A 57,671-nucleotide genomic window follows, 5' to 3' on the forward strand; every position below is an offset into this window, starting at 1 on the left:
TGCTGATATGGCTCAGTTGGTAGAGCGCACCCTTGGTAAGGGTGAGGTCCCCAGTTCGACTCTGGGTATCAGCACCAGTAATAAAGCGTGAGTTCGGTAAATCAAGAATTTGCCTGGCGGCTTTAGCGCGGTGGTCCCACCTGACCCCATGCCGAACTCAGAAGTGAAACGCCGTAGCGCCGATGGTAGTGTGGGGTCTCCCCATGCGAGAGTAGGGAACTGCCAGGCATCAAATAAAGACGAAAGCCCCGTACGAAAGTGCGGGGCTTTTTTCTTTTTGTTTTCGGCCAGCGCTTAACGGTGCCTGCTAATACCCTGAAATACGAATATAAAAAAAGCCCCGGCCAGTGATGGCCGGGGCTTTTTGCTGCTGTCAGTCACGTATACTAGTGGATCACCTGTGACAGGAACGCTCGGGTACGTTCAGACTTAGGATTGGCAAAGAACTCCTGTGGTGGAGCTTCTTCAACGATCTCTCCGCGATCCATAAAGATCACCCGGTCTGCTACGGTACGGGCAAAACCCATTTCGTGGGTAACGCACAGCATGGTCATGCCATCTTCTGCCAGGCCAATCATGGTATCGAGCACTTCTTTCACCATTTCCGGGTCGAGCGCTGAAGTGGGTTCATCGAACAGCATAATTTTCGGCTTCATACACAGCGAACGCGCAATGGCCACGCGCTGCTGCTGGCCGCCGGAGAGCTGTCCTGGAAATTTATGCGCATGTTCGGCAATACGTACGCGCTCCAGGTAATGCATCGCCAGCTCTTCCGCTTCTTTCTTCGGTGTCTTACGTACCCAGATTGGCGCCAGGGTACAGTTCTGCAGCACACTAAGGTGAGGGAAAAGATTAAAGTGCTGAAAGACCATACCCACTTCAGTACGAACGCGTTCAATATTACGCAGATCGTCGTTAAGAAGCGTCCCGTCGACGACGATACGCCCCTGCTGGTGCTCCTCAAGGTGGTTGATACAGCGGATGGTGGTAGATTTTCCAGACCCAGAGGGGCCGCAGAGTACGATACGCTCCCGGGGCTTAACCTTGAGGTTAATGTCTTTCAGGACGTGAAACTGTCCGTACCACTTATTCACATTTTCGAGCGTAATCATCATTGCGTCGTCAGTTGGGGTAATAATTTGCGTCATTTTAAACCTCAGTGCGGCGTACGCCCGGTGTTAAAGCGCTTTTCCAGATACTGGCTGTAGCGCGACATGCTGAAACAGAAAATCCAGTAGACCAACGCAGCGAATACATAGCCCTCGGTCGACATGCCCAACCAGGCGGGATCGACGGTGGCCTGCTGCACGCTACTGAAGAGATCAAACAGGCCGATGATGATCACCAGGCTGGTGTCTTTAAACAAAGCAATGATGGTGTTAACCAGACCAGGGATCACCATTTTCAACGCCTGAGGAAGGATCACCAGCCCCTGTGTTTTCCAGTAGCCCAGTGCCAGTGACTCAGCAGCTTCATACTGTCCCTTCGGCAGAGCCTGAAGCCCGCCACGCACCACTTCGGCGACGTAGGCCGACTGGAAGAGGATGACACCGACCAGCGCGCGGATAAGCTTATCGATGGAGCTGCCTTCTGCCATAAACAACGGCAGCATCACCGATGACATAAACAGAACGGTGATCAACGGTACACCACGCCAGAATTCGATAAACAGAACGCACAGCGTGCGGAGCACCGGCATGCGGGAGCGCCGACCCAGAGCCAGCAGGATGCCGAGGGGTAATGCCCCGGCAATACCCACTGAGGCAATAATCAGGGTCAGGGTCAGTCCGCCCCACTGGCGCGTTTCAACACGCTCGAGCCCGAGGAAGCCACCATAAAGCAGGAACCAGACGGTAACCGGGTAGATCACCGCCCAGGCAGCGATATAGGTTCCCCGGCGCGGCAGGCGTTTCAGGAACATCGGAACAATTGACACCAGGCCAATGATCAGTGCCAGGTTGATGCGCCAGCGGAGCTCATGGGGATATAAGCCATACATAAACTGGCCAAAGCGTGCATGAATAAACACCCAGCATGCGCCGTCCTTTGTACAGTCTGCACGGGTTTCACCCAACCAGTTCGCCTGAAACACCAGCCAGTTTAGCGCCGGAGGGATAACGGCCCATATCACCCACAGACAAAACAGCGTCAGCAGGGTGTTACCGATACTGGAGAACAGATTTTTTCTTGCCCATCCAACGGCACGCGACAGCGTGTTCGGGACGACTGCGGGCGTTTCATGAGTGGTTATCGTCATAATCCGTTCTCTTAGCGCTCAATAAGGGCGATTTTGCGGTTGTAGATGTTCATTAACAGCGAAATCGACAGGCTGATAATGAGATAGACACCCATAGTGATAGCAATGGTCTCAATGGCCTGACCCGTCTGATTCAGCACTGTACCGGCAAACAGAGACACCATATCGGGATACCCAATCGCTGCGGCCAGCGAGGAGTTCTTGACGATATTGAGGTACTGACTGGTCAGCGGAGGGATAATCACCCGCATGGCCTGCGGAATGATCACCTGGCGCAGGGTGACTGGATGAGGTAAACCGAGAGAACGCGCAGCCTCATGCTGTCCGTGCGGCACAGACTGGATCCCGGAACGGATAACTTCGGCAATAAATGACGACGTGTAAATCGACAGCGCCAGCGTTAATGCTGCCAGCTCCGGGATCAGCACGAATCCGCCGCGGAAATTGAAGCCACGCAGTTCCGGAATATCCCAGTGCATCGGGCGACCTGCAAACAGTGTTGCTATCAGAGGAAACACGACCAGCATCGCGATGGCCACGGGCCACGTCCGTCGTAGCTGACCGGTTTTCAACTGATGCTGCCTGTTGTAGCGAAACACTCCCCAGGCGATGAGCAGCGCCAGCACCAGGGCGGCCAGGAATGGCCCGGTACCCGGCACATATTCAGGCCACGGAATATACAGACCGCGATTACTGACGTAGGCAAGGTCAAAAGCATTAAGTGCCTGGCGCGGACCCGGCAGATTACGTAATACCGCAAAGTACCAGAAGAAGATCTGCAACAGCGGAGGGATATTACGGAACGTCTCAATATAGATGTTGGACAGCTTGCGCAGCAGCCAGTTGTCAGACAGGCGTGCCAGCCCGATAAAAAAGCCAAGCAAGGACGCAAAGACGATACACAACGCAGAAACCAGCAGAGTATTTGTCAGCCCGACCAGGAACACGCGAGCGTAAGTATCGGATTCAGTGTAATCGATCAGATGCTGGACGATACCAAAGCCAGCACTACGTTCAAGGAAACTAAAACCGGATGTAATGCCCCGGTTGGCCAGGTTAATGATGGTGTTGTGTATCAGGTAACCCGCAACGGCAAGCACTGCGACTATCGCAATGATCTGGTAAAGCCAGGCGCGAACCGCAGGATTACTGAATGAAAAATCCCTTTTTACGGTTGGGCGTTGAGACATGGTGAGACCTCAGTGACGAAAATTCTGGCATGGGCACCGGCAGACCGGTGCCCTGTAATCAAGGGAATTAACGTACTGGTGGCGCGTACTGAATACCGCCCTGGTTCCACAGTGCATTCTGACCGCGTGCAATTTTCAGCTGGCTGTCTTTACCGACATTACGGTCAAACACCTCCTGATAGTTGCCCACCTGTTTGATAATGTTGTAAGCCCACTTGTTGTCCAGCTTCAGGTCTTTGCCGAAGTCGCCTTCTGCGCCCAGCAGGTGCGCCATATCTGGTGTTGAGGGCTTCGCGGTCATCTCATCCACGTTTTTAGAGGTAATGCCCATCTCTTCCGCGTTCAGCATGGCGAACAGCGACCACTTAACAATCGTATACCAGTCATCATCACCGCGACGCACAACCGGGCCCAGAGGCTCTTTCGAGATCACTTCTGGCAGGACGATGAATTCACTCGGTTTACCCAGCTTGATTCTCAGTGCATACAGCTGAGACTGGTCGGAAGCCAGCGTATCGCAACGGCCAGTATCCAGTGCCTTAGCTGACTCATCAGAACGGTCAAAGGTGACCGGCGTGTACTGCATTTTGTTCGCTTTAAAGTAGTCCGCCACGTTCAGCTCGGTATCGGTACCGGCCTGGATACACACGGTGGCCCCATCCAGCTCTTTGGCGCTTTTCAGGCCTGCCTTCTGGTGGGTCAGGAAGCCGATACCGTCGTAATAGTTTACGCCAGCAAAGATGAAGCCCATGCCGCCGTCGCGGGAGGAAGTCCAGGTGGTATTACGCGAAAGAATATCGACCTCGCCGGACTGCAACGCAGTGAAACGCTCTTTCGCGGTCAGCGGGGTATATTTTACCTTCGTAGCATCACCAAATACCGCCGCTGCCGCTGCACGGCAAACATCCACATCGATGCCGGTAAACTTGCCGTTGGAATCGGCATATGAGAAACCCGGAAGACCGTCACTGATACCGCACTGCACGAATCCTTTCTTTTTAATGGCATCCAGTGTCGTACCTGCATGAGCCTGATTCGCCAGGCTAAACAGCGTAGCGGCGGCAATCATCGTGGAGAGCATCATCTTTTTCATAAAGCATCCTGTGTGGCGGATTTATATTGTTATGTTTAGTGCACGCTCTGGTGCACTTTTCCTGTCTGTGGCCGGAGGCCATTCACTGCTTTGCAAAGGCAATGCCAGATTTGCAGAGCGCTGAATTTGTTGAAAAGCGTTACTGATAATGGGAGGTTTATTACAAGCTGTATTAATATCGCGCACCAGGAAGGGGCAAAAATAGTCATGATGGTCACAAATAGTGCATTTAGTTTCACTATATGGAAGCAATGTGAGGATGGTTGCAGATTTGTTATTTAAGTGTAAATTTTGTTGCGAAGACCAGCGCCATCAGGCGCTGGTGGGGAAGAGAACAGGGGTTATACTTTAATACCGCGATCAGTACAGGGAACTGGCTCCGGCAGGACGGGTCTTAAAGCGGCGGTGTAGCCACATGTACTGGGAGGGCGCACGCATAATCTCGCGTTCAATAACCCGGTTCATGTATTCGGCTGCTTCCTGCTCACTTTCAATCGGATAATCCTTCAGTTCGGGCTGGATCACCAACTCATAACCGCTGCCGTCTTCCTTACGGATCAGCACGACGGTGATCAGTGCAGGCTTTGCCATGCGTGCCAGCATCCAGGTACCGCTGGTGGTTGCGGCTTCCGGTACGGCAAACAGCGGCGCAAATACGCTGCCTTTCGGACCGTAGTCCTGGTCCGGTGCAAACCATACCGCTTCACCCTGCTTCAGGGCCTGTACCATACCGCGCAGATCGCGGCGATTAATCATCGCTTTGTTCGAACGCATACGGCCTTTGGTCTGCACCCACTCCATCAGTTTATTGTTGTGCGGGCGGTACATCGCCATCATCGGCTGGCAGAGGCCCATCGCACGTCCGCCTAATTCCAGCGACATAAAGTGTACGCCGATAATCAGGGCTCCCTTGCCATCCGTCTGGGCGGCTTTCAGATTATTCAGACCGTTAACGGTAAACCAGCGTTTCACCCGGCGATCGGACCAGAACCATGCCATGCCGGTTTCCAGCAAGCCCATGCCGAGAGATTCAAAATTCCCGACAATACAACGTTCAAGCTGCTGCTCATCCATATCCGGGAAACAGAGTTCAAGGTTACGGCGGGCAATGGAAACACGGCGCTTCATAAAGCGCATGGAAGTACGTCCCATCCAGGTGCCCAATTTGTTCAGCACGGGATAGGGCAGTTGGACCAGCAGAAATAACACGCTGACACCAAACCAGGTGAGCCAGTAGCGCGGACGTAAAAAGCTCCTCTGGAATTTTTGTGGCTGCTTCATATTTACTCATTCAGACATTAAGGGCGGGACCTGTAACGCAAAGTGAGGAAAGTCAGCTGCGATACACTCAATCAGACACCCGTTCAGGACTATGGTTTACTCACATTCTGTTCTTGACCAGAATTTACATTCGTAAGGGAGTGCGTACTGCGGTCAAATCGGTGAGGTTTTTCAGCGGAAGTACCTCCATCTTATGTAAAGGCACACAGATTACTCGTTACACAGGGAAAGATGGATGGGAAGTTTCCTATCAGGCGTTGCCTGGGTCTCCTGCTCTCTGACTGTGGAACAAGCGCATCGCCCGTTGCGATACGTTATCAATAAAAAAGCGCTTAAACCATAGGGATAAGCGCTTTAGATACAACATGATAGCCAGAGGCTATTAGTTCATGCCGTATTTTTTCAGTTTCTTACGCAGTGTACCGCGGTTGATGCCCATCATCAGGGCTGCACGGGTCTGGTTGCCACGGGTGTATTGCATCACCATGTCCAACAGAGGCTGTTCTACTTCAGCCAGTACCAGCTCATACAGATCATTTACATCCTGACCATTCAGTTGAGCAAAATAGTTCTTCAGTGCCTGTTTGACCGAATCACGAAGTGGCTTTTGGGTCACCTGATCCTGTGAATTTACGGTAGATACGGTCAGTACGTCAGAATTTACGCGTTGTTCGAACATAGTTCTGTCAGCTCTTTATTTCTAATTACGCAAGATTTTCGAAGTATGCCTCCAACGCCTCCAGCTGTTCGCTGGCATCCTCTATGGCGTTGAATGTGCGCCGAAACTGGTCGTTTGGGGCGTGCTCCTGCAGATACCAGGAGACGTGCTTTCGGGCAATACGGTATCCTTTGCGGTGACCATAAAAGTCGTGCAGTTCCCGTAAGTGCCCGATGAGCAAGCGCTTTACTTCAGCCAGTGGCATCGGTGCCAGCAGCTCCCCAGTGTCCAGATAGTGCTGGATTTCCCGGAAGATCCACGGTCTTCCCTGAGCCGCCCGTCCTATCATCAGGGCATCAGCCCCCGTATAGTCAAGTACGGCTCTGGCTTTGTGCGGGTCAGTAATGTCTCCATTCGCGATAACCGGAATGGATACGTTCTGCTTAACTGTCCGAATGCTGTCGTACTCAGCTTCGCCGTTGAACAAACACGCGCGAGTGCGTCCGTGAATTGTCAGGGCCTGAATACCACAACGCTCAGCCAATTGTGCAATCTCTACACAGTTGCGGTTGTCGCTGTCCCAGCCAGTGCGAATCTTTAAGGTGACCGGTACGTCGACTGCATTCACCACAGCCAGGAGGATAGACCTCACCAGCTCAGGATGTTGCAGCAGCGCGGAGCCTGCCATCTTGCGATTCACTTTTTTAGCGGGACAACCCATATTGATGTCGATCACCTGCGCACCTGATGCTGCATTGATGCGTGCGGCTGCCGCCATCTCTTCCGGGTCACAACCGGCAATTTGCACGGTACGAATACCAGGTTCGTCACTGTGTACCATACGCAACCGCGACTTATCGCTGCCCCAGACTTCAGGGTTTGACGACATCATCTCGGAAACAGTCATACCAGCGCCCATTGCATAGCAAAGGGTCCTGAATGGCCTGTCTGTTATCCCGGCCATCGGGGCTGCAATCAAACGATTACGAAGCTGGTGATTTCCTATGCGCATGAAAAAAAAGTGACCATAGTGTGTCCGCAAGGCGGCGTATATTACGCATTTTTTCAGGAAGATGAAAGGCCAAACTTTGAACAATCCGCTGATGCCGATCAAGGAACCACCGTACTCGTCAGGGGTATTTATTTAATAGTCATATAAAACAATGAATTAAAAAAATATGACGAAATTGTGTACAAAGATTTTTCTTTTTTTGTGACCCAGTTAGCAACATAAATCACGTCAGTTTGCCTGTTATTCGAGACATATGACGTGATGAACGGGCTGATGCAGCTTATCTGGGCTGCATCAGCGGTTTATTTTAACGACGAATTCCGGTGATGCGGCACCACTCTTCTTTTTCCGCCACCGGATCCAGTGTAAAGGTATCCGCATAGGCTTCACACACACTCTCTGCCTGGCTGGCGAGAACCCCGGACAAGCCGAGATGGCCGCCATTTTTCGGCAAGACGCTAATCAGCGGTGCCAGTTCACGCAGCGGGCCGGCAAGGATATTTGCTACCACCACGTCAGCACTGAGATTATCTGGCTGCTCGTGTGGCAGATAGAGCGACAGACGCTCGGACACGCCGTTGCGCTGTGCATTGTCACGGCTGGCCTGAATGGCCTGCGGATCGATATCAATACCGATAGCGGCAGCGGCACCGAGTTTCAGGGCGGCAATGGCGAGAATACCGGAACCACAGCCGAAGTCGATCACGGTTTTACCCGTCAGATCGAGACCATCCAGCCAGGTCAGACACAGCGAGGTCGTCGGGTGAGTGCCGGTACCAAATGCCAGACCGGGGTCCAGCATCACGTTGACGGCCGCAGGATCGGGAACGTCACGCCAGCTCGGGCAGATCCACAGACGCTGGCCGAAGCGCATCGGATGGAAGTTATCCATCCACTCGCGCTCCCAGTCTTTGTCTTCAATTTGCTCGATTTTATGATGAAAACCGGTGCCTAACAGCGGGTGATGCTCAAGGCCGGCAATCACTCCCGGCATGTCAGTTTCGGCATCAAACAGCCCAATCACGTCAGTATCTCCCCACAAACGGGTTTCGCCCGGCAGCGGTTCAAAGACCGGGTTGTCGTGGGTGTCCTGGAAAGTGACCGACACCGCGCCGTTTTCAATCAGTGCGTCGCCCAGGTCTTCAGCCTGCGCACCGGTGGTATTCAACTTCATTTGTATCCAGGGCATTTTCAATCTCTTCCATCAATCAGGGGGGAGGCAGTCGTCGTGACAGGGTCAGAATGGCCAAAACGATTGCCAATAATAAAGGCCAGCAGGCTAAGAAGCAGGGCCGGTACGATCGGGTGGAAACCCCAGGGTTGCAGCGACAGGGTGGCCAGCAGGGTGTAACAGGCTGCACCTGTCATCATGCTGCTCAGTGCGCCCGCCGCGTTGGCTTTCTCCCAGTACAGCCCCAGCACCAGTGGCCAGAGGAACACCGCTTCCAGCCCGCCAAAGGCCAGCAGGTTGAGCCAGATAATCATCTCTGGTGGATTCCAGGCAGCCACCAGCAGCAGCAGGCCCAGAATTAGCGTCACCAGCGAGGAGAGACGTTTGAGCAGCGGCTCATTATCCAGCTGATGCGGCCGCATACGCAGATAGAGATCTTTAACGATCGTTGCCGACGATTGTAGCAGTTGGGCATTGATGGTGGACATGATCGCCGCCATCGGCGCGGCAAGAAAGATCCCGGCTGCCAGCGGCGGCAGAACATGGATCATCAGCGTTGGGATCACCTGGTCCGGGATCGCTAAGTCCGGGATCACCGCCCGTCCCAGGGCACCTGCGAGGTGCATACCAAACATCAGCACTGTCACCACCACGGTACCCAGCAGGATCGCCCGATGCACGGCCTTGCTGTCTTTATAGGAGATGCAGCGTACCGCCGTGTGCGGCAGACCGATGACGCCGAAGCAGACCAGCACCGAGAAAGAGGCCAGGAACGTGGGGGAGAGAATATCATCCACGCCAGTAGCCGACACCAGCTGCGGATCGATGTGTTGCAGGGTTTCGACTGCCTGGTGCATTCCGCCTGCCGCCTGAATGACAGCGAACAGTAACAGGAAGGTGCCTGCCAGCATCACCAGCCCCTGCATGGCATCGTTGAGTACGCTGGCGCGGAAGCCGCCAAACGCCGTATACAGCGCGATAGAGACGCCAAAGATCAGCAGCCCGGTGTTGTAAGGAATGCCGGCGGCCGTTTCCAGCAGGCGTGCACCACCAATAAACTGCACGGTCATGGCACCGATAAAGGCCACCAGCAGGCTGATGCTGGCCAGCCATACAAGCAGCGGACTGCGATAGCGCGCATACAGCATATCGTTGAGGGTGACGGCATTATAGCGTCTGGCCAGAATGGCAAATTTCTTGCCAAGGATACCCAGCGACAGCCAGACGGCGGGCACCTGCACCATCGACAGCAGCACCCAGCCCAGACCGTATTTATAGGCCGCTCCGGGGCCGCCAATAAACGAGCTGGCGCTGATATAGGTGGTGGTCAGGGTCATGGCCAGTACGAAGCCACCCATTGAGCGGCTGCCGAGGAAATACTCACTCAGGAAACTGCCCTCACGGCGCTGGCGCATGGCATAAACAGAGAGGCCGGCGACCAGCAGCAGATAGCCAATCAGAGGCAAAATAATGTCAAGCTTCACCGTCGTCCTCCAGGGAGATATCGCGGAAGATGACGCGAACCATCAGCCAGCAAAGAAAAATAAACACACCCGGTACCAGCAGACAGGCCATTTCAAACCAGTGCGGCAGACCGGTCATACCGGGTTTATCATCCGGCAGCCAGCCCGACAGCGCCCAACAGGCAAGGTAAGCCACCGCCAGCCAGAAGGCCCAGCGTGCTTCACGGTGTGCTTGCAGAAAGCGTTTTTCCATCCGTTTCTCCCTCAGGGTTACGACAAGGACAGATAAAAAGAAGGGAATTTTACGACAGGATGCGCATTTGCCCAGCGATATCTTGCAAAAGTAGCGGAATGGGGGCAGAGAAAAGTGGGCCTGACGATACAGGCCCACTGAACAGCGGCTAATTACTTCTCTTGCAGGCCGAGTTTTTTCTCCAGATAGTGGATATTAGTGCCACCGTGCTGGAAGTTCTCGTCTGACATGATTTTCATCTGCAGTTCGATATTGGTTTTAATCCCGTCGATGATCAGCTCAGCCAGCGCATTTTTCATGCGTGAAATGGCCACATCACGGTTTTCGCCAAAGGTAATCAGTTTGCCAATCATCGAGTCATAGTACGGCGGCACGCTATAGCCTGCGTAGATATGAGACTCCCAGCGCACACCAAAGCCACCAGGTGCATGGAAGCGGGTGATTTTGCCGGGGCTTGGCAGGAAGGTGTTGGCATCTTCGGCATTGATACGGCATTCCACCGCATGACCGCGAATGATCACTTCTTCCTGCTTGATTGACAGCGGCTGACCGGCTGCAATGCGCAGCTGTTCTTTGATCAGGTCAACGCCGGTAATCATCTCGGTCACCGGATGTTCAACCTGGATGCGGGTGTTCATCTCAATAAAGTAGAACTCACCGTTCTCGTACAGGAACTCGAAGGTACCTGCACCCCGATAGCCGATATCAATACAGGCTTTCGAGCAGCGTTCGCCAATGTAGCGACGCATCTCTTCAGTAATACCCGGTGCAGGTGCTTCTTCCACAACTTTCTGGTGACGGCGCTGCATAGAGCAGTCACGTTCTGCCAGATAGATAGCGTTGCCCTGACCGTCAGCCAAAATCTGAATTTCGATATGGCGTGGGTTTTCCAGGTATTTTTCCATGTACACCATGTCGTTATTGAAAGCCGCTTTGGCTTCCGCTTTCGTCATGTTGATGGACTGTTCCAGGTCTTTGTCGCCGCGTACGACGCGCATACCACGACCACCGCCGCCGCCAGAGGCTTTGATGATCACCGGATAGCCGATACGTTTCGCGAAGGCACGGTTTTTATCCATGTCTTCGGTTAACGGGCCGTCAGAGCCTGGCACGGTCGGAACACCGGCTTTCTTCATCGCGGTAATCGCGGACACTTTATCGCCCATCAGGCGGATGGTGTCGGCTTTCGGTCCGATGAAGATAAAGCCAGAACGCTCTACCTGTTCGGCAAAGTCAGCATTTTCAGACAGGAAGCCGTAGCCAGGGTGAATCGCGACTGACCCGGTGATCTCAGCGGCTGAAATCAGCGCCGGGATATTCAGGTAGCTTTTCACTGACGGTGGCGGACCAATACACACGGTTTCATCAGCCAGCAGCACGTGTTTCAGGTCACGGTCAGCCGTAGAGTGCACGGCAACCGTTTTGATGCCCAGTTCTTTACAGGCGCGGAGAATGCGCAGCGCGATTTCACCACGGTTAGCAATTACAATTTTATCAAGCATGGCTCGCCTCGTTATTCGATGACTACCAGCGGCTCGTCAAACTCAACAGGTTGACCGCTTTCGACCAGAATCGCTTTCACAATGCCGGATTTATCGGCTTCGATCTGGTTCATCATTTTCATCGCTTCAACGATGCACAGGGTATCACCGGCGTTAACTTTCTGACCCACTTCCACGAAGGCTTTCGCATCCGGGCTTGGGGTACGGTAGAAAGTACCAACCATTGGGGAACGTACGATATGGCCACTGATCTCAGCAGCGGCAGGCGCTTCCATTGCCGGAGCGGTAGCCGGAGCAACGGCATTAGCCAGTGCTGGCTGCTGCTGCATCATTGGCGCCGCATAGGCCTGCTGCATCATCGGGTAACCGACGTTAACCGGTGCACGGCTGATGCGAACAGACTCTTCGCCTTCAGAGATTTCCAGTTCAGCGATGCCTGATTCTTCAACCAGTTCGATCAGTTTTTTAATCTTACGAATATCCATGAGTGTGGTTCCGTACTCTGTTTAATTAGATGGTGACAGGCGTTTAACTGCCGTCTGTAAAGCCCAGGAATAACCGTCGACGCCAAGTCCACAGATCACGCCGGCAGAAATATCAGAAAGATACGAATGATGGCGAAAGGGCTCACGGGCATGAACGTTTGACAGATGAACTTCGATAAACGGGATGTTCACTGCCAGCAGCGCGTCACGCAGTGCCACGCTGGTGTGGGTAAATGCCGCCGGGTTAATGACGATATAATCGACATTGCCTTTTGCCTCATGTATGCGATCGATGAGCGCATATTCCGCATTTGACTGGAGATGGCTCAAAGTGACGTTCAGCGCATTCGCCTGCGCGGTCAGATCGCTGACAATATCTGCCAGCGTGCTATGACCGTACTTTTCAGGCTCACGGGTCCCCAGCATGTTGAGGTTGGGGCCGTTCAAAAGCAGTACGTGCAACTTGTCGGTCATCTTGCTGCTATCTCCTGCGATAATAAAGGCATCGCACAAAATACATCGCAAACGCCGGTTTGTCACCTTTTCAGATGAAATTTGACGAAAGCAACCGTATGAAGTCGGGCATTATAATGATATCAACGCAATTAGCAGCTAAATACTGGTCGTATCAGCGAAGATGATCAACCACGCCAGGGAAAAAAGGCGTAGTTGATTGCTGAAGATGCGGGGCAGGACACAGTTATCGGCTGCGGCCAGGCAACCATTTACGCAGTTTTTTGTATCGCCATGCCAGCAAGATCCCGGCAATTAACGCATAAATCCACGGCTGGGGCGACAGGGTTTTGACGGACCAGAGATAATGAACCGGTGCCAGTATGGCCACCAGATAGACGGCATTATGCAACGTCTGCCATTTTTTCCCCAGTTTACGCTGCGCACGCTGGAAGGAGGTGGCGGCCAGCAGGAGCAGGATCGCCCAGCAAATAATCCCGAGTGTCAGGTAAGGACGTGAGATCAGCTCCGATCCCAGCAGGCCAAGGTTGCTGATCCCAAGCTCCAGCAGGGAATAGCTCACCAGGTGGAGCGTGGCCCAGGCAAAACACCATAAGCCCAGCAGGCGGCGTACGCGGATCAACAGTGGCTGTTTACCGTAGCGTGCCAGTGGTGTCACGGTCAGAGAGGCCAGCAAAAACTTCAGCGCCATTCTGCCGGTGAAATGCTGGATATCTTTTGCCGGGTCGGTGCTGAACCAGCCCTGATCGATCGACAGCAGCAACCACAGCAGCGGCAAAAAACCCGCCAGGTGCAGTAGCACTTTTAAGCCCGTAATCTGTTTCAGCGACAGGCGGACCATCTCAGAAGTTCTCCCGCAGATCGAGCCCACGGTAAAGAGAAGCCACCTGGTCGGCATAGCCATTAAACAGCAGGGTAGGCTGTCGTTTCACATCCAGAATACCGCCTGAGCCGATAAAACGTTCCGTTGCCTGCGACCAGCGCGGATGGTCGACATGCGGATTCACATTGGCAAAGAAACCGTATTCATTGCCGGCAAGCTGATTCCAGGTCGTGGGCGGCATATCTTTAACGAGAGTGATTTTGACAATCGATTTGATGCCTTTAAAACCGTATTTCCAGGGAACGGTCAGGCGGATCGGTGCCCCGTTTTGCGGAGGCAGCGCTTTACCGTAAACGCCGGTGGTTAGGAGCGTCAACGGGTGCATTGCTTCATCCAGTCGCAGTCCTTCAACATAAGGGTAATCCAGGCCTCCGCCGATAAAGCGATCCTGCTGGCCGGGCATCTGGTCCGGGGCATACAGCGTCTGGAAGGCCACATAACGGGCATTGCTGGTGGGTTCAGCCGCCTTAAGTAACTTACCCAGCTCAAAGCCAATCCACGGGACAACCATCGACCAGGCTTCCACGCAGCGCATACGGTAGATGCGTTGTTCCTGGGGGAAGCGCTTAAAAATATCATCCATATCCAGCGTCATGGGTTTTCCCACTTCGCCGCCAATCTCTATTTTCCAGTCGGTCGTTTTCAGCGTGCCGGCGTTAGCGGCCGGATCGGCTTTATCCAGTCCGAATTCGTAGAAGTTGTTATAGCCGCTGACTTTATCTTCCGGCGTCAGGGCGAGGTCAGACTGATACTGCGACGGCTTGGTGAAATCGAGAGGCTTGCCCGCCGGGGCCGGGGGACGGTCGTTGCCTTTAAACCAGGACAGCACATCCGCGCGGGCCGCGGTCGGCAGTGAAAGGGCCGCAGCGCTCAGGCCAAGGGTCTTGAGCAGCGTTCTGCGGCGGGTATTAAAAATGCTTTCCGGCGTGACATCATTTTCAGTCAGTTTATTAATGGCTTTCATCGGCGACCCTTGCACTTGGTGGGGTAATAATGTTGAGCATGGCGCAGAGCCGGACAATACGCTAATTATGGGCGAAAAATGTGAAATTTCCTGGATGCCTGCCCCTGCCGTCAGGCCGGGGCAGGCCGGGATCAGCGGATGCGTACCAGCGTGCGCCCGGTGCTCTGGTTATTCAGCAGTTTTTCGGCGGCGGAGGCCGCTTCGGTCAGGGGAACCTCTGTCGTCGCCTGTTGATAAAATGCGGGGGGCAGGGCTTTTACCAGCCGCTTCCAGGCGTCACGACGGCGCGGTGCCGGCGTCATTACCGAATCCACACCCTGCAGACGAACGTTGCGCAGGATAAACGGCATTACGCTGGTGGGCAGGGCAAAGCCACCAGCCAGGCCGCACGCCGCTACCACCCCGCCGTAATTCATCTGCGCCAGTACGCTCGCCAGCACCCGATCGCCCACGGTATCCACGGCTCCGGCCCAGCGCTGCTTTTCCAGCGGCCGGGATTCCGCGCTAAACGTACTGCGCGGCAGCACCGCCTGTGCGCCGAGCTGAAGCAGATAATCATGAGTGGACTCGCGCCCGCTGACGGCAACCACGCGATAACCCAACGCACTGAGCAGCGCCACGGCAGTGCTCCCAACGCCCCCGCTGGCACCCGTCACCAGCACCTCACCGCTCTCTGGCGTAATACCGCCTTCCTCCAGCGCCATGACACACAACATGGCAGTAAAACCGGCCGTGCCGATAATCATCGCCTTGCGCCCGTCCATGCCTTCCGGCATGGGGACCAGCCAGTCAGCATTAACCCGCGCCTGTTCGGCCAGCCCCCCCCAATGATTTTCACCTACGCCCCAACCGGTTAACAGTACCTGCTGACCACTGTGGAAACGGGGATCGCTGCTGGTATGCACTTTACCGGCGAAGTCGATGCCCGGCACCATCGGGAACTGGCGGATAATTTTTCCCTTTCCGGTGATCGCCAGGGCATCTTTATAGTTAATGCCGGACCAGTCGATATCGACGGTCACCTCGCCTGGGGGGAGGCTGTCTGCGCTTATCATCTTCACGGTCGCGGTGGTTATACCTTCTGCCTGCTCCAGAACCAGTGCCTGCATGAGAATCTCCTGAAATAGTGGGGGTATTAATTAAAATAGGACTTAACGGGACTATACTCCTCAAAATCCGGTTTTATCTGACGCCGGGCAAGCAATCGGACGGTGGGGTGTGGTATTTTTCTCCACCGGCGCTTACCGGCAAAGGCTTTTATCTGGTCATTAACAATACGGTTGCGGTTCGTTGTTAATGATGTCCCGACTACCGCAGCTATATGGGCACAAGGATGCGATTAACCACCAAGCTCTCTGCGATTATTACCCTGCTGTGTTCACTGGCCATGTTACTGATGCTGGTGGGCAGTGTGCTCAGTTTCTTTTACCTCAGCAATCAGAGGGCAGAACATCGGATCCAGCGGATGGCTGACGATGTTGATACGGCGTTACAGACTCAGTCACCCCAACAGATTGAGCAGTGGCTCAGCCATGTGATGAATCCCCTGCAAATCGAACATATCGTGATGGAGCAGGGCGGTAAGCGTCTTTTTCAGGTGACCCGCCGTCAGCAGCCGCTGCTGGATGATGAACCCAATCGCTACCGCGAAATGCACCTCCCTCTCTCCCGGCACCCTGAGATGACGCTGCGTGTCCAGTGGGTCGATTCAACCCGTACCTGGTTTTCCTCCTTAATCGGTACAACCAGCCTGTCGCTGATGCTGGGCGTCGTGGTGATTATGACTCTGCTGCTCTTCCAGGCCCGCCGCTGGCTTAACCGACAGCTGCAGGGTATGGAGCGCCTTGAGGAGCGGGCAGGTGCCATCATCAAGGGGGAACGCCTGACCGTCAGGCCCGGCTCTGTCCACGAGTGGCCCGCGAAAGCCAGCAGCGCCATTGACCTGCTGCTGGCCGACTTAAAAGAGGCCGGTGAGCAGCACAACCGTATTGATACGCTGATCCGTTCCTTTGCGGCACAGGATGCCCGTACCGGCCTGAATAACCGCCTGTTTTTTGATAACCAGCTCACCACGCTGCTGGAAGATCCTGAGGCCGTAGGCACACACGGTATGGTGATGATCATCCGCCTGCCGGACTTCGATACCCTGCGCGAACGCTGGGGCCACGCCCAGGTACAGGAGTATCTGTTTGCGCTGGTCAATATGCTGTCGACGTTTGTGCTGCGCTATCCGGGGGCTTTACTGGCACGTTATTTTCGCAGTGATTTTGCGGTGCTGTTGCCGCACCGCAGCGTGAAAGATGCCGACAGTATCGCTTCACAGCTGATCAAAGCGGTTGATACCCTGCCCTCCACGCGAATGGTGGATCGCGAAGACATGATCCATATCGGCATCAGCGGCTGGCACAGCGGCCAGACCACCCAGCAAGTGATGGAAAATGCCGAACTGGCAACCCGTCAGGCCACGCTGCAGGGGGGGAATAACTGGTCAGTGGGAGAAGGGGCGCAGCAGGACTTTGCGCGCGGCAGCGTGAAGTGGCGCACTTTACTGGAAAATACCCTGAATCGTGGCGGGCCAAGGCTCTATCAGAAACCTGCGGTGAACGCGAAAGGCGAGGTCTATCACCGCGAAATGATGCCGCGCATCTTCGACGGTGAAAAAGAGCTGCTGGCGGCGGAGTATCTGCCCATGATGCAGCAGCTGGGGTTGGCCGAACGCTATGACCGTCAGATGGTCAAGCGTATCCTGGCGTTGATCGCGCTGTGGCCGGAGGAAACGCTGGCTATCCCCCTGACACTGGATGCTTTATTGCAGCGTTCCTTCCAGAACTGGCTGCGCGACAGCTTGCTCCAGTGCACTAAATCACAAAGAAAACGTATTTTATTTGAACTTGCGGAAGCGGATGTGTGTCAACACATCAGCCGTTTAGAGCCGGTGTTCCGATTACTCTATGGTTTCGGCTGTAGCGTAGTGGTCAATCAGGCGGGTCTGACCGTGGTCAGTACGGCGTATATCAAGCAGTTCCAGGTGCGGCTGATCAAGCTTCATCCTGGTCTGGTGCGTAATATCAACCGTCGCACTGAGAACCAGTTGTTTGTGCAGAGCCTGCTTGAAAGTAGTAAGCAGACTTCTACCCAGGTTTTTGCCGCTGGTGTTCGCTCACGCGAAGAGTGGCAAACGCTGGTGGAGCTGGGTGTTACCGGGGGACAGGGCGACTTTTTCGCGCCCTCGCAGCCGGTGGACAGCAGCGTGAAAAAATATTCGCAAAGATATCGAGTTTAGTCTCACGTCAGCCAGGTTTTCACGTAGAATACCCGGGCGATAGTGGTTCGAAGCGGCTTTCTCGCCGGCCGAGGCGAAACTGAACTGTTAATGTTTATGTATGTTATGTCCGCCAGATTGTCCAAAACCCGTGCAGAACGCCTGATTACTGGCGTCTGCGGCGCCATCTGCAGACCAGGTTGTGACGCTGGCGCGAGATAGCATGATTTTTCACCGGAGCAGAACGTTTTTGCGCCTTGTCGCTGCTTCGTGTGGTTGGTAAAGTAAGCGGATTTTATTTTCCGCCCCCAGCTTGCAGGATTATCCTTTAGTATGTTTAAAAAATTCCGTGGCATGTTTTCCAACGACTTGTCCATCGACCTGGGTACAGCCAATACCCTGATTTACGTGAAAGGGCAGGGCATTGTGCTGAACGAGCCTTCCGTCGTTGCTATCCGTCAGGATCGTGCCGGCTCCCCAAAGAGCGTAGCGGCAGTCGGTCATGACGCAAAACAGATGCTGGGGCGTACGCCCGGCAATATCGCAGCTATTCGCCCAATGAAAGATGGCGTTATTGCCGACTTCTTTGTGACCGAAAAAATGCTGCAGCACTTTATCAAGCAGGTCCACAGCAACAGCTTTATGCGCCCAAGTCCGCGCGTGCTGGTGTGTGTGCCCGTGGGAGCGACCCAGGTTGAGCGTCGTGCCATCCGTGAATCGGCACAGGGTGCCGGTGCGCGCGAAGTGTTTCTGATTGAAGAGCCGATGGCCGCCGCTATCGGTGCTGGCCTGCCGGTATCTGAAGCAACCGGTTCCATGGTCGTGGATATCGGTGGCGGTACTACGGAAGTCGCGGTGATCTCGCTAAATGGCGTGGTTTACTCCTCTTCCGTACGTATCGGTGGTGACCGCTTCGATGAAGCGATCATTAATTATGTGCGCCGTAATTACGGCTCTCTGATTGGTGAAGCCACCGCAGAGCGTATCAAACACGAAATCGGTTCCGCCTATCCGGGTGACGAAGTCCGCGAGATAGAAGTGCGCGGCCGTAACCTGGCGGAAGGGGTTCCGCGTGGTTTTACACTGAATTCCAACGAAATTCTGGAAGCGCTGCAGGAGCCGTTAACCGGTATCGTGAGCGCGGTCATGGTCGCACTGGAGCAGTGCCCACCAGAGCTGGCGTCTGATATCTCAGAGCGCGGTATGGTGTTGACGGGGGGTGGCGCACTGTTGCGTAACCTTGATCGTCTGCTTATGGAAGAGACCGGTATCCCTGTTGTCGTCGCAGAAGATCCCCTGACCTGCGTTGCACGCGGCGGTGGTAAAGCGTTGGAAATGATTGACATGCACGGCGGCGATTTGTTCAGCGAAGAATAATCTGCCTGAAGGAGTGCCGGGGCGCTGCCCGCACTCCTTTTTCATGTTGTCGAGGAAAACGCCGAGTTTATGAAGCCGATGTTCAGCAGGGGACCTTCCCTGCAGTTACGCTTATTTTTAGCGGTTATAGTGGCAATAGGCGTAATTGTTGCCGACAGTCGAATGGGGGCTTTCTCCCAGATCCGCACCTATATGGACACTGCAGTCAGTCCATTCTATTTTTTGGCCAACGGGCCGCGTAAAATTCTGGACAATGTTTCTGAAACATTGGCCTCCCGCCAGCAGATCGAACTGGAAAACAAAGCCTTACACCGTGAGCTGATACTGAAAAACAGCGAACTCTTGATGTTGGGTCAGTTCAAGCAAGAGAATGCCCGCCTGCGTGAGCTGCTGGGTTCACCGCTGCGTCAGGACGAGCAAAAAATGGTGACTCAGGTGATCTCTACGGGCACCGATCCTTACACCGACCAGGTCGTCATCGACAAAGGCAGCGTTAACGGCGTTTACGAAGGCCAGCCGGTGATCAGTGATAAAGGCGTGGTGGGTCAGGTTGTGGCGGTAGGAAAAATCACCAGCCGCGTACTGCTGATCTGCGATGCTTCCCACGCCCTGCCGATCCAGGTCCTGCGTAATGATATCCGCGTGATTGCCGCCGGTAACGGGTGTACCGAAGATCTGCAGCTTGAACATCTGCCGGGTAATACCGACATTCGCGTCGGCGACGTGCTGGTGACCTCCGGCTTGGGGGGACGTTTCCCGGAAGGATATCCTGTTGCTGTTGTTTCCTCTGTGAAGGTGGATACACAGCGTGCTTACACCGTTATTCAGGCCCGACCTACTGCCGGTCTTCAGCGTCTGCGCTATCTGCTGCTGCTGTGGGGCGCGGATCGCAATGGCTCCATGCCGATGGCCCCGGACGAAGTCCATCGTGTCGCTAACGAACGTCTGATGCAGATGATGCCGCAGGTACTACCCCGCGCCAGCGAAATGGTTGGGCCTCCGGCTCCTCCGACGACAACCTCTGCCCCGGCTGCGGGGGCAACGGCTCCGGAAACGGGTGCTGCACCTGTCCGCCAGCGTGCCGTGCGCGGGGGCCAGCCTTGAGTAGCTACCGCAGCCACGGGCGTTGGGTGATTTGGCTCTCTTTCCTTGTCGCTCTTGTGCTGCAAATTATGCCCTGGCCGGAAGAGTTATTGATGTACCGTCCGTCATGGCTGTTGCTGATCCTGATCTACTGGGTGCTGGCGCTGCCGCACCGGGTGAATGTCGGGAGCGGATTTGTGATGGGATCTATAATGGATCTTATTTCGGGTTCGACGCTCGGCGTCCGCGCTCTGGCGTTCAGCATTGTTGCCTATCTGGTGGCATTTAAATTTCAGCTCTTTCGTAATCTGGCGTTGTGGCAGCAGGCCCTGATGGTGATGGTGCTGTCCCTGGCGATGGATGTCATTGTGTTCTGGTCTGAGTTCCTGGTGATTAACGTCTCCTTCCGTCCGGAAATATTCTGGAGTAGCGTCGTTGACGGTATTCTCTGGCCCTGGCTGTTCTTACTGATGAGAAAAATCCGCCGCCAGTTCGCCGTACAATAAAGGACAATTATGCTTTCCCTGTATCTGGCTTCTGGCTCGCCACGACGTCGCGAACTGCTGACGCAGCTGGGCCTGACTTTCGAACGCCTCGCTAACGAGGTCGAAGAGACGCGTTTGCCTGGCGAAACGGCAGAGCAGTATGTTCGCCGTCTGGCGCGGGATAAAGCCCGGGCCGGTGTGGCCGTGGCAGAAAGGGATCTCCCGGTACTGGGGGCGGATACGATTGTGGTCCTCAATAACCAAGTGCTGGAAAAACCCGCCGATGCTGAGTCGGCCACCGCCATGCTGAGCATGCTCTCCGGCCAGACCCATGAGGTGATGACGGCCGTTGCCCTGGCTGACCGCCAGCGAACGCTGGAATGTCTTGTCGTCACCGAGGTGACCTTCCGCACCTTAACGCCAGAAGACATTGCGAATTATATTGCCAGCGGTGAGCCTATGGATAAAGCCGGGGCTTATGGCATTCAGGGGTTGGGCGGCAACTTTGTCAGAAAAATTAACGGAAGCTATCACGCGGTTGTGGGACTGCCTCTGGTGGAAACAGCCGAACTGTTTAGCCACTTCCAGTCGCTGCGTGAAGTGAGAGGCCAAAATGACAGCTGAATTACTGGTGAATATTACGCCGTCAGAAACCCGTGTGGCTTACATCGACGGTGGCATTTTGCAGGAAATCCACATCGAGCGTGAAGCGCGTCGCGGCATTGTCGGTAACATTTATAAAGGCCGTGTCAGCCGTGTCCTTCCCGGCATGCAGGCCGCGTTTGTGGATATTGGTCTGGAAAAAGCCGCGTTTCTGCACGCGTCCGATATCATGCCGCACACCGAATGCGTCGCGCGCGACGAAAAGAAAAACTTTATCGTGCGCGATATCTCCGAACTGGTGCGCCAGGGGCAGGATCTGATGGTACAGGTGGTGAAAGATCCGCTGGGTACCAAAGGGGCGCGACTGACGACCGATATTACTTTGCCGTCACGCTATCTGGTCTTTATGCCGGGAGCTTCACATGTGGGCGTCTCACAGCGCATTGAAAGTGAAGCCGAGCGCGATCGCCTGAAAGCGGTGGTGGCGGGCTACTGTGATGAGCTGGGTGGCTATATTATCCGCACGGCCGCAGAGGGTGTGGGTGAAGATGAGCTGGCGTCTGATGCAGCCTTTCTGAAGCGCCTGTGGACCAAAGTGATTGAGCGTAAGAAACGCAATCAGACCCGCTGTCGTCTGTATGGCGAGGTTGCGTTGTCGCAACGCATCCTGCGCGACTTTGCCGGTGCCGCACTGGACCGTATTCGCATTGACTCACGTCAGACCTTTGAGCATCTGGTGGAGTTCACCGGTGAATATATTCCAGAGATGACCGCGAAGCTGGAGCTGTACACCGGAAAGCAGCCTATTTTTGATCTGTTCGATGTGGAAAATGAGATCCAGCGTTCGCTCGATCGCAAAGTCGAACTGAAGTCAGGCGGGTACTTGATCATCGATCAGACCGAAGCCATGACCACCATTGATATCAATACCGGGGCATTTGTCGGCCACCGCAATCTTGAAGAAACCATCTTCAATACTAATATTGAAGCGACGCAGGCCATTGCCCGCCAGCTGCGCCTGCGTAATCTTGGCGGTATCATTATCATTGATTTCATCGATATGAATAACGATGAGCACCGCAGGCGCGTGCTGCACTCACTGGATCAGGCGTTAAGCAAAGACCGGGTGAAAACCGGGGTCAACGGCTTCTCGCAGCTGGGGCTGGTTGAGATGACGCGTAAACGCACACGCGAAAGTATTGAGCATGTCCTCTGCCAGGACTGCCCGGTCTGCAAAGGACGTGGCACGCTCAAAACGGTGGAGACCGTCTGCTACGAGATTATGCGCGAGATCGTGCGTGTGCATCATGCCTATGACTCCGATCGTTTCCTGGTTTATGCCTCTCCATCCGTGGGAGAAGCCCTGAAGAGTGACGAATCTCACGCGCTGGCTGAGGTGGAAATCTTTGTCGGCAAACAGGTAAAAGTACAAATTGAGCCGCTTTATACGCAGGAACAATTTGACGTGGTCATGATGTAATTGCAGCGTGTTTATCCCGGTTATACGCTAATAAAGCGTACTAAGTTGGGGTAAACTGAAAATAACGGCTTGAACTGCCTTGTCGGGTCTTGCTTGCGGGACAACCAACCGATTTTTAGTGACTGACTATCCGTTGCAGCGGAAGACAAGGAGAGGTGTGTGAGGCAATTGCCCAGAATTTTGCTACTAACAGGCGCAACATTGGTTGTGGTGACTGCGCTATTGGTTAGTGGCTTACGTCTGCTGATGCCACACATGAATAGCTGGCGCACGCCCATTCTTGAGCAGGTTTCTGCTGCTGCGGGGCTAAAGATAGAGGCCAGTTCCCTTGAAGGTCGGTGGGAAAATTTTGGCCCGCGCCTGGAAATAAAAGATATTCAGGCGGACTTCCCCGATGGCGGTGGGCTGGAAATACAGCGTGTCACGCTGGCACTGGATGTCTGGCAGTCTCTCCTGCACCTGCGCTGGCAGTTTCGCGATCTGACCTTCTGGCAGCTTAATCTGGTGACCAACACGCCGCTTACGGGTGGCAATAAACAACAGCCAGATTTTCAAACGGAACGGCTGAACGATCTCTTCCTGCGTCAGTTTGACCATTTCGACCTCCGCGACAGCCAAATCAGTTTTGTCACGCTGTCCGGCCAGCGTGCCACGCTGGCCATTCCCCAGCTCTCCTGGCTGAATGAAGAAACCCGACACCGTGCGGAAGGACTGGTCAGCCTGTCCAGCTTTACCGGCCAGCATGGCGTAGTGCAGCTGCGGCTGGATCTCAGCGACAAAAACGGTTACCTCAGTACCGGACGGGTCTGGATGCAGGCCGATGATGTGGATGTGAAGCCCTGGCTGGGGCAGTGGATGCGCGATAATACCAGTCTGGAAAGTGCCCGCTTCAGCCTCGCGGCCTGGATGAGCGTCGAAAACGGCGATATACACGGCGGCGATGTCTGGCTGAAAAAAGGGGGGGCTAACTGGCTCGGTGACAGACAACCACACCACCTCAGCGTGGATAACCTCACGGCGCACGTCAGCCGTTTTAACGGCGGCTGGAATATCAGCGTCCCGCAAACGCGGTTTATTACCGACGGCAAACCCTGGCCGCACGGGCAGTTCTCCCTGCTGTGGCTGCCGGAAAACCCACAACTGCCAGGCCCTGATCACAGTCAGGAAGTGCGGGTGAGGGCGACCGATATTGATCTTGAGCGTCTTGAACCGCTGATCCCACTGTTTGCCAAACTCTCTCCTCAACTGCTGGGAAACTGGCGTTCTTTGCAGCCGCGCGGCCAACTTGATGCGCTGGCGCTGGATGTGCCCCTTCAGCAGCCGGAACGGACGCGCTTCCAGGCGCAGTGGCGGGATCTGAGCTGGCAGCAGTGGAAAATTGTGCCGGGCATGGAGCATTTTAACGGGACGCTGGCGGGCGGCGTGGCCGACGGGCGCATGGCGTTCACGTTGCATCAGGCGACCCTGCCCTACGGCGATATGTTCCGTGCTCCGCTGGAGATCGCCCGGGCTACGGGCGCCATCAGCTGGCAGTACGGTGAGCAGGGGCTGACACTTTCCGGGCAGCAGCTTGACGTTCAGGCTCGCTCACTGTGGGCGCGCGGCGACTTCCGCTACCGGCAGGCGAAAGATCAGCCGCCCCAGCTTGATATTCTCGCTGGCATTAACCTGACTCATGCCGGTGATGCCTGGCGCTATTTCCCGGAACCTTTGATGGGGACGTCGCTAACGGACTACCTCAGCGGGGCGCTGAGAGGCGGACAGGTACAGAATGCGACGCTGCTTTTTGCCGGTGATCCGCAGCAGTTTCCGTTCAAACATAATGACGGCATGTTTGAAGTCGCCGTGCCGCTGCGTCAGGCAACCTATGAGTTTGAACCCGGCTGGCCTGCGCTGGAAAACCTGAATATTGACCTCGACTTCGCGAATAACGGCCTGTGGATGCGCGCGGCAGAGATTAAGCTGGGGGAGGTTAACGGCCATAACATTTCGGCCGTGATCCCTGACTATCTGAAGGAGAAACTGATTATTGACGGCGAGATCAGCGGCGGTGGGCCGCAGATCCGCGACTACTTTAATCAGTCTCCGCTAAAATCTTCGTTAGGCGCGGCGCTTGATGAGCTGCAAATCGGCGGGGATGTTAGTGGTCGCTTACATCTCGATATACCGCTGGATGGCAAGGACGTCCGGGCGACGGGCGATGTGAATTTTGCACATAACTCGCTGCTGATTAGGCCGCTCGATACCCAATTTGACGCGCTGACCGGGCACTTTACCTACGATAACGGCGACCTGAAAAGCGATGCCATGACCGCGCGCTGGTTTGGCCAGCCCGTCGGCGTCAGTTTTAACACCCGTGAAGGTGAAAAAGAGTACCAAATCGGTGTGGATCTCAATGCAGACTGGCAGCCAGGCACAATGACCGCTCTCCCGGAGGCTGTGCGTAAAAAGCTGGGCGGTAACCTGCCGTGGCAGAGCAACGTGCTGGTGACATTACCGCATACGGGGGGAGCCCGTTATCAGATTAATATCGAAGGCGATCTGAAGAGTGTGAGCAGTCACTTACCTGCACCGCTGGATAAAAAGAGCGGTAGCGCGCTTCCGGTTAAGGTTATGGCAAAAGGCAACCTGAACAGCGTTGAGGTGAGTGGTTCGGTCGGCGATCGCCACCGGTTTAACAGCCGCTGGCTGCTGGAAAAGCAGCTGAAGGTTGACCGGGGCATCTGGGAAAACGATGCGAAACAGACCCCGGCGCTGCCAGATCACAGCGGAATGGTGCTCAATCTACCTGCCCTTGACGGTGAGGCCTGGCTTGGCCTGCTGGGGGCGGGGACCGGCATCGGCGGGGGGGGGGAATCTGGCACGACCATGCTGCCGGGCAATATCCGCGTACATACCCCGTCACTGACGCTGGCCGGTCAGCAGTGGGAAGATCTTACCGCCACCCTGACTCAGAGTGTCGCCGGCGAGATGACTGCCAGCGTTGAGGGCAAGACCATCAGCGGTTCTCTGGTCACCCAACAGAAAGGTCCGTGGCTGGCTAACCTGAAATACCTTTATTACAACCCGCAGTGGGACAGCAAAGGGACGTCTTCACCCCTGCCGACGGATGCCAGTGCGGTGAACTTTAGCCGCTGGCCTGCGCTGCGGCTGAACTGTGAGGAGTGCTGGCTGCGTGGCCAGAAGTTTGGCCACATCAGGGGGGCGCTGACGCCGTCCGGTGATACGCTGAAGTTAGAGAACGGGCTGATTGATAGCGGTAATGCAAAGCTGACCGTTAACGGCGAATGGGTGAACCAGCCGGGCCAGCAGCGGACGTCACTGAAAGGCGTGCTAAGTGGCAAAAAAATTGATGATGCAACGAACTGGTTCGGCGTCAGCTCACCGCTGCGCGACTCACCGTTTAAGTTTGAGTATGACCTGCACTGGCAGTCTGCTCCCTGGCAGCCGTCGGAAGCCTCGCTAAGCGGCGTGTTAAAATCGCATCTTGGTGCCGGACAGATAGCTGATGTCTCAACCGGGCGGGCCGGACAGCTTCTGCGTCTGGTCAGCTTCGACTCGCTGCTGCGTAAGTTGCGCCTCGATTTTAGCGACACCTTCAGTCAGGGCTTCTACTTTGATTCTGTTAACGGTACGGCGTGGATTGAAAACGGTGTGATGCACACCGATAACCTGCTGGTGGACGGGCTCGAGGCTGATATTGCCATGAAAGGTAAGGTTGATCTGGTGCAGCGGCAGATTGATATGGAAGCCGTGGTGGCACCGGAGATTTCGGCCACCGTCGGCGTAGCCACGGCCTTTGCGGTGAACCCGGTGATTGGTGCCGCGGTCTTTGCCGCCAGTAAGGTACTCGGGCCGCTGTGGAGCAAAATTTCCGTGCTGCGTTACCATATCAGCGGGCCGATAGATAAACCCAAAATTGATGAAGTCCTGCGCAAACCACGCGACACTGGCAGTAAGTGAGTTTGACGTAGCCGCTGTATTGCCTCAGGCTGTCACTATCCTTCATCTTTCACGCTGCTGGCGCGTCGGCTGCTCTTTACTCCCCGGTCACTTACTACGGTAAGCGACCGGTCGCCGCCGTCCTGCACCCTGAAATCTATCGGGTATGATTGATGGTGAAAGTACCCACACAGAGTGAGAATTCATGAGTCTGAATCTGGTAAGTGAGCAGTTACTAACTGCTAACAATATTAGTCAAAGCGACCTTTTTTCCATCCTCGGCCAGCTTTCCGAGCGCAAGCTGGACTATGCCGACCTTTATTTTCAGTCCAGCTACCATGAATCCTGGGTACTGGAAGATCGCATTATTAAAGACGGCTCCTACAATATCGATCAGGGCGTAGGCGTGCGTGCCGTCAGCGGCGAAAAGACCGGCTTTGCCTATGCCGACCAGATCACGCTGAATGCGCTGCATCAGAGCGCAACGGCTGCCCGCAGCATCGTGCGTGAGCAGGGCAACGGCCAGTCGCGGACGCTGGGTGCGGTCATCAACCGGTCGTTGTACCCGGCACTCGATCCCCTGCAGAGTCTGTCACGGGAAGAGAAAATCGCGCTCCTGCACCGCGTCGACAGCGCGGCTCGCGCCGCTGATAAACGCGTGCAGGAAGTGTCTGCCAGCCTGACCGGCGTGTATGAGCTGATTCTGGTTGCCGCTACTGATGGCACTCTGGCCGCCGATGTGCGTCCGCTGGTGCGCCTTTCGGTCAGCGTACAGGTGGAAGATAACGGTAAGCGTGAGCGCGGTGCCAGCGGTGGCGGCGGGCGCTTTGGTTACGAATTCTTCCTGGCCAATGAAGACGGTGAAGTGCGGGCCGATGCCTGGGCGCGTGAAGCGGTGCGCATGGCGCTGGTGAATCTGAATGCAATCGCCGCTCCGGCGGGCACCATTCCGGTTGTGCTGGGCGCGGGCTGGCCTGGCGTGCTGCTGCATGAAGCGGTCGGTCACGGACTGGAAGGCGATTTTAACCGTCGGGGAACGTCAGTCTTTAGCGGTCAGATGGGCCAGCTGGTGGCTTCCGAGCTGTGCACCGTGGTGGATGATGGCACCATTGATGGCCTGCGTGGATCGCTGGCCGTGGATGATGAAGGCGTACCGGGTCAGTACAATGTCCTGATTGAGAACGGGATCCTGAAAGGTTACATGCAGGATAAGCTCAATGCCCGCCTGATGGGTGTGGCACCGACCGGTAACGGTCGCCGTGAGTCTTACGCGCATCTGCCGATGCCCCGCATGACCAACACCTATATGCTGGCAGGAAAATCCACCCCACAGGACATTATTGAAAGCGTCGAGTACGGCCTGTATGCGCCAAACTTCGGCGGCGGACAGGTGGATATCACCTCAGGTAAGTTCGTTTTCTCCACCTCAGAGGCCTATCTGATTGAAAACGGTAAGGTGACGAAGCCGGTGAAAGGCGCAACGCTTATCGGCTCCGGCATTGAGGCGATGCAACAGATATCGATGGTGGGTAACGATCTGGCGCTGGATAAAGGCGTCGGCGTCTGCGGTAAAGAGGGCCAAAGCCTGCCGGTTGGCGTCGGCCAGCCAACCCTGAAGCTGGATAAACTGACCGTAGGCGGCACCGCTTAATCCCGGGCGGAGCGGAAAAAGGTCTGCCCCTGCCACTGAATTCAGCGCAGCGGGCGATCTTTTTTTCGGTCGCCCCGGCAGCTTATTTACGAAATTCCTGGTAAATCTCCGCCACCTTATCGAAATAGTCCGTCAGATAGTTGATACACACCTGCACCTTGAGCGGCAGCTTATCCTTTTGCGTATATACAGCGTACACCGGGCGCGGCACCGACTGATAATGGGCAAACAGGATCTCTACCCGCCCTGCGTTAATTTCATCAATAATCCACATCAGCGGCACATAGGCGATGCCGGTGCCGGACTTCAGCCAGCGGATCAGCGTCTGAGAATCATTGGTGGCAAAACGGCCCTGAGGTGAAAGGCGGATCGAGGTTCCTTCCGGTGAGGTCAGCTCAAAGTCGTTATCCGGGCGGACGCTGTACTGCAGCCAGGAATAGTTACTGATATCCGAGGGCTTCTCAGGCGTGCCGAACTGAGCGAGGTAGCTTTTTGCTGCACAGACCACCATCGGCATAGAGCCTAAGCGTTTCGAAAAAAGGCTGGAGTCCTGAAGCGCACCGACGCGGATCACCAGATCAAGCCCGTCGGCAATCAGGTCAGGTGCCGGGATGCCGGTCACCAGATTGACCGTCAGTCCGGGGTACTCTTTCAGCATCTCTTCGGTCATCGGGGCCAGCAGGTTTTGCGACATCGTCGACGAGCTGCCGATGCGCAACGTACCGATGGGCGTATTATTAAAGGCCCACAGCTGTTCATGTACCTGCTGCGCTTCGGACATCATGCGCCGACAGCCCTGGAAGTAGATCTTCCCGGCCTCGGTCAGCCCCAGGCTGCGCGTACTGCGATTAAGCAGTTTCACCTGCAGCTCATTTTCCAGTCGGGCCACAATCTGGCTGACGGCCGATACGCTCAACTGCATATGCTGTGCCGCTGCCGTAAACGAACCCAACTCAACCACTTTGGCGAAAACGGTCATGCCCTTTAATCTTTCCATTATTAACTCTGGCTTAAAAGTGATTTAGATCACATTTGGTAGATAACTTATAGTCAGCCGCGTTACTATAGCATCGTCGGGTTATCGTTCCCTCACCCCATTCCCTTTAAATGCGGGCTCACTGAACAGGCTATTATTCAATGAGCTTCGGTGCTGATGCGTCTCTTCAGTCGACTTGTCGATGAAACATCATAAACCTGCATACCTTTCCGCGTGGTTAACGGGAGAGGCGTGAGCGGTGAGTGCGGGTGGCCTGGTCAGGTATTTATAAGGATAAGAGATGAGTGTGCTACCCGTTGTTGTGGTGTTCGGGATGTCATTCCCCCCCATTTTTTTTGAAATTATAGTGTCACTGATGGTGTTCTGGCTGGTGCGACGTCTTATTACCCCAACCGGGATTTACGATCTTGTCTGGCACCCGGCACTGTTTAATACAGCATTGTACTGCTGCCTGTTTTATCTGGTATCCCGATTGTTCGTCTGAGGTCATCGTGAAAGCTCTAACAAGAAAAATCTCCCGTTTCGCCATTACCCTGCTGCTGGTGATCATCGCCGTTGTCCTGATTTTCCGCGTGTGGGTGTTTTACACCGAATCCCCCTGGACACGTGACGCTAAATTTACGGCCGATGTGGTGGCGATTGCCCCTGATGTCAGCGGCCTGATTACCGATGTCCGCGTCCATGACAATCAGCTGGTGCAGAAAGACCAGGTACTGTTCACCATTGACCAGCCGCGCTACCAGAAAACCCTGGAAGAGGCGGAGGCCGACGTGGCCTATTATCAGGCTGTGCTGGGTGAAAAGCGTCGTGAAGCATCTCGCCGTAATAAGCTGGGCGTCTCAGCCATGTCGCGCGAGGCGATTGACCAGGCCAATAATGACTATCAGACGACAGAGCATCAGCTGGCGAAAGCGGTGGCCACGCGTGACCTGGCGAAGCTGGACCTGGAGCGTACGGTCGTTAAAGCCCCGTCTGCGGGCTGGATAACTAACCTGAATGTTTATACCGGTGAGTTTATTACCCGAGGGTCGACCTCCGTGGCGCTGGTGAAACAGAATTCGTTTTACGTGCTGGCCTATCTGGAAGAGACCAAGCTGGATGGCATCCGCCCGGGCTACCGGGTTGAGATTACCCCCCTGGGCAGCAACCACGTGCTGCACGGGTCGGTCGACAGTGTAGCTGCAGGCGTGACCAACAGCAGCAGCACCGTTGACAGTAAAGGGATGGCCACTATCGACTCTAATCTGGAGTGGGTGCGTCTGGCGCAGCGCGTGCCGGTGCGTATTCATCTTGACCAGCAGCCGGGTAACCTTTATCCGTCAGGGACCACCGCGACCGTTGTGGTTACCGGGGCCAGGGATCGCCAGGATAAAGACCGTTCACCGCTGATGCAGCTGATGCATCGTCTGCGCGAGTTTGGTTGAGGCGGGGCCGGTTATGCAGTGGTATCGTCTGCGCTTTCCCATCAAACTGACCTTTGCCATTCTGCTGGCGCTGATTGTCGGATTTGAGTTCAATCTGGAAACCCCTCGCTGGGCGGTGATGACCGCCGCCATCGTGGCCGGGGGGACGGCTTTTGCCGCCGGAGGCGATCCCTTCTCCGGTGCGCTGCGTCATCGCGGTATGCTCCGTATTATCGGTACCTTTATTGGCTGTATTGCCGCGGTAGCGATCATGGTAGCCACTATTCGCGCACCGGTGGTGATGCTGCTGCTCTGCTGCATCTGGGCGGGCGTTTGCGTGTGGATCTCCTCGCTGATGAAGGTGGAGAACTCCTATGCCCTGGGACTGGCGGGTTACACAGCCCTGATTATCGTGGTCAGCGTTGATGCTAACGGGTCGCTGCTGCTGGCCCCACAGTTTGCCGTTGAGCGTTGCAGTGAAATTATCATCGGCATTGTCTGCGCTATTCTGGCCGATATGCTGTTTTCACCGCGTTCCATTAAGCAGGATATTGACCGTGAAATTGATGCCCTGCTGGTGGAACAGTACCGCCTGATGCAGCTCTGCGTGGCTCATGCTGATAAGGATGAGGTCGATAAATGCTGGGCAGGTCTGGTGCGCCGTACCACCGCCCTGAACGGCATGCGTAATCATCTGATGATGGAGGCGGGACGCTGGCAAAAAATTGACCGGCGTCTGCGGGTGATGAACACGCTGTCGCTGACGTTGATCACCCAGGCGTGCGAGACCTTCCTGATCCAGAACACCCGCCAGGAGTATGTTCCCAGCCAGTTTCATCTGTTTTTCGAAAAACCGGTAGAAAATATCACTGATATTCATCAGCGGATGAAGGTGATGCGTCGGGTGATCGCCGCCAGCGGCAGCAAGAATACGCCGACGACGATCCGTTCCTGGGTGGGCGCGGCCAGCCGTTACCTCCTGTTGCTTAAAGGCGTACACACCAACAGCAGTATCAGCCGTATGGAAGAAGAGATACTGAACGCGGAGCCGGTGGTAAAAATGCGCTCGGCGGAAAGCCGTCACGCCCTGGTCAACGGACTACGCACCTTTGTTGCTATCGCGGTGGGCTCCCTGTTCTGGCTGTGGACGGGCTGGACATCCGGCAGCGGGGCGATGGTGATGCTGGCTGTGATCACCTCTCTGGCTATGCGTACACCGAATCCGCTGATGGTGGCGAAGGACTTCCTGTACGGTATGATTGTCGCCATCCCGCTGGGGTCTCTCTATTACATGGTGGTGATGCCTGGTACGCAGCAAAGTATGCTATTGCTGTGTATTGCCCTGGGCCTGATCGCCTTTATCTGCGGTATTCTCATCCAGCGGCGTCAGATAGGGACGCTGGGCGCGCTGGTCGGAACCATTAATATCCTGACGCTGGATAATCCGATGAAATTTGAAGTCAGCCTGTTCCTCGACAGCGCACTCGGCCAGGCGATCGGCTGCTTTGTGGCGCTGCTGGTGATCCTGCTGATACGCGATACGTCAAAGGAGCGGGTTGGCAGAACGTTGCTGAATCGTCTGATGTATGCGGCGGTGTCTGCGCTAACGACCAACTCCGCACGACGCAAAGAAAATCATCTGCCCGCGCTCTATCAGCAGCTCTTTATGCTGCTCAATATTTTTCCCAGCGATATCGATAAGTACCGTCTGGCGCTGACGCTGATTATCGCCCATCAGCGCATGCGGGATGCTGATGTGCCGGTCAACTCAGACCTTTCAGCCTTTCATAAACAGATGCGCCATACCGCTGATCGCGTTATTTCGGCGACGAGCGAGGGGAAAAAACGGCATTACTTCGAGCGTCTGCTGGCTGATTTTGAGGTTTACCAGCAAAAGCTGGTGCAGTATGAGGCACCTGTCAGTGTCACCGAGCCGGTAGCTCGGCTGGCTGCAGTGCTAAAAAAATATCAGAATACGCTGATCCGGATCTGAATAAGCCGCTGGCAGCGCCCGCTGCCAGCATTTTTTGCCGTTACATTCCCGCCACCCATGCCATTACGTCATAAAACGACCGTCGTTTGCCATCTATACTTATTCTCAGGCAAATAACACCCCTATCAGGAGATGAGTCATGGCCCTCTCAACGCTTAAGGATAACGAACTTTTTCAGACAGGTTTTCTGGTGGACGGCGTCTGGCAGCAGGCGGCCAGCACCTTTGATGTCTTAAACCCGGCGACGGGTGATGTCATTGCCCGGGTGGCAAAAGCGGGTAAAACGGAAACTGAGCAGGCTATCGCCGCCGCCGCGGCGGCTTTCCCCGCCTGGCGCGCTAAAACGGCCAAAGAGCGTACAGAGATTTTGTACCGCTGGTATCAGCTGATGATTGAGCATAAAGCCTGGCTGGGTCAGTTGATGACCGCCGAACAGGGTAAGCCGCTGAAAGAGGCAGAGGGTGAAGTTGAGTATGCCGCCAGCTTTATTCAGTGGTTTGCCGAGCAGGCAAAGCGGGCCAATGGTGAAATTATTCCCCCGGCTAAGGCCGGTAGCCGGATTTTTGCCACCCGTGAACCCATTGGCGTAGTGGCGGCTATTACCCCGTGGAATTTCCCGATGGCCATGCTTACCCGTAAGCTTGGCCCGGCGCTGGCGGCAGGCTGTACCGGTATTATTAAGCCCGCAAATAACACGCCGCTGTCTGCCTTTGCCCTGCTGGCGCTGGCGAAAAAGGCGGGGGTTCCAGACGGTGTGCTGAATGCGGTGGCGGGGGATACGCAGGCCATCAGCGATGCGATCATGGCCAGCCCGATTGTGCGCAAGATCTCCTTCACCGGTTCTACGGAAGTGGGCAAGCTGCTGATGAGAAAGGCGGCAGACACGCTGAAGAAAGTGTCCATGGAACTGGGCGGCAACGCTCCCTATATCGTTTTCGATGACGCAGATATTGATGCGGCCGTTAAAGGTGCCATCGCCAATAAGTTCCGCAATGCCGGGCAGGTATGCGTCAGCGTCAACCGCTTCTTTATTCACAACAGCATATATGACCGTTTTGTCAGCCAACTCGCCGCTGAAGTGGGCAAGCTGAAAGTAGGGAATGGCATGGACGACGGGGTGATCGTCGGTCCGCTAATAGAGACGTCTGCACTGGAAAAAGTGGAAGAGCACGTCAATGACGCAGTAGCAAAAGGCGGCAGGGTGGTGACGGGCGGTGCGCGGCACGCGCTGGGCGGGAATTTCTGGCAGCCGACCGTGATAGCCGAAGCCAGTGAAAGTATGAAGCTGGCGCAGGAGGAGACCTTCGGGCCGGTAGCCGCCTGCTTCCGTTTCGATGAAGAGGATGAGGTGATCCGCCGCGCTAACGACACCGAGTTTGGTCTGGCCGCCTATTTTTATACCCGAGATTTGCAGCGGGTATTCCGCGTGTCCGCCGCGCTGGAAAGCGGTATGGTGGGGATCAATGAGTGCGCAGTCTCTACCGAGCTGGCCCCGTTTGGCGGCGTCAAAGAGTCGGGGCTGGGACGTGAAGGGTCGGTGCTGGGACTGGACGAGTTTATGGAAGTGAAAGCCCTGCATCTTGGCGGGCTTTAGCCCGGTGAACGGCGAGGTGTCCTGCGGAGCAGTCAGTATGAGAAAAGAGTGTTTTGATTTTAACGAAATTGTCGATCAGGCCCATTTCTACCGTCAGTTCAGCGAACGATTCGGGCTGACGGCTGGGGGGATCGCTGACCTGGACAGCCTTTGGGATGCCATTATTCAGCCACGCATACCTTTGCCACTGGAAATAGAGTTTATTCATCTGGGTAGTGGTCAGAAGCGGCGTTACGGTGCGTTGATCCTGCTGTTTGATGAGGCAGAAGAGGAGCTGGATGGTCAGCTGCGCTTTAATGTCCGATAACCAGAAATAAAAAGGGCCCCGGCGAACGGGGCCAAAAAGTTCGTCTGGCCTGCCCATGATGGGGCAGGCTGTCGACGAGGAATTACTTATAGAGCTCGGCAGTGGCGTGCCAGCTGTCCTGATTACGCGCTTCAATAATGCGATAAGCGTGAGCACCTTCACTATCAGCCTTCGCTGACAGCTGCTGACGGATATCAGATGGCGTACCCGCCACGCCGCTTAACGTAATTGTCCCCGCAGATTGCAGATTTTCAGCCTGCTGGCTGTTCACCAGCTGTGCAGCAGATGCGCCAGCGCTGATGACGGATAGCAGACCCAATGCAGCGATGGTTGTTTTCATTTTCATTTTAATCTCCTCATTGTGACCAACAACCTGCGGATTCAATATCATGACCGCAGTCATGTCACGGCCGGGCGTTTCAGGCACCCGATACGGTGTTATTTATACAGCTGGGCAGTGGCGTGATAGTTATCGCCGTTACGCGCTTCGATGATGCGATAAGAGGTTGCACCCTGACGATCGGCTTTTTCAGAAAGCTGATGGCGGATATCCATTGGCGTTCCGGCAATACCGCTCACGCTCACGGTACCCACCGCTTGCAGGTTCTGGCTGGCAACCTGATCATTGGTTACCAGGTTTGCGGCAGCGGCACCGAATGAGAGAACAGAAGCAAGACCTAACGCAGCGACAGTAAATGTGGTTTTCATGATAAAGACTCCAGAATGTAGGTTTCGCGGTAACCGAAAGGGCTAAAAAGCGTTTGTTATACTTGGGGTTACCGTATTGATTAATTAATTAATTCAGATGCAGGCAAACTGTCTGACTTATTTGTACAGCAGGGCAGTCGCGTGCCAATTACCGTTCTCGTAGTTTTCGATAACGCGGTAAGCGCTTGCGCCTTTCTCTGTGGCTTTATTATTCAGTGCTTCACGCACGTCCATGGGAGAACCGGCAACGCCACTGACGCTGATCACGCCCATTGACTGCAGGTCTTTAGCCTGTTCGGCGTTAACCGATTCAGCGGCAAAAGCACCAAATGACAGCGCAGATAACACGCCAAATGCGGCAATAATAGTTTTAATGTTCATGATAATTTCCTCGTCAACTGTTTTTATCTTTTTGAATACTGTGATTTGCATCACGAAAACAAGTATAGATCTAATAACGTAAAAAATTAATAGCATGCTAATAATGTTTTGTTGGGATTCTTCCTACGCCTTGTGGTTTTTAATAACCAGACGTTATAAAAAATGCGTATAGTTTAACCACTCACTGTTAAAACCTTGTAAAAACAGCAGGCTGGGTGAAATTAGCGATCTGTGCTGTTAGTCGGTGCCGATCACATCGCTGAAATGAATCCAGAGGGTCTTACTGGCAGGTTGAGAATGGAAAAGGTAGTGGAATATATCGTTGTTCAGGATTTTAGTAGGGGATTAGAAAAGGCCGGTGAGATACGGCCTTTCGCACAATGACGCGACACCAGGTATTGCCTGCAGGTTAACTGCGTCTGTGGCTTATAACTCTTGTTCGAACAGAACCAGCACGGCATCGTGCAGCTGCTTCACCGTGAAGGCGCGTGCCGGGGTAATAAAGATGGTGTCGTCACCGGCAATGGTGCCGAGGATGCCTTCCGCTTTACCCAGTGAATCGAGCAGGCGGGCAATCAGCTGTGCGGCTCCCGGGCTGGTGTGGATCACTACTACCGCCTCATTATGGTCGATATCCAGTACCAGATTTTTGAGGGGGCTGGTTGTGGTCGGCACGCCCAGTTCCGCTGGCAGGCAGTAAACCATCTCCATTTTCGCATTGCGGGTGCGAACCGCACCGAACTTTGTCAGCATTCGGGAGACTTTCGACTGATTAATATTCTCGAAGCCGTCTTCCTGAAGCGCATTGACAATCTCGCCCTGCGAGCTGAATTTTTCTTCCTTGAGTAAGGCCTTGAAAGCCTTAATCAGTTCTTCTTGCTTAGATGGGTTACGCATAGGTTACCGATAAAAGGGAGTGATTAAAGGATATCCGCAGCGGGATATGACATTATTATGCAGTTAAATGAATTTTTATGCAAATAAGAAATGATTCAGGGGGGCATCGCTACCGGCGGGCAGGTAGTTTAGCAAATTTTCGTGCCGAAAAGAATTTGCTGAAACTGTGCTGAAATACGCACGATGTGAACAGTTTGTTATAATGATGAGGTTGTCCGCATCAGCGCTAAAGGTGTAATGTAACGCCGCATCACAATGCAAATGTAGATGGATTTCCCGGCACATGTAATATTCAAAATATAATAAGGAGTTTAGGATGAAAGTTGCAGTCCTCGGTGCAGCAGGTGGTATTGGTCAGGCTCTTGCCCTCCTGCTTAAAACTCAGCTTCCGGCTGGCTCAGAACTCTCTCTGTACGACATCGCCCCAGTGACCCCAGGTGTAGCGGTGGATTTAAGCCATATCCCTACCTCAGTCAGCATTGAAGGTTTCAGCGGTGAAGATGCAACCCCTGCATTGCAGGGCGCTGACGTCGTGCTGATTTCTGCCGGTGTGGCCCGTAAACCCGGAATGGATCGTTCAGATCTTTTCAATGTTAATGCCGGTATTGTGCGTAATCTGATTGAGCAGGTGGCATCAACCTGCCCGAAAGCGCTGATCGGTATCATTACCAACCCGGTGAATACTACCGTTGCTATCGCAGCTGAAGTGCTGAAAAAAGCGGGCGTTTACGATAAAAATAAACTGTTTGGCGTGACCACGTTGGACATTATTCGCGCCAATACCTTTGTTGCAGCGCTGAAAGGTAAGCAGCCTCAGGACCTGAATGTGCCGGTGGTCGGTGGCCACTCTGGCGTCACTATTCTGCCACTGCTGTCGCAGATCCCTGGCGTAACGTTCAGTGAGCAGGAAGCCGCTGACCTGACGAAACGTATCCAGAATGCCGGTACTGAAGTGGTGGAAGCAAAAGCCGGTGGCGGTTCTGCCACGCTGTCCATGGGTCAGGCGGCGGCTGTCTTTGGCCTGTCACTGGTGCGCGCCCTGAAGGGTGAAAGCAATGTTGTCGTCTGTGCTTATGTGGAAGGGGACGGCGAATACGCACGCTTCTTCTCACAGCCGGTACTGTTAGGCAAAAACGGTATTGAAGAGCGTCGTCCGATTGGCCAGTTGAGTGCGTTTGAAAAGCAGTCGCTTGACGGCATGCTGGCTACGCTGAAAAGTGATATTACCCTCGGCGAAGACTTCGTTAAGTAATCGCTTTATACCGGGAGCTGCCGCCTGATGCAGGACTGCCGCTCCCGGATCTGCTTTGTCACCGCGAAGGATTATTGACTCTGTCCCGGATTCTCGTCCGGATACTCCTGCACCGTAACGGGTAGCGTCAGTTTTTTATCCTCACGGCTGATTTCCACATTAATCACCGTCCCCGGACGGATCTCCGCCACCTGGTCCATGGTTTCCATGGGCGAGATAGCCGGAACGTTATTCACCCGCGTAATCACATCGTTAACCCGGATACCGGCCGCATCGGCGGGCCCGCCTGCTTTCACTACGGTGACCACGATCCCCTGGCCCTGGGGATGTTCCATACCGCTATTTTGCCCGCTAAACCGCCGAAACTCCTGACCGGTTATCCCAATGTAGCCACGGATCACGCGTCCGTCGCGGATCAGCTTTTCCATCACCTTGGTCGCCAGTTTAGTCGGTATGGCAAAGCCGAGTCCTTCCGGGGTTTCGCCATTGCTGCTTTTATCAAATGACAGGGTGTTAATTCCCATCAGCTCACCCAGTGAGTTGATCAGCGCTCCGCCTGAGTTACCCCGGTTAATTGAGGCATCCGTCTGCAGGAAATCCTGATGACGGGAAGGGCTCAGGCCGACGCGGCCGGTGGCGCCAATGATGCCCTGTGTCACCGTCTGACCGATGTTATACGGGTTACCAATCGCCATCACCAGGTCGCCAACGTGCGCAATACGCTGCGGGTTGATGGGGATAACGGGCAGATTAGTGGCATTGATTTTCAGCACGGCCAAATCGGTGAGAGAGTCCGACCCGACCAGCATGGCTTCGAAATAACGGCCATCCTGCAGGTTGACGATAATCTGGCTGGCATCGTTAATCACATGTTTATTGGTCAGGATATAGCCGCGGGGATCCATGATAACGCCCGATCCCAGCACGTCACTGGCACCGTTGGCGCTGCGGTTGTACACGTAAACCACGGCAGGCGCTGCGCGTCGTACGCCTGTGTTGTAGCTGACCGGCTCTTCGCTGGTACTGACAGTTGAATGTGACAGCAGGTCGCTACCCAGCCTGAGGCCAGGTATGGCGACGAGAAGAAGACCAGCCACAATCAGGCCAAGGATCACTGAACGCAAAATTTTAAGAAACATGGTCTTAGGCGGTGAATGAATGGACGAATGGCAGGATAGCATGAGTTACGCAGACACAGTAGCCTGTGTCTGCGCAAGGGTTAAGGCAACAGCAGATAGATATTCTCGCCGCCGCGCATGACGCTCAGCGCCAGCAGCGGAGGTTTTGCTTCCAGCAGTTTACGCAGTTCAGCCAGATTCTGCACCGGCGTGCGGTTAACGCCGACAATCACATCGTCTTTTTGCAAGCCAAACTGGGCGGCAGGGGTTGATTTGGCAACCTCGTCGACCTTCACGCCTTTTGTGCCGTCTTTTGCTGCGCCATCACTAAGGGTCGCGCCCTGCAGGGCGGGGGTCAGCAGGGCGGCGCTGGCACTGCTCTGGGTACTGTTATCCAGTTTGACAGTGACCGTCTGCGGCTTACCGTCATGGATCAGGCCAATTTTCACTTCCTGGCCCGGTGGCGTGGTGCCAATTTTCACCCGCAGTTCAGCAAAGTTGTTGACGGCTTTGTCATTAACGCTGGTAATAATATCACCGGCCTTGATCCCGGCTTTCGCCGCCGCCGACTGTGGCAGTACCTCATTGACGAAAGCGCCGCGCTGCACGTCGACATTAAACGCTTTCGCCATATCGGCCGTCATCTCAGTGCCTTTAATGCCTAACTGACCGCGTTTCACCTCACCAAACTGGATCAGCTGCTGCGCCAGGCCCATCGCCATATTGCTCGGGATAGCAAAGCCGATACCGATATTGCCGCCGCTCGAAGCCAGAATGGCGGTGTTCAGACCAATCAGTTCGCCGTTGAGGTTTACCAGCGCACCACCGGAGTTACCGCGGTTAATGGCGGCATCGGTCTGAATAAAGTTCTCCAGCCCTTCAAGATTCAGGCCGCTGCGCCCCAGGGCAGAGACAATACCGGAGGTGGCGGTCTGACCCAGCCCAAATGGGTTACCGATGGCCACGGCAAAATCCCCGACTTTCAACTTATCAGAGTCAGCGATCTTGACCTGAGTGAGGTGAGTGGCGTCCTTCAGCTGGATCAGGGCGATATCGGTCTGTTCATCGCGGCCAACCAGTTTGGCATCGAACTCACGGCCATCGCTCAGCTGGACGCTGATTTTGTCCGCCCCGCTCACCACGTGGTTATTGGTTAAGACATAGCCTTTTGCTGCATCAATGATGACGCCTGAGGCCAGGCCTTCAAACTCTTCGGATTTGTCATCACCCTGTGCGCCGTCCTGGCCATTCTGGTCGAAGAAGCGCTTTAACTGATCCGGGATGGGCTGCTGCTGACTGTCGCTTTCCGTTCCCTCAACATGCACGCTGACGACCGCAGGTAACACAGCTTCCAGCATGGGGGCCAGGCTTGGCAGAGGATCTCCCTGAACCTGCGAGGGGAGTGCTGCCTGGGTTGCCGGTACCACCGCCATATTGACGCCAATACTCAATGCTAATGCACTTAACAGAAATGATGTCTTTTTCATCGGAACTCAGCTCTCGCTATCAGGGGAAGGGGGGAACCGAAATTACAGGCAATATGTTGAGTCAAACAGGTATGACAGTGTAAAAACAGGGGGCACGGCACGGCCCCCGACACACATTACTTTGCGGCGCGCTCACCGCGCAGCAGGCCAGATGCACTGTCCGGGTAATCACGTGGCATCTGTACCGGCACCTGATCGTTATCCGCTTCGGACTCGGTTAGCTGATAAGCGAACGGGTTTTTTTCACCCGGCAGGTTTGGCAGCAGGTCATTCGATCCTTTAGCCATATGCTGATAAAGCTGACGATAGTCACGTGCCATGTTATCCAGCAGCTCTGCGCTGTGGGCAAAATGGTTGGTCAGCTCTTCACGGTAATCGGCCAGTTCGGCTTTACTTTTTTCCAGCTCATACTGCAGGCTGCGCTGCTCACGCAGTTTCCTGTTACCGAAACGCATGGCGACCGCGCCAATAATAATCCCAACTACTAACCCAATAAGCGCATATTCCCAGGTCATAATCACTCCCATATTGTCTTCGTTGTTCCGTAGGACCTTTCCAACTCATACCCGCCACTATAACCGCTAATCTCACGGAAGTGGAATCCTGCGGCAGCTTCGCTTAGTGTAGAACGACTTTTTTTTCGACGATCGACCGCGGGTCAGGCCATTTTTCAGGGAATGTGACTAAATTATGCAAACGATGTCTCCTCTGGCGCTTTATCAGCAAGCGCTGGAAAACGGCGAGTATCAGGCCGATGAAGTACAGCGTGCCGCCATCACCCGTTTAGACGGGATATATCAGGCATTAACCCGGGACAGCGCCGCAGCGGCACCTGCCGGCGGGGGGCTGTTTAGCCGGCTTAATAAGCTGCTGGGCAAAAGTAAAAACGATGCTCAGATACCAGTGCAGGGGCTGTATATGTGGGGCGGCGTCGGGCGCGGCAAGACCTGGCTGATGGACATGTTTTTTCGGGCAATTCCTGGTGAGCGCAAGCAGCGTCTGCACTTCCACCGTTTTATGCTGCGGGTACATCAGGAGCTGACCGCATTGCAGGGGCAGAGCGATCCACTGCAGATTGTTGCTGACCGTTTTAAAGCCGAAACCGACCTGCTGTGCTTCGACGAATTTTTTGTCTCGGATATCACCGATGCCATGCTGCTGGGCACGCTGATGGAAGCCCTGTTCAGCCGGGGCATAACGCTGGTGGCAACCTCGAACATTCCACCGGACGATCTTTATCGTAACGGACTGCAACGGGCGCGTTTTATCCCGGCCATTGAGATGATTAAGCAGCACTGCGAAATTATGAACGTCGACGCCGGGATAGATTATCGCCTGCGTACGCTGACCTCCGCACACCTGTGGATGACTCCGCTGGGGGATGAAACCAGTAGAGAAATGGAGCGGATGTTTATTGCCCTCGCCGGGAAACCGCGTGAAGACCACGAGCCGCTGGAGATTAATCATCGTCAGTTGCCGACGCTGGGCATGGCAGAGGGCGTGCTGGCGATGGATTTTCTCGCGCTGTGCGGCGAAGGACGCAGTCAGCACGACTATATTGAACTGTCACGCCGTTTCCACAGCGTATTGCTGTATGATGTGCCGGTGATGATTTACAAGACGGAAGACCAGGCACGGCGATTCCTGGCGCTGGTGGATGAATTTTACGAGCGTCATGTGAAGCTGGTGGTCTCGGCAGAAACATCACTTTATGAGATTTATCAGGGTACGCGGCTGAAGTTTGAGTACCAGCGCTGCGTCTCCCGCCTGCAGGAGATGCAGAGCGAAGAGTACCTGCGGCTGCCGCATTTACCCTGAAGCTTGCATTACTGTAACGTGATAGTAATTTTATCGCAGAAAACGTTCGATCTTTATGGGCGACTTCTCTATAATCTTGCGACCCCACGTTACAACAAAGGTTTTTTTCCCAAAACTCTTTGTGTTCCGGTAACTCTATCCGAAGGGGTGGGCTTACTGGTCAAGATGGTCGTGTGAGCTCCAACCGTTTATTCAAGCGTTTGGGATTTCACCAACGTGTAACTTAATTTGGGTAAGCTTTTAGATGAAAACTTTTACAGCTAAGCCAGAAACCGTCCAACGTGACTGGTATGTTGTTGACGCAACAGGCAAAACCTTAGGTCGTTTAGCGACTGAACTGGCTCGTCGCCTGCGCGGTAAGCACAAAGCGGAATACACTCCGCACGTCGATACAGGTGATTACATCATCGTTCTGAACGCTGAGAAAGTTGCCGTAACGGGTAACAAGCGTACTGACAAGATTTATTACCATCACACCGGCTTCGTCGGTGGTATCAAGCAAGCGACCTTCGAAGAGATGATTGCTCGCCGTCCTGAGCGTGTGATTGAAATCGCGGTTAAAGGCATGCTGCCAAAGGGCCCGCTGGGCCGTGCTATGTACCGTAAACTGAAAGTTTACGCGGGCAACGAGCACAACCATGCGGCACAGCAACCGCAAGTTCTTGACATTTAATCGGGATTACAGGCAATGGCTGAGAATCAAAACTACGGCACTGGTCGCCGCAAAAGCTCTTCCGCACGCGTCTTTATTAAGCCGGGTAGCGGTAACATCGTTATCAACCAGCGTTCTTTAGAACAGTACTTCGGTCGCGAAACTGCCCGCATGGTAGTTCGTCAGCCGCTGGAACTTCTGGACATGGTCGGTAAATTTGATCTGTACATCACTGTTAAAGGTGGTGGTATCTCTGGTCAGGCTGGTGCGATCCGTCACGGTATCACACGCGCTCTGATGGAGTACGACGAGTCACTGCGTGGCGAACTGCGTAAAGCAGGCTTCGTTACTCGTGATGCTCGTCAGGTTGAACGTAAGAAAGTCGGTCTGCGTAAAGCACGTCGTCGTCCTCAGTTCTCCAAACGTTAATTTTTTCTGCCAAGGCAGGATCGATTATCGGAAAACCCGGTGCCTGGCGCCGGGTTTTTTATTTTCTTCTGATGCAAAAAGCGCGAAACACACACCGCTTTACCATTTTCCCCCGCAATTCCGTGTGCGACCCCCCACAAGCTGGCTAAAATCTGGTAAACTGTGTGTCACTTTGTGCCCATTGGCCGGGTAATAACGTGTGTATCCTGTGTACCAGGGAGCGGTTAATTTTCGGGCCGGTGGCAATAATGAGTCGCCACGTGGATGGCTATTCGCAGTAATTTTCTCGATAAACTTGGAGGTTTACATGGCTGTCGCTGCCAACAAACGTTCGGTAATGACGCTGTTTTCTGGTCCGACTGACATTTTCAGCCACCAGGTACGCATTGTACTGGCTGAGAAGGGTGTTAGTGTCGAGATCGAGCAGGTTGAAACGGATAACCTGCCGCAGGATCTGATCGACCTCAACCCATACCGTACCGTGCCCACCCTCGTTGATCGCGAGCTGACGCTGTATGAATCGCGCATCATCATGGAATACCTGGACGAACGTTTCCCGCATCCTCCGCTGATGCCGGTTTACCCGGTTGCCCGTGGTGAAAGCCGCCTGATGATGCACCGTGTTGAGCAGGACTGGTACAGCCTGATGCGTAAAGTCGAAAATGGCACCGCGCAGGAAGCTGAAGCTGCACGTAAGCAACTGCGTGAAGAGCTGCTGGCGATTGCGCCACTGTTCGCCCGTACGCCGTTCTTTATGAGCGAAGAGTTCAGCCTGGTTGACTGCTATCTGGCTCCGCTGCTGTGGCGTTTACCACAGATGGGTATTGAACTGGTCGGTGCCGGGTCTAAAGAGCTGAAAGGCTATATGACACGTGTCTTCGAGCGTGATTCCTTCCTGGCTTCTCTGACGGAAGCGGAACGTGAAATGCGCCTGCAAACGCGGGGCTGATTACGATGGAAATGTCCCAACTTACCGCACGTCGTCCTTATCTGCTGCGCGCTTTCTATGAGTGGTTGCTTGACAACAATCTCACGCCGCATCTGGTCGTCGACATTAACTTGCCCGGCGTGATGGTGCCCCTGGAGTATGCCCGCGATGGTCAGATCGTTCTGAACATTGCTCCGCGTGCCGTGGGCAATCTCGAGTTGGGCAATGATGACGTTCGCTTCAGCGCCCGTTTTGGTGGCGTTCCCCGTCAGGTCTCCGTGCCTATGGCTGCGGTACTGGCGGTTTATGCGCGGGAAAACGGTGCCGGGACGATGTTTGAACCGGAACCGGCGTATGATGAAGCCGGTGAGTTTGAAGCTTCAACTGCACAGGATGATGATGCGCCAGAAACGGTCATGTCGGTGATCGACGGCGATCGTCCCGATGATGCAGGTTCTGATGACGATAACGGCCCCGACGATGAACCGCCTCCGCGCGGTGGTCGTCCGGCGCTTCGCGTCGTAAAATAAAAACGGGCCTTCGGGCCCGTTTTTTTTACACTGTCTATCCGGGAGCGCTTCGCCCCCGGATTCATCAGTAGACGTCGCGCAGGTAGCGCTTTTCTTTTTTCAGCTGGTCAACGTAATCGGCTGCGCGCTCTGCAGACAACCCGCCAAACTGCGTAATCACTTCATACAGCGCCTTATCCACGTCTTTCGCCATGCGCGAAGCATCGCCACAAACGTAGAAGTATGCCCCTTCCTGCAGCCAGGCATACAGCTCGGCACCCTGTTCCATCATCCGCGTCTGGACGTAGATTTTCTCTGCCTGATCGCGTGAAAATGCCAGGTCGAGACGGGTCAGCAGACCGCTTTCCTGCCAGGCTTTCAGCTCATCCTGATAGATGAAGTCATGTTCCTGATGCTGATCGCCAAAGAACAGCCAGTTTTTCCCTTTGGCACCGACGGCTTCGCGCTCTTCCAGAAAAGCACGGAAGGGGGCAATACCGGTTCCCGGACCGATCATGATCAGCGGTGCATCGCCGTTTGCCGGAACGCGGAAGGCTTTATTCGGTGAAATAAAGATGGCGGGTTTTTCACCGCGCTTGACGCGCTCGGCCAGGTAGGTTGAGCAGACGCCGCTGCGGGCACGGCCAGCGCTGTGATAACGGACGGAGGCGATAGTCAGGTGCACCTGGTTAGGATGGGCTTTCTGACTGGATGAAATCGAGTAAGCACGATGCTGTAGCGGACGCAGCAGGCCAACAAACTCCGGAATGCTCAGCGAACGGGTCACATCCAGCTGCAGCAGATCCAGGGTATCTTTGCCCCACAGCCACACGCCCAGGGCATCTTTATCATCGTGCTGTAAGACGTGGCGCAGCTCCTGGTTGGTGGTGTTCTGACCCACCCACTCAATCAGCTTGCGCGACGGCTCAGAAATCTCGAACTGGTAGGTCAGCAGGTCGCCCAGGCTGCGGTCAAAGCCAGGGACCGGGTTATCGTAGTCGGATTTCAGCTGCGTCAGCAGCAGGTTAACCAGTGCCGGCTCGTTGACCGGGATCACCCCCAGCGCATCGCCTGCTTCGTACTTCAGCCCGCTGTCTGTGAGGTCAAACTCAAAGTGACGGATATCCTTGCCGGACTTCTCACCGGACAGACGCTTGTTGGTCGCCAGGGCGGCGGCATAAGGATTATTTTTATTGCTGCCGGGGATCACCGGTGCTTCCGGTGCGCTCTCCAGCGCGGTGCCGCTGCTGCCTGCACTGGCGGCAAACTGCGGCATCGCGCCGGCGATCCATGCACTGGACGGCTCTTCGTAGTCGATATCACAGTCAATACGGTCACTGACGCGTTTTGCACCCAGTTGCTCAAGGCGCATATCAATAAATTTACCCGCCTGGCAGAAGCCATCGTAGCCGGTATCACCAATAGCCAGAACCGCAAAGTGCATCTGCTCCAGGCGCGGTGCAGTGCTGGCGGAAATCGCCTGCCAGAACAGCTGTGCGTTGTCCGGCATCTCGCCTTCGCCGTAGGTCGAGGTGATCACCAGCACGTGACGCATGGTGGCAAACACGTCGATATCCACTTCGCCCAGCCCCTGGACGACCGGCACCAGGCCTTTCGCCCGTGCGGCTTTTGCTGCGCTTTGCGCTAAGGCTTCAGCATTACCTGTCTGCGAACCAAACAGGATATGAAGCTGTGTGGTGGCGGAAGAGGCCGCAGAGCCTGCGGCCTGTGGCTGGTTTTCCAGCACCAGCAGACGTGAATGTAATCCGGCAAGGAAGCCTGCCAGCCAAAATTTCTGCTCGCCGTTAAACGGCGCGTCTTCAGGAATATAAGGAATCTTCATCAGTTTTATCTACTCAATCCCGTTGAATACTCGCCATGCTTCGGGCCGCAGAGGGGTTGGCTGCCAGCCCGAAACAGGGAAAGTATGAGTCACTGTTCATAGTCAAATAGTTAAGCTAATTTGCCGACGGCTGCTGCCAGTTCAGGCAGAGCAGCACGCGCAAACAACTCTTCAAAGTCAGGCAGTCGTCCCAGCACGTCACGGTTACACGCATCCTGGTACATGATCCAGCCGTAAGTCGCCAGACTGTCCATGGAGCGGATATTACGCTGCGTGAGCGCGGCTTTATAATCGGTCATGCGCTTCGCACCGATCAGGCAGGCCAGCTCTTCATCACTGTAGCTCTCAATGGCTGCACGACCGTGGCGCTGCAGCTTGCTGATCAGGGTAAAATCTTCCGTCATCAGCAGGTTACGCACCGCTTTCTCAACGGCCGGATCTTCCACAGCGGTGCCTTTCGGCAGGCGTGACAGCGCCAGCTGCTGCGCAGAACTGAGTACGGTGTAGTTATTTAACAGCACCAGCATTTCAGGGGTGTCCGTCGCGCCGTAGCCCGGGACCGCACCATTGGCGATGGGTTTCCCTTCCCGCCAGGCCGCTTTAAATTTCGCCACCTGATGTCCGGCCAGCGCCGTGGAGAGCTCTTCCAGCAGATCCTTACGGCTCTTGGCTTTGAGGATCTCAGCGCCATCCTGATACAGCAGCAGGGAACGGGGCATCACGTAAACAAAGTGCTGACACTCGGTTTCCCAGTGGTCTAGCAGCCACTGCGCACGCGGAGAAGCGGTGGCTTCCAGATGCCAGTTCAGCATCGTCAGTACCGCCTCTTTGTGCACGCGCGCCATTTCGCTGTCATCCGTGATGGAACCCAGCATCACGGAATCCGCTGCTGCAGAGCCCGCCAGCGTGCCGTACGGGTCATACTGATAAGCGAAACCGCCGCTCATACCGTTACCAAAGCCGGTACCGTAAGTGCCGAGGTTCAGCACCGCACCGTTAGTCATATATTCGCAGCAGAAGTCACCCACGCCTTCGACCACGGCGGTGGCACCTGAGTTACGCACGGCAAAGCGGTCACCAGCCTGACCCTGAGCGAACAGACGTCCGCCGGTGGCACCGAACAGGGCGAAGTTACCGATCAGCACGTTGCCTTCAGCATCCTCAGATCCGCCGCCCGGGGACATCACCACAATTTCTCCGCCGCACTGCCCTTTACCAACACCGTCGTTACAGGTGCCGTAATGCTCCAGGCGCATGCCGTCGTTACAGAACACGCCATAAGACTGACCGGCGGAGCCGGAGGTGGAAATCGTGACCGTCGCCGGAGCCAGATAGCGACGGCCGCGATCGTCCAGCAACGCCGCCGGAATACGGTTCAGGTGTTCGGCATTCAGCGTGTGGTTCAGCAGGCGTTCGATATCAATGGCCAGCTGGCCGCCCACGCTCTTGTTGCGGTTGTTAAGTGTGATCCCGTCACCCAGTGCGATCGCGGTCGATCCCTGACTGACCAGGCGATCGTTCAGCAGATCGATCCAGCCATTATCCAGTTCGAAATCTTTTTCCAGATAGACCGGGTGGGCAATTTTCACCTCAGGCACCACGGTTAACATGGCGCGCAGATCCAGTTTACCCACTTCCAGCGGGTGGTCCATCAGGTGGAGCAGGTCAGACCGGCCACGTGCCTCACGCAGTGAACGCAGGCCCAGGCGTGCCAGCATCTCACGCACTTCGTGGGCCACGTTGATGAAGTACTGCGCCAGCTGGCGCGGATCCCCGTCGAAGGCTTCGGCATTGGTGGTGAGACCGGCCGGGCACTTCACGTTGCAGTTTTTCGCCATCACGCACTTCAGCATCATCAGTGCCGTGGTGCCGAATTCAAAGCTGTCGCCGCCCAGCAGTGCGGATTTCACCACGTCACTGCCCGTCTGCTGTGCACCCGAGCAGCGCAGCAGCACTTTCTCACGCAGGCCGTTGGCACACAGCGCCTGATGGACTTCCGCAATGCCGATCTCCGCTACCCGCCCGGTATATTTCAGGCTGGTCACTGAAGCAGCCCCGGTACCGCCGGTGTTGCCGGCCACGTTGATCACATCAGCGCCGGCTTTCGCCACGCCAACTGCGATGGTGCCGATACCTTCAGAGGAGACCAGTTTGACAATCACCCGCACGCGGGCGGCCTTACAGTCGTGGATCAGCTGGGCCAGATCCTCGATGGAGTAAGTGTCATGGTGCGGAGGAGGGGAGACCAGCTCCACGCCCGGGGTACCACCACGGGCTGCCGCGATTTCAACCGTCACCTTAGCCGCCGGTAACTGGCCGCCTTCACCCGGTTTTGCTCCCTGACCGATTTTGATTTCCAGCTCTTCCAGCATTGGGTCTGCCAGATAGGCGGCCCAGACGCCGAAACGACCGGATGCCAGCTGTTTAATGCGTGAAGCACGGATGGTACCGTGACGGGAATAGTGCTCACCCCCTTCCCCACAGTTACTCATTCCACCTACCATATTGGTGCCGTGAGCAACGGCTTCGTGCGCCGGTGCCACCAGCGCACCGTGACTCATCGCCCCGGAGGCAAAGGTACGGGTAATTTCATGGGCAGGCTGCACTTCGCTTAACGGCAGCGCCGGAGCAAGAGTAAAGATGCGTGAAAGATAGTCAGCCGCTTTGCCGGTCGCCTTCAGAAGCAGGGCGTCTGCCACCACTTCCGCCTGTTCAATGGCGTCACCAAAGCGTTTTTTCAGCACGGTGGACAGTGTGGTCAGGCGGTCATGCTCACTTTTCAGGCCGACAATGGCATCCGTCAGGCGCAGCGTGAACTGGCCTTCATGTGCCGCGTCGGCTTCACATACCAGGCCACGCACGGCAAAGCCGTTATTCACCAGCGAATAACGTCCCAGCTTACGCGTGAACTCGGCTTCGCTGTCGACGTGGGTCAGATCTGCCGGCAGGGCGAGAATATCACGCAGTGCCGCCGGGCGGCGCTTGCGCTCTTCCAGCATCAGGCTGGAGAACTGACGGTAATCCGCAGTGATAGTGAAGTTGTCGATCACCTCGTCCGGGATGCGTTCGAAACTGCTGTCCGCAAAGGATTTCGTTTTGATATTGAATGCGTTGTCCAGCTTGGCCAGCGTCATCAGGCGGATAAAATTATCCTCCTCGCGCGCTTTATCCGAGAAGCGAATTGGCTGCTCTGTCATATCAATAAAAGTACGCACGGCGATAGTGCCGTAAGAGTGGCCGGCCCCCTCTGCACGCTCTTTAAACAGGCCCAGCAGCGGCACTTCTGACTCACCCTGAATGCGCAGCGCACTCTGATGCCAGTCAACGGCCATCTGCGCGATGGTGGCAAAGCCTGCACCGCCCACCGGCGTTTTAATATTCGGGAAGTACTTCTTCAACACGCGATCTTCCGTATCGAGGAAGTTTGGCTCAAAGAACTCACCGCAGCTGTAGCTCTCAACGGTACACAGGCCGACTTTGCCCATGGTCTTCATCAGCGCTTTTTCAGCGGCTTTGGCATAGCGTTTGAACGCTTTGTTGCCCTCTTCGCCTTCACCGTATTTTTCTTCCGCACGCATCTGCACGCCCAGCGGATAAACGGCAGAAGCCCCGAAGCCGAGGGTGGCAGCAATATGGTGTGAAGAGATACTCTGGCCACTTTCCACTACCAGTGACACATCCAGGCGCAGGCCTTCCTGCACCAGGCGCTGGTTGATGGCTGACACCATCAGCAGCATCGGGATAGCGGCACGGGTTGAAGAGATATGGCGGTCAGTGATAACGGCGATACCGCCCTGTTCACGGGCGAAATCCACCACCTCCTGTGCCAGAGCATCAATAGCCTGCTCCAGCGCATCAGCGTTGGCGGCACGGCTGATAGGGTCCTTACCGATAACCGGCTCATAGAGCATTTCGAAACGAGCATAGGGGGCCACGGTCTGCTCACGCAGCTGCAGCATATCCAGATGCGTCAGGATCGGCGTGGGCACCACGATCTGGTGGCCTTTACTGCGCCCGAGATGCGGTTTCGCGCCCAGCGCAACGCGCAGGGTCATGCCATCCACTTCACGGATGGAATCCAGCGGTGGGTTGGTAACCTGAGCAAATCGCTGGGAGAAGTAGTGCGCCATTCCGCCTTCGTGGTCGGACAGGGCGTTAATCGCGTTGCCGTAACCCATCGCAGAGATTTTCTCTGCGCCGGTGGTCAGCATCGGATCCATCATAAATTTGAAACTTTCCTGGTTGTAGTAGTAAGCCACAAAACGCTGGTAGGTTTTGAGGTCGCCGCTATAACGCAGAGGGGAGCCCTGTTGCTCCGCCGGGATCACCGGCAGGTCCTGTAATGTCACGCGTGACTCGGCCAGCAGCGCCGGATAATCAGCCACCGCCGCCAGCTTTTCCAGCGCTTCGACGGTGGTATAGCTGCGTTTTTCACGGTGATCGTAATACAGCATACCGCCCGCTTCGATACGGCCACGGCGCAGGACGCTTTCCGGTGGGAAGGCAATCTGGCCCGCTTCCGACATCGCACCAATGTATTCAGCTGTTTCTACTGAGCGCAGCGGGCGCAGGCCGAGACGGTCAAGGCGTGCGCCAATGACTTCACCGTTGCCGAAGATCAGGGCGGCCGGACCGTCATTCTTCTCTTCATACAAAGAGAAGTATTCCAGCATCGCGCGGACTTCAGCTGAGAGGGAAGGATCGTTTTCCCACGCTGGCGGCATCATCGAGACCACGGCGGTGATCAGGTCCAGATTGTCTTCCATCAGACGGCTGTGGATGCTTTGATCCAGGCGTGAGCTGTCTGACTGGCCTTTCGGGCGCACGATCTTCTTCCCGCGTGCCAGCGCCAGCGCCGATTCCGCAATGCGGTTTTTACGATCGGTATTCAGCTCGCCGTTGTGCGCCATCAGCCGGAATGGCTGCGCCATGGTGGTATGCGGATCGGTGTTAGTTGAAAAACGGGTATGGAAGAACAGACCGCGGACCTGGTGGTCTGTGTCGGTCAGATCCTGGAAATAGGGGATCACCTCATTCGAATTCAGGCGGGCTTTAAACACCTGGGTGCGTGAAGAGAGCGACAGTGGATAGAGGCCGCCAAATTCACTTTCGGTAAAGGCGCGGGCTTCGATATCCAGCAGGGCACGGTAGATGCGTTTTTCGAAATCAATCTGGTTGCTGACATCGGCCGGGGCGGTAAACACCCATTGCACGATCGGCAGCTGGAACTGAATCGCCGCCGGACGCAGTACGCTGGTATCCAGGGGCATATCTCGTTTAAGGAGGATCGACAGATCGTAAGCCGCCAGGGTGTCTTCCACCAGGCGTTCGGCATTGGCACGCAGCGCACCGTCTTTCGGCACAAAAAAGTTGCCGACGCCATAACGGCCGGCTTCCAGCGGCTGTCCGGTAATTTTGCGGAAGAAATGCAGAGAGAGGTCAACGTTAACGCCGGCGCCGTCACCTACGCCTTCTGCAGACATGCCCCCGCGATGAGGAACGGTGCACAGGGCACTGTGGGCCATCTGCAGAACCTCATGAGTTTGCTCGCCGTCCTTACGAGTAATGAAACCCACACCACAGCTGTCACTGTCTTTTGATGGATCATACAAGCCATAGGGATAAGGTTTTGAGTTGGACATCGAGGGCCTCCTTAACTGCTTTTGACATTACCACTATTCTTCAGGCACAGAGCGCACGGGGTGTCTCGTCTGGCGCTGTATCATTTTCTTGCCGCTAAAACGCAGACACCGTGACTCCGAACATGCCGTACAGGGACCGTTGTCTGAAACGTCCTTGATGGCATTGCTCACGAAATTCCGGGTCTCAAATTGGAGATAACTTACATCACGAGGGAGTCTACTTGCTGCATAGATATGCCGAGACACTGGCCCGTCAGGAAAGCTTCCAGCGGATTTCCAACTTATCGGGAAAGCGAACTCAGGTCAAATAGCGATCTTACTTAGGCTTTTTTATGTCTTTACTGAGTTATCTTAATGATAAATAAGTAAATATTGCCTTATTTTAACCCTGTTAAAGGCGAGGCGAAGGGGAGCGAAGTGTGAGCTGACTCACTATAGGGCAGCAGGCAAATCTCTGCACCATGCTGGTGCCGGGGTTAATGGCAGCAGAATATGCTGTCACCGTAGGAATAACCGCAGGAACGCACTGTTTTTAGCTGGCGCGATTATTTGAATTAAACAGGGGGGCATCATTAGTAAAATTAATCAGAAAAGGCGTGATTAATATTTCATTTATTGTGAATTATTATTCGTTAGATGTAACAAGAGAAAGCGAAGGAGGTGGGGCATCGCTATGAAAACTATCAACATGAGAAAGGCGCACTGAATTCAGAGCGGCCTTACAGATTATGCAGTTATAAAATTTAGTCAATATCCCCGGCGGTAAGTTTTTACGGGGAACGGCAATCGGGGCGTTTCGTACGGTAACCCAGGCAGGAGAGGGGCTGCGTCCGTTTTCGGCGCTTTACCGGCGCTGGCGGCGATAATCCCGTGGTAACGGGTGAAAGGATGTGGGTGCTGCTGCACGGTTATTGTGCAACATCCCCCCGGCTGTCAGGCGAGATAGCGCGTTGGTCTTTTGGTCAATTCCGGTATGATTGCGTTTATCAGGCTGGAAGGGATCCTTTATGAAACAAATTCGTTTATTAGCGCAGTACTATGTTGATTTGATGGTCAAACTTGGGCTGGTACGCTTCTCGCTGCTGCTGGCGTCGGCGCTGGTAGTGCTGGCCATGATTGTGCAGATGGCGGTAACGATGGTGCTGCGGGGCCACGTTGAAAGTATTGATATGGTGCGGTCGGTATTTTTCGGCCTGCTGATCACCCCATGGGCCGTCTATTTCCTGTCGGTGGTGGTGGAACAGTTAGAAGAATCGCGTCAGCGTCTGGCCAGGCTGGTGGATAAGCTCGAGGAGATGCGCAATCGCGACCTTGAGCTGAACCAGCAAATGCAGGGCAATATTACCCAGCTTAACCAGGAGATTGCCGACCGTATCAAAGCCGAAGAGGCGCGTCTGCAGGTGATGGCGAAACTCAAAGAGGAGATGGCGCGGCGCGAAGAGGCACAAATCGAACTCGAACAGCAATCCTCGTTCCTGCGTTCCTTCCTCGATGCCTCCCCTGACCTGGTGTTTTACCGCAACAGTGACCAGCAGTTCTCTGGCTGTAACCGTGCTATGGAGCTACTGACGGGAAAAAGCGAAAAACAGCTTATCGGGCTGACGCCGAAAGAGGTCTATGACGACGATGCGGCGACGAAAGTGCTGGAAACCGATGAGAAAGTCTTCCGTCATAATGTCTCCCTCACCTACGAACAGTGGCTGGAATATCCTGACGGCCGCAAAGCCTGTTTTGAGATCCGTAAAGTGCCTTATTACGACCGCGTGGGCAAACGTAGCGGATTGATGGGCTTCGGACGCGATATAACCGAGCGTAAGCGTTACCAGGACGCGTTAGAGAACGCCAGCAGGGAGAAGACCACCTTTATCTCTACGATCAGCCACGAGCTTCGTACGCCGCTTAATGGCATTGTCGGGCTCAGTCGCATTCTGCTGGATACGGATCTCAATCAGGAACAGCTGAAGTATCTGAAAACGATCCACGTTTCTGCCATTACGTTGGGCAATATTTTCAATGATGTGATTGAAATGGACAAAATCGAGCGGCGCAAAGTGCAGCTGGACAATCAGCCCATCGATTTCACTGGCTTCCTGGCCGATCTGGAAAACCTCTCCGGCCTGCTGGCCGAGCCAAAAGGGCTGAAGTTTGTGCTGGCACCGGCGCTGCCCCTGCCGCATAAAATCATTGCCGATGGCACCCGTCTGCGTCAGATCCTGTGGAATCTTATCGGTAACGCGGTCAAGTTTACCCAGCAGGGTGAGATCGTGGTACGGGTCGGCTATCAGCAGGACGACTGCCTGTGCTTTGAGGTGGAAGACTCCGGTATGGGCATCCCACAGGATGAGCAGGATAAAATTTTTGCCATGTATTACCAGGTGAAAGATCAGCGGGGCGGCAAACCTGCCACCGGCACGGGTATTGGTCTGGCCGTTTCCCGCCGTCTGGCGCAGAGCATGGGTGGCGATATCCGCGTTCACAGCGCTCCGGGACAGGGTTCCTGCTTCACCCTGACGCTCAATGCGCCACGCGTTGAGGAAGAGCCGCAGGATGAGCAGAGGGAAGACGACATGCCACTGCCTGCGCTGCATATCCTGCTGGTCGAGGACATTGAACTGAATGTGGTGGTTGCCCGCTCTGTGCTGGAAAAACTGGGCAGCAGCGTGGAAGTGGCGATGACCGGCCAGGCCGCGCTGGAGATGTTTGACCCGGATGAGTTCGATCTGGTGCTGCTGGATATCCAACTGCCCGACATGACCGGTCTGGATGTGGCGCGGATGATTCATCAGCGTCACGCGGGTGAGCAACTGCCGCCGCTGGTGGCGCTGACGGCAAACGTGCTGAAAGATAAACGCGAATATTTTGATGCCGGTATGGATGACGTCCTGAGCAAACCGCTGGCGGTTCCTGCTCTGACGGCGATGATTAAAAAATACTGGGATTTTCAGGTCGACGACTTAGCCACTGAACCGGAGTTCACCATGGACAAGAAAGAACTGGCACTGCTGGATGTTCCAATGCTGGAACAATATATCGAACTGGTGGGGCCGGGCTTGATCCACCAGAGTCTGGCAATGTTTGAGCAGATGATGCCAGGCTATCTGGCGGTGCTGGATTCCAACATGATGGCTCGCGATCAAAAGGGCATTGCGGAAGAGGGGCACAAAATTAAGGGCGCGGCGGGTTCCGTCGGATTAACGCATTTACAGCAGATTGCAAAACAGATCCAAAGTCCGGAACTACCTGCATGGTGGGACAATGTTCAGGAGTGGATTGATGAACTGAAACAGGAATGGCGTCACGACGTGGATGTTCTGCGGCAATGGGTGACGGATGCTGAAAAAAAATGACCCCGACCGAAGCCGGGGTGCGCGAATACTGCGCCAACACCAGGGAAATTGGTAACCTGCGCTGTTCTGATTTTAATCATCGGGAGCGAAGGTTTGGTATTGGTTGAACGTTAAATAGCTCAGTCACTACTTTAGCAAATCTTGCATCACATGTTAGCGGATTCATTAAAATGTGTGATGTTGAGCAGCGTTCGTAAATAGAAGACCCGATTTTGCTCACTCAGTCAAGCAGGGAATGTTTATTTACGATGATTCGCATGATAATTGTACAATTACCTGTTTCTTTAAGCCCGGATGGCGCAGGTCAATGTTTCTCTTGTCCGGCTTTTTTCGAGGTCGGGCGGCAGGGAACAGGTAAGGGGTAAGGTTTTCTTTTAACATCATGTTTTTTAGCTATTTTTTTGTTTATTAACCAGATGCTTCCGAAACGTTTTGGTTTCTGCTAGCAAAAATTCTCAAACTCAGTGGAGGGCAGACCTAAAAGCTGACTCCGTTCAGCAAGATTGACTGCTCTTACCAGTGTCTTAATATGCGGGAAAAACATCACTTACCACCCGAATGTAGTGCTCATTTCTTAAGTGAGCGTGAAATTCCTTAAAAGTGGCAGGAGAAATTTATAAGCAGGCTGAACCAATTGATTTAATGCAATTTCAACCGTAAGCCGATCCAGCGTGGAGTTAAGGTAAATGGCGTGATTTAATGGAACCGATTCCGGTTATGTTGGGTTAATTAACAATGATGGAGAATTCCTGGTGAATTTTCATACTGATAAATATGGACGGGATCCTCAGTAATGAGTCGCAATAAATCACGGGGTTTTACGCGCATCAAAGCATTTCTGCTTCGCCTGGTCCTGGGAATAACTGGATTGTGGCTTGCTGGCATTATCCTGTTTGCCTTTCTGCCGGTGCCGTTCTCTGCGGTGATGGCCGAACGGCAGATCGGGGCCTGGTTTAGCGGTGATTTCGACTATGTGGCGCACTCTGACTGGGTGGGGATGGATGACATCTCGCCATGGATGGCGCTGGCCGTCATTGCTTCTGAAGATCAAAAATTCCCGACGCACTGGGGTTTTGACGTGGCCGCCATCCAGTCGGTTCTGGACAACAGCGGTGAAAAAGCTGGCATGCGCGGTGCCTCTACGCTTTCTCAGCAGACGGCAAAAAATATGTTCCTCTGGGACGGACGCAGTTGGGTGCGTAAAGGCCTGGAGGCCGGTCTGACCGTGGGGATCGAAACCGTCTGGACCAAGCGACGTATTCTGACCGTCTATCTGAATGTGGCTGAAATGGGAGAAGGGGTCTTTGGCGTTGAGGAAGCCTCTCAGCGCTATTTTCACAAGCCGGCCAGCCGCTTAACCCTGTCCGAAGCGGCGCTGCTGGCCGCCGTTCTGCCGAATCCAATACGCTACCGCGCCGACGCGCCTTCAGGCTATGTTCGCCAGCGTCAGCAGTGGATCATGCGTCAGATGCGCCAGCTCGGCGGGGAAGGTTTCCTCAGGGAACACCAATTGCAATGAGTCCGGACCAGGTTCAGGTCTGACAGAGGAACTGCAAAAAAGGGGGGAGGGGGCAACACAGACCGGCCGTCAGGGCCGGTCTGCCGGGGAAGGGGATTACTCCTCGTCGAAACCGGCGTTAAACAGGTCGATGACCGCCGCCAGCGCTTTATCTTCTTCCGGTCCGCTGGCTTCCACCTCGATATGCCCGCCTTTGGCAGAGTCGAGCATCAGCAGGGCAATCACGCTACTGGCTTCAGCTTCTGTGCCGCTTTCATTACGCAGCAGCACTTCCGCAT

General features: G+C 54.9%; 48 protein-coding genes, 1 tRNA gene and 1 rRNA gene (1 of these 50 running past the window's edge). 23 read left to right on the top strand and 27 right to left on the bottom strand.

Annotated elements, in window-relative coordinates; translation table 11 throughout:
• Position 1: 1 nt before the first annotated feature.
• Both ACZ3HG_RS07520 and rrf read left to right on the top strand, forming a co-directional pair.
• Positions 2-77 (top strand) — tRNA-Thr (locus ACZ3HG_RS07520).
• A gap of 35 nt (positions 78-112) precedes the next feature.
• Positions 113-228 (top strand): 5S ribosomal RNA (gene rrf, locus ACZ3HG_RS07525).
• A 158-nt stretch (positions 229-386) separates the two neighbouring features.
• Here rrf and ACZ3HG_RS07530 read toward each other — a convergent pair.
• The 16 genes from ACZ3HG_RS07530 to acuI all read right to left on the bottom strand — a co-directional run bounded on the left by ACZ3HG_RS07530 (position 387) and on the right by acuI (position 15,795).
• Complete coding sequence (locus tag ACZ3HG_RS07530) at positions 387-1,148, bottom strand: amino acid ABC transporter ATP-binding protein (RefSeq protein ID WP_191934966.1); 762 nt, start codon at positions 1,146-1,148, stop codon at positions 387-389.
• An 8-nt stretch (positions 1,149-1,156) separates the two neighbouring features.
• Complete coding sequence (locus ACZ3HG_RS07535) at positions 1,157-2,257, bottom strand: amino acid ABC transporter permease (protein WP_191934967.1); 1,101 nt, start codon at positions 2,255-2,257, stop codon at positions 1,157-1,159.
• Positions 2,258-2,268: 11 nt separating this feature from the next.
• Positions 2,269-3,447: an amino acid ABC transporter permease gene (locus ACZ3HG_RS07540; protein WP_191937053.1), complete on the bottom strand. Its 1,179-nt coding sequence runs from the start codon at positions 3,445-3,447 to the stop codon at positions 2,269-2,271.
• 67 nt (positions 3,448-3,514) lie between these two features.
• Positions 3,515-4,540 (bottom strand): amino acid ABC transporter substrate-binding protein, encoded by a 1,026-nt coding sequence (locus ACZ3HG_RS07545; RefSeq protein WP_191934969.1) that lies wholly within the window; start codon positions 4,538-4,540, stop codon positions 3,515-3,517.
• Between the two features lie 360 nt (positions 4,541-4,900).
• Positions 4,901-5,821: a kdo(2)-lipid IV(A) palmitoleoyltransferase gene (gene lpxP, locus ACZ3HG_RS07550; protein WP_191934970.1), complete on the bottom strand. Its 921-nt coding sequence runs from the start codon at positions 5,819-5,821 to the stop codon at positions 4,901-4,903.
• 382 nt (positions 5,822-6,203) lie between these two features.
• Positions 6,204-6,500, bottom strand: coding sequence for a DNA-binding transcriptional regulator Fis (gene fis, locus ACZ3HG_RS07555; RefSeq protein WP_000462905.1), 297 nt, complete (start codon positions 6,498-6,500; stop codon positions 6,204-6,206).
• 25 nt (positions 6,501-6,525) lie between these two features.
• Entirely contained in the window at positions 6,526-7,491 is a 966-nt protein-coding gene (gene dusB, locus ACZ3HG_RS07560; RefSeq protein WP_191935067.1) for a tRNA dihydrouridine synthase DusB, read from the bottom strand.
• Positions 7,492-7,798: 307 nt separating this feature from the next.
• Positions 7,799-8,680, bottom strand: a complete 882-nt coding sequence (gene prmA, locus ACZ3HG_RS07565; RefSeq protein ID WP_465332619.1) for a 50S ribosomal protein L11 methyltransferase — start codon at positions 8,678-8,680, stop codon at positions 7,799-7,801.
• A 2-nt stretch (positions 8,681-8,682) separates the two neighbouring features.
• A complete protein-coding gene (gene panF / locus ACZ3HG_RS07570; RefSeq protein WP_191934972.1) occupies positions 8,683-10,146 on the bottom strand; it encodes a sodium/pantothenate symporter in 1,464 nt (487 codons plus the stop codon).
• Positions 10,136-10,378, bottom strand: coding sequence for a YhdT family protein (locus tag ACZ3HG_RS07575; protein WP_191934973.1), 243 nt, complete (start codon positions 10,376-10,378; stop codon positions 10,136-10,138). The genes panF and ACZ3HG_RS07575 overlap by 11 nt, the downstream gene beginning before the upstream one ends.
• Positions 10,379-10,530: 152 nt before the next feature.
• Positions 10,531-11,880, bottom strand: a complete 1,350-nt coding sequence (gene accC / locus ACZ3HG_RS07580; RefSeq protein ID WP_062744519.1) for an acetyl-CoA carboxylase biotin carboxylase subunit — start codon at positions 11,878-11,880, stop codon at positions 10,531-10,533.
• Positions 11,881-11,891: 11 nt separating this feature from the next.
• Positions 11,892-12,365, bottom strand: coding sequence for an acetyl-CoA carboxylase biotin carboxyl carrier protein (gene accB, locus ACZ3HG_RS07585; RefSeq protein ID WP_062744518.1), 474 nt, complete (start codon positions 12,363-12,365; stop codon positions 11,892-11,894).
• A 21-nt stretch (positions 12,366-12,386) separates the two neighbouring features.
• Complete coding sequence (gene aroQ / locus ACZ3HG_RS07590) at positions 12,387-12,839, bottom strand: type II 3-dehydroquinate dehydratase (RefSeq protein ID WP_191934974.1); 453 nt, start codon at positions 12,837-12,839, stop codon at positions 12,387-12,389.
• A gap of 226 nt (positions 12,840-13,065) precedes the next feature.
• Entirely contained in the window at positions 13,066-13,680 is a 615-nt protein-coding gene (gene msrQ, locus ACZ3HG_RS07595) for a protein-methionine-sulfoxide reductase heme-binding subunit MsrQ (RefSeq protein ID WP_465332622.1), read from the bottom strand.
• A 1-nt stretch (position 13,681) separates the two neighbouring features.
• Positions 13,682-14,686: a protein-methionine-sulfoxide reductase catalytic subunit MsrP gene (msrP, locus tag ACZ3HG_RS07600; protein WP_465332624.1), complete on the bottom strand. Its 1,005-nt coding sequence runs from the start codon at positions 14,684-14,686 to the stop codon at positions 13,682-13,684.
• A gap of 131 nt (positions 14,687-14,817) precedes the next feature.
• The gene (acuI, locus tag ACZ3HG_RS07605; RefSeq protein ID WP_191934977.1) at positions 14,818-15,795 is read right to left on the bottom strand and encodes an acrylyl-CoA reductase (NADPH); all 978 of its coding nucleotides are present in this window, start codon (positions 15,793-15,795) and stop codon (positions 14,818-14,820) included.
• A 224-nt stretch (positions 15,796-16,019) separates the two neighbouring features.
• Between acuI and csrD the strand changes: the two genes are divergently transcribed.
• The 8 genes from csrD to tldD all read left to right on the top strand — a co-directional run bounded on the left by csrD (position 16,020) and on the right by tldD (position 28,569).
• Positions 16,020-17,969: an RNase E specificity factor CsrD gene (gene csrD / locus ACZ3HG_RS07610; RefSeq protein ID WP_191934978.1), complete on the top strand. Its 1,950-nt coding sequence runs from the start codon at positions 16,020-16,022 to the stop codon at positions 17,967-17,969.
• Positions 17,970-18,281: 312 nt separating this feature from the next.
• Entirely contained in the window at positions 18,282-19,325 is a 1,044-nt protein-coding gene (mreB, locus tag ACZ3HG_RS07615) for a rod shape-determining protein MreB (protein WP_003855260.1), read from the top strand.
• A gap of 69 nt (positions 19,326-19,394) precedes the next feature.
• Positions 19,395-20,429 (top strand): rod shape-determining protein MreC, encoded by a 1,035-nt coding sequence (mreC, locus tag ACZ3HG_RS07620; protein WP_191934979.1) that lies wholly within the window; start codon positions 19,395-19,397, stop codon positions 20,427-20,429.
• Positions 20,426-20,914 (top strand): rod shape-determining protein MreD, encoded by a 489-nt coding sequence (gene mreD / locus ACZ3HG_RS07625; protein ID WP_062744512.1) that lies wholly within the window; start codon positions 20,426-20,428, stop codon positions 20,912-20,914. Before mreC ends, mreD begins: the two co-directional genes overlap by 4 nt.
• Before the next feature lie 9 nt (positions 20,915-20,923).
• Positions 20,924-21,517 (top strand): Maf family protein, encoded by a 594-nt coding sequence (locus ACZ3HG_RS07630; RefSeq protein ID WP_191934980.1) that lies wholly within the window; start codon positions 20,924-20,926, stop codon positions 21,515-21,517.
• Entirely contained in the window at positions 21,507-22,976 is a 1,470-nt protein-coding gene (gene rng / locus ACZ3HG_RS07635) for a ribonuclease G (protein WP_191934981.1), read from the top strand. The genes ACZ3HG_RS07630 and rng overlap by 11 nt, the downstream gene beginning before the upstream one ends.
• 159 nt (positions 22,977-23,135) lie before the next feature.
• Positions 23,136-26,939, top strand: a complete 3,804-nt coding sequence (yhdP, locus tag ACZ3HG_RS07640) for an AsmA2 domain-containing protein YhdP (protein ID WP_465332628.1) — start codon at positions 23,136-23,138, stop codon at positions 26,937-26,939.
• A gap of 184 nt (positions 26,940-27,123) precedes the next feature.
• Positions 27,124-28,569, top strand: coding sequence for a metalloprotease TldD (gene tldD, locus ACZ3HG_RS07645; protein WP_191937057.1), 1,446 nt, complete (start codon positions 27,124-27,126; stop codon positions 28,567-28,569).
• Between the two features lie 82 nt (positions 28,570-28,651).
• Here tldD and aaeR read toward each other — a convergent pair whose 3' ends face one another.
• Entirely contained in the window at positions 28,652-29,566 is a 915-nt protein-coding gene (gene aaeR / locus ACZ3HG_RS07650) for an HTH-type transcriptional activator AaeR (protein ID WP_191934984.1), read from the bottom strand.
• A gap of 280 nt (positions 29,567-29,846) precedes the next feature.
• Here aaeR and aaeX point away from each other — a divergent pair, with 280 nt between their 5' ends.
• The 5 genes from aaeX (at position 29,847) to ACZ3HG_RS07675 (ending at position 34,863) form a co-directional block, all read left to right on the top strand.
• Positions 29,847-30,050, top strand: a complete 204-nt coding sequence (gene aaeX / locus ACZ3HG_RS07655) for a p-hydroxybenzoic acid efflux pump operon protein AaeX (protein ID WP_062744506.1) — start codon at positions 29,847-29,849, stop codon at positions 30,048-30,050.
• A 7-nt stretch (positions 30,051-30,057) separates the two neighbouring features.
• Positions 30,058-30,990, top strand: a complete 933-nt coding sequence (gene aaeA / locus ACZ3HG_RS07660; RefSeq protein WP_191934985.1) for a p-hydroxybenzoic acid efflux pump subunit AaeA — start codon at positions 30,058-30,060, stop codon at positions 30,988-30,990.
• A 13-nt stretch (positions 30,991-31,003) separates the two neighbouring features.
• The gene (aaeB, locus tag ACZ3HG_RS07665) at positions 31,004-32,962 is read left to right on the top strand and encodes a p-hydroxybenzoic acid efflux pump subunit AaeB (protein ID WP_465332629.1); all 1,959 of its coding nucleotides are present in this window, start codon (positions 31,004-31,006) and stop codon (positions 32,960-32,962) included.
• Positions 32,963-33,101: 139 nt separating this feature from the next.
• On the top strand, positions 33,102-34,556 hold the full coding sequence (locus ACZ3HG_RS07670) for an NAD-dependent succinate-semialdehyde dehydrogenase (RefSeq protein ID WP_465332630.1): 1,455 nt from the start codon (positions 33,102-33,104) through the stop codon (positions 34,554-34,556).
• Between the two features lie 37 nt (positions 34,557-34,593).
• Positions 34,594-34,863 carry a barstar family protein gene (locus tag ACZ3HG_RS07675; protein WP_191934988.1) on the top strand — a complete coding sequence of 90 codons (270 nt, stop codon included), beginning with the start codon at positions 34,594-34,596 and terminating at the stop codon, positions 34,861-34,863.
• A gap of 82 nt (positions 34,864-34,945) precedes the next feature.
• On the opposite strand, the gene yhcN (ACZ3HG_RS07680) is transcribed toward ACZ3HG_RS07675, so the two are convergent.
• The 4 genes from yhcN (ACZ3HG_RS07680) to argR all read right to left on the bottom strand — a co-directional run bounded on the left by yhcN (ACZ3HG_RS07680) (position 34,946) and on the right by argR (position 36,849).
• On the bottom strand, positions 34,946-35,209 hold the full coding sequence (yhcN, locus tag ACZ3HG_RS07680) for a peroxide/acid stress response protein YhcN (protein ID WP_191934989.1): 264 nt from the start codon (positions 35,207-35,209) through the stop codon (positions 34,946-34,948).
• Between the two features lie 92 nt (positions 35,210-35,301).
• Complete coding sequence (gene yhcN / locus ACZ3HG_RS07685) at positions 35,302-35,571, bottom strand: peroxide/acid stress response protein YhcN (RefSeq protein ID WP_191934990.1); 270 nt, start codon at positions 35,569-35,571, stop codon at positions 35,302-35,304.
• 117 nt (positions 35,572-35,688) lie between these two features.
• Complete coding sequence (yhcN, locus tag ACZ3HG_RS07690) at positions 35,689-35,952, bottom strand: peroxide/acid stress response protein YhcN (RefSeq protein ID WP_191934991.1); 264 nt, start codon at positions 35,950-35,952, stop codon at positions 35,689-35,691.
• A 426-nt stretch (positions 35,953-36,378) separates the two neighbouring features.
• A complete protein-coding gene (argR, locus tag ACZ3HG_RS07695; protein ID WP_465332631.1) occupies positions 36,379-36,849 on the bottom strand; it encodes a transcriptional regulator ArgR in 471 nt (156 codons plus the stop codon).
• A gap of 316 nt (positions 36,850-37,165) precedes the next feature.
• Between argR and mdh the strand changes: the two genes are divergently transcribed.
• Entirely contained in the window at positions 37,166-38,101 is a 936-nt protein-coding gene (gene mdh, locus ACZ3HG_RS07700; protein WP_191934993.1) for a malate dehydrogenase, read from the top strand.
• Between the two features lie 71 nt (positions 38,102-38,172).
• On the opposite strand, the gene degS is transcribed toward mdh, so the two are convergent.
• The 3 genes from degS to zapG form a co-directional block, all read right to left on the bottom strand.
• Positions 38,173-39,240 carry an outer membrane-stress sensor serine endopeptidase DegS gene (degS, locus tag ACZ3HG_RS07705; protein WP_191934994.1) on the bottom strand — a complete coding sequence of 356 codons (1,068 nt, stop codon included), beginning with the start codon at positions 39,238-39,240 and terminating at the stop codon, positions 38,173-38,175.
• A gap of 80 nt (positions 39,241-39,320) precedes the next feature.
• On the bottom strand, positions 39,321-40,706 hold the full coding sequence (gene degQ / locus ACZ3HG_RS07710; protein ID WP_191937060.1) for a serine endoprotease DegQ: 1,386 nt from the start codon (positions 40,704-40,706) through the stop codon (positions 39,321-39,323).
• Between the two features lie 116 nt (positions 40,707-40,822).
• Positions 40,823-41,221, bottom strand: a complete 399-nt coding sequence (gene zapG / locus ACZ3HG_RS07715; RefSeq protein ID WP_191934996.1) for a Z-ring associated protein ZapG — start codon at positions 41,219-41,221, stop codon at positions 40,823-40,825.
• 175 nt (positions 41,222-41,396) lie between these two features.
• Between zapG and zapE the strand changes: the two genes are divergently transcribed.
• The 5 genes from zapE to sspB all read left to right on the top strand — a co-directional run bounded on the left by zapE (position 41,397) and on the right by sspB (position 45,063).
• A complete protein-coding gene (gene zapE, locus ACZ3HG_RS07720) occupies positions 41,397-42,524 on the top strand; it encodes a cell division protein ZapE (protein WP_465332632.1) in 1,128 nt (375 codons plus the stop codon).
• A 244-nt stretch (positions 42,525-42,768) separates the two neighbouring features.
• Positions 42,769-43,197 (top strand): 50S ribosomal protein L13, encoded by a 429-nt coding sequence (gene rplM / locus ACZ3HG_RS07725; RefSeq protein WP_056231094.1) that lies wholly within the window; start codon positions 42,769-42,771, stop codon positions 43,195-43,197.
• A gap of 15 nt (positions 43,198-43,212) precedes the next feature.
• Entirely contained in the window at positions 43,213-43,605 is a 393-nt protein-coding gene (rpsI, locus tag ACZ3HG_RS07730; protein WP_004168023.1) for a 30S ribosomal protein S9, read from the top strand.
• 307 nt (positions 43,606-43,912) lie between these two features.
• Positions 43,913-44,554, top strand: coding sequence for a stringent starvation protein SspA (gene sspA, locus ACZ3HG_RS07735; RefSeq protein ID WP_191934998.1), 642 nt, complete (start codon positions 43,913-43,915; stop codon positions 44,552-44,554).
• A 5-nt stretch (positions 44,555-44,559) separates the two neighbouring features.
• Positions 44,560-45,063, top strand: coding sequence for a ClpXP protease specificity-enhancing factor (gene sspB / locus ACZ3HG_RS07740; protein ID WP_191934999.1), 504 nt, complete (start codon positions 44,560-44,562; stop codon positions 45,061-45,063).
• A 64-nt stretch (positions 45,064-45,127) separates the two neighbouring features.
• Here sspB and ACZ3HG_RS07745 read toward each other — a convergent pair whose 3' ends face one another.
• Together ACZ3HG_RS07745 and ACZ3HG_RS07750 are read right to left on the bottom strand one after the other, a co-directional pair.
• Positions 45,128-46,885, bottom strand: a complete 1,758-nt coding sequence (locus ACZ3HG_RS07745) for a sulfite reductase subunit alpha (protein ID WP_191935000.1) — start codon at positions 46,883-46,885, stop codon at positions 45,128-45,130.
• A 110-nt stretch (positions 46,886-46,995) separates the two neighbouring features.
• On the bottom strand, positions 46,996-52,527 hold the full coding sequence (locus ACZ3HG_RS07750) for a glutamate synthase-related protein (RefSeq protein WP_191935001.1): 5,532 nt from the start codon (positions 52,525-52,527) through the stop codon (positions 46,996-46,998).
• A gap of 1,007 nt (positions 52,528-53,534) precedes the next feature.
• Here ACZ3HG_RS07750 and arcB point away from each other — a divergent pair.
• Both arcB and mtgA read left to right on the top strand, forming a co-directional pair.
• A complete protein-coding gene (gene arcB / locus ACZ3HG_RS07755; RefSeq protein ID WP_191935002.1) occupies positions 53,535-55,874 on the top strand; it encodes an aerobic respiration two-component sensor histidine kinase ArcB in 2,340 nt (779 codons plus the stop codon).
• 793 nt (positions 55,875-56,667) lie between these two features.
• Positions 56,668-57,393, top strand: a complete 726-nt coding sequence (mtgA, locus tag ACZ3HG_RS07760) for a monofunctional biosynthetic peptidoglycan transglycosylase (protein ID WP_191935003.1) — start codon at positions 56,668-56,670, stop codon at positions 57,391-57,393.
• Between the two features lie 96 nt (positions 57,394-57,489).
• Here mtgA and npr read toward each other — a convergent pair whose 3' ends face one another.
• Positions 57,490-57,671: the 3' portion of a PTS phosphocarrier protein NPr gene (npr, locus tag ACZ3HG_RS07765; protein ID WP_191935004.1), read on the bottom strand. Its footprint extends 91 nt past the window's final position; 182 of the gene's 273 nt are visible here — the last part of the coding sequence; the start codon falls outside the window, past its right edge — the gene reads right to left on this strand; it ends in the stop codon at positions 57,490-57,492.

It is taken from the genome of Erwinia sp. PME.40.26/001 (assembly GCF_055556675.1).

Bases quoted from the DNA above. Each gene is read 5' to 3' on its own strand.
- ACZ3HG_RS07530 (WP_191934966.1), bottom strand. From the start codon at position 1,148: ATGACGCAAATTATTACCCCAACTGACGACGCAATGATGATTACGCTC.
- ACZ3HG_RS07535 (WP_191934967.1), bottom strand. From the start codon at position 2,257: ATGACGATAACCACTCATGAAACGCCCGCAGTCGTCCCGAACACGCTG.
- ACZ3HG_RS07540 (WP_191937053.1), bottom strand. From the start codon at position 3,447: ATGTCTCAACGCCCAACCGTAAAAAGGGATTTTTCATTCAGTAATCCT.
- ACZ3HG_RS07545 (WP_191934969.1), bottom strand. From the start codon at position 4,540: ATGAAAAAGATGATGCTCTCCACGATGATTGCCGCCGCTACGCTGTTT.
- lpxP (WP_191934970.1), bottom strand. From the start codon at position 5,821: ATGAAGCAGCCACAAAAATTCCAGAGGAGCTTTTTACGTCCGCGCTAC.
- fis (WP_000462905.1), bottom strand. From the start codon at position 6,500: ATGTTCGAACAACGCGTAAATTCTGACGTACTGACCGTATCTACCGTA.
- dusB (WP_191935067.1), bottom strand. From the start codon at position 7,491: ATGCGCATAGGAAATCACCAGCTTCGTAATCGTTTGATTGCAGCCCCG.
- prmA (WP_465332619.1), bottom strand. From the start codon at position 8,680: ATGCCCTGGATACAAATGAAGTTGAATACCACCGGTGCGCAGGCTGAA.
- ACZ3HG_RS07575 (WP_191934973.1), bottom strand. From the start codon at position 10,378: ATGGAAAAACGCTTTCTGCAAGCACACCGTGAAGCACGCTGGGCCTTC.
- accC (WP_062744519.1), bottom strand. From the start codon at position 11,880: ATGCTTGATAAAATTGTAATTGCTAACCGTGGTGAAATCGCGCTGCGC.
- accB (WP_062744518.1), bottom strand. From the start codon at position 12,365: ATGGATATTCGTAAGATTAAAAAACTGATCGAACTGGTTGAAGAATCA.
- aroQ (WP_191934974.1), bottom strand. From the start codon at position 12,839: ATGACCGACAAGTTGCACGTACTGCTTTTGAACGGCCCCAACCTCAAC.
- msrQ (WP_465332622.1), bottom strand. From the start codon at position 13,680: ATGGTCCGCCTGTCGCTGAAACAGATTACGGGCTTAAAAGTGCTACTG.
- msrP (WP_465332624.1), bottom strand. From the start codon at position 14,686: ATGAAAGCCATTAATAAACTGACTGAAAATGATGTCACGCCGGAAAGC.
- acuI (WP_191934977.1), bottom strand. From the start codon at position 15,795: ATGCAGGCACTGGTTCTGGAGCAGGCAGAAGGTATAACCACCGCGACC.
- csrD (WP_191934978.1), top strand. From the start codon at position 16,020: ATGCGATTAACCACCAAGCTCTCTGCGATTATTACCCTGCTGTGTTCA.
- mreB (WP_003855260.1), top strand. From the start codon at position 18,282: ATGTTTAAAAAATTCCGTGGCATGTTTTCCAACGACTTGTCCATCGAC.
- mreC (WP_191934979.1), top strand. From the start codon at position 19,395: ATGAAGCCGATGTTCAGCAGGGGACCTTCCCTGCAGTTACGCTTATTT.
- ACZ3HG_RS07630 (WP_191934980.1), top strand. From the start codon at position 20,924: ATGCTTTCCCTGTATCTGGCTTCTGGCTCGCCACGACGTCGCGAACTG.
- rng (WP_191934981.1), top strand. From the start codon at position 21,507: ATGACAGCTGAATTACTGGTGAATATTACGCCGTCAGAAACCCGTGTG.
- tldD (WP_191937057.1), top strand. From the start codon at position 27,124: ATGAGTCTGAATCTGGTAAGTGAGCAGTTACTAACTGCTAACAATATT.
- aaeR (WP_191934984.1), bottom strand. From the start codon at position 29,566: ATGGAAAGATTAAAGGGCATGACCGTTTTCGCCAAAGTGGTTGAGTTG.
- aaeX (WP_062744506.1), top strand. From the start codon at position 29,847: ATGAGTGTGCTACCCGTTGTTGTGGTGTTCGGGATGTCATTCCCCCCC.
- aaeB (WP_465332629.1), top strand. From the start codon at position 31,004: ATGCAGTGGTATCGTCTGCGCTTTCCCATCAAACTGACCTTTGCCATT.
- ACZ3HG_RS07670 (WP_465332630.1), top strand. From the start codon at position 33,102: ATGGCCCTCTCAACGCTTAAGGATAACGAACTTTTTCAGACAGGTTTT.
- ACZ3HG_RS07675 (WP_191934988.1), top strand. From the start codon at position 34,594: ATGAGAAAAGAGTGTTTTGATTTTAACGAAATTGTCGATCAGGCCCAT.
- yhcN (WP_191934989.1), bottom strand. From the start codon at position 35,209: ATGAAAATGAAAACAACCATCGCTGCATTGGGTCTGCTATCCGTCATC.
- yhcN (WP_191934990.1), bottom strand. From the start codon at position 35,571: ATGAAAACCACATTTACTGTCGCTGCGTTAGGTCTTGCTTCTGTTCTC.
- yhcN (WP_191934991.1), bottom strand. From the start codon at position 35,952: ATGAACATTAAAACTATTATTGCCGCATTTGGCGTGTTATCTGCGCTG.
- argR (WP_465332631.1), bottom strand. From the start codon at position 36,849: ATGCGTAACCCATCTAAGCAAGAAGAACTGATTAAGGCTTTCAAGGCC.
- mdh (WP_191934993.1), top strand. From the start codon at position 37,166: ATGAAAGTTGCAGTCCTCGGTGCAGCAGGTGGTATTGGTCAGGCTCTT.
- degS (WP_191934994.1), bottom strand. From the start codon at position 39,240: ATGTTTCTTAAAATTTTGCGTTCAGTGATCCTTGGCCTGATTGTGGCT.
- degQ (WP_191937060.1), bottom strand. From the start codon at position 40,706: ATGAAAAAGACATCATTTCTGTTAAGTGCATTAGCATTGAGTATTGGC.
- zapG (WP_191934996.1), bottom strand. From the start codon at position 41,221: ATGACCTGGGAATATGCGCTTATTGGGTTAGTAGTTGGGATTATTATT.
- zapE (WP_465332632.1), top strand. From the start codon at position 41,397: ATGCAAACGATGTCTCCTCTGGCGCTTTATCAGCAAGCGCTGGAAAAC.
- rplM (WP_056231094.1), top strand. From the start codon at position 42,769: ATGAAAACTTTTACAGCTAAGCCAGAAACCGTCCAACGTGACTGGTAT.
- rpsI (WP_004168023.1), top strand. From the start codon at position 43,213: ATGGCTGAGAATCAAAACTACGGCACTGGTCGCCGCAAAAGCTCTTCC.
- sspA (WP_191934998.1), top strand. From the start codon at position 43,913: ATGGCTGTCGCTGCCAACAAACGTTCGGTAATGACGCTGTTTTCTGGT.
- sspB (WP_191934999.1), top strand. From the start codon at position 44,560: ATGGAAATGTCCCAACTTACCGCACGTCGTCCTTATCTGCTGCGCGCT.
- ACZ3HG_RS07745 (WP_191935000.1), bottom strand. From the start codon at position 46,885: ATGAAGATTCCTTATATTCCTGAAGACGCGCCGTTTAACGGCGAGCAG.
- ACZ3HG_RS07750 (WP_191935001.1), bottom strand. From the start codon at position 52,527: ATGTCCAACTCAAAACCTTATCCCTATGGCTTGTATGATCCATCAAAA.
- arcB (WP_191935002.1), top strand. From the start codon at position 53,535: ATGAAACAAATTCGTTTATTAGCGCAGTACTATGTTGATTTGATGGTC.
- mtgA (WP_191935003.1), top strand. From the start codon at position 56,668: ATGAGTCGCAATAAATCACGGGGTTTTACGCGCATCAAAGCATTTCTG.